Source organism: Micromonospora lutea (assembly GCF_016863535.1).
Taxonomy (GTDB): domain Bacteria; phylum Actinomycetota; class Actinomycetes; order Mycobacteriales; family Micromonosporaceae; genus Micromonospora; species Micromonospora lutea.
This window is the reverse complement of record NZ_BOPB01000005.1, coordinates 1-56037: the sequence shown is the minus strand read 5'-3', so window position 1 is coordinate 56037 and position 56037 is coordinate 1. Positions and strand designations below refer to the sequence as shown.

Here is a 56037-nt window from a genome sequence, read left to right as displayed (position 1 = left end):
GCAGCAGCGGTACGCCCCGCAGCGGTGTGGTGTGCCGGCCCACCTGCACCGCCAGCGCGGCGACCAGCAGCCCGAGCAGCAGGCTGTGGATCAGCCTCCGCGTCGCGGTGCCGGCCAGGCCGGAAAGCAGGCCCAGCAGCCCGACAGCCACCGTGGGCACCACCGCGACCAGGGCCACCAGCAGCAGGATCTCACCCCGGTCGGCCCGGTGGAACAGGAAGAAGTCCGGGCTGCGACCGAGGATGTCCAGCAGCGGCTGGGTGATCACCAGCCCGACCAGCGCGGTGATCTCCAGCAGCCGGTGACCCTCGGCCCGCCAGCCGTCCCCACCCCACCACCGTCGGAGGCCGACCCGCTGCCCGGTCGTACCGGTGGGGGCGGATCCCTGCGGCACCGGGTCGCCGGTCGCGATGCCGGTTCCGGCGGCACCGGGGTCGCTCACCTCGGCTCCGGTGGTGGGACCGTCGGTCACGAAAAGGCCACCCGGTACAGGGTGCGGGTGCCCGAGGGCAGCTCCAGCCGCTCCTCGACGGTGCCGTGGCCGGCGAGCAGCGCCTCGAAGGCGTCCCGCCGGTAGTCGGGGAAGAGCCCGTCCGGCTTGTTGGCCAGCAACCGGGCAGCCATCGGGTCGTCCGGGTGGACGAACTCGACCACCAGCCGCCCGCCGGGCGCGGCGAAGCCGGCGAGGCAGGCCACCACCTCCGGCAGCGGCACGTTGCGCCCGATCGCCAGGTGGTGCACCAGGGCCAGGGCGAGCACGGTGTCCGCGCTGGCCCGGGCGGCGAACGAGGCCCGCTCGACCCCGCGCCAGCCGCCGCCCGGGGACGGGTCCGCCAGGTCCATCACCAGCGGCAGCACCCGCCGTTCACCCTCGCCCCGCAGGGTGCGGTACAGCCGGTCGACCACGGCCGGGTCCTGCTCGACGGCAACCACGTAGTCGGCGTGCCGGGCGGCGAGGCGGGCGTACCGTCCATCGTTGGCGCCCAGGTCGAGCACGAGTCGACGCCGATCGGCGACGGCCAGCGCGGCGGCCACGAAGCGTTCCTTGCCCGCCCGGTCGTCGCCGGAGTAGCCACACGTCTGCTGGTAGTCGACCCAGTGCGTGGACGGCGGCTGATGGTCCAGGCGGCGCACCAGCTTCTCCAACCCACGCACGGTGGCCAGGGCCAGCTCGCGGGTGTAGCCGGCGTCGCGCAGCTGGGCGCGTACGTCGGCGGTGCTGGTGGCGGCGCTGCGACGCTGCACGGAACCGTGCAGGTGGACGTGGGTGAGCACCCCGGGCAGCAGTCGACGGGTACCCCGGAACAGCGGGCCCATCTGCTCCGGATCGATGCCGTCGATCTGAGCCCGCAGCCAGGGTTGGAACGCCAGCCCCAGATGGGCGCCGAGCATCAGCGGGTAGAGCAACGTCTGGCAGAACTGCCGGTAGCCGGCCCAGGGTTCACCGTCCCGCAGTGGGATGAAGGACCCGACGTCGATGAAGATCGGGTCGGTGCCACGCCACTGGAGGTTGTACGCCGAGCCGTCCTTGGTGGTGAAGCCCGCCGACATGGCGGCCCGGAGGATCTCCAGGTGCAGCAGCGCGGCGTCGCGCACCATCGCGAAGGACCATTCGTACGGGTGCGAGACGAACGGGACGCGTTCGTGCCGCAGCACCGTCGCCCAGTCCGACGACGCCGGTCGGGTCGGCAGGTCCCGCAACGGCGATCCGGGCGGCAACTCCTCGGTGCCACAGACCTTGCCGGCGGCCAGCAGCGGTGGGAAGAAACTGCTGGCGGCGAGGGCACGCCAGTGGGCGGCGGCGGTCCGGTCGAGTGCGCGCAGCACGTCGTCGCCGGCGTGAAAGATCCGGTTGGCCGGGTCGCGGAAGGAACCGGGCTCTGGTCGAGGGTCGACGTCGAGCGGGGCCGGTCGGGTCGATCGGCCCAGGTCTGGAATCGCCATCGCCTCGGGTCAGCTCTGGTCGGTGGGCTGGCGGCGGAACCGACTGACGAGTCTGCGCCAGTAAAGCTTGGCCGCCACCGCGACCCCGGCGATCCCGCCGACCACCGCCTGCACGATCAGGCTGCCGGATCCCGCGTCCAGGTAGGCCAGGTGGTTCACCGACCGCTCCTTCCCTCTGCCGTCACGAACCGGCACCAGTCGCCGCTTACCGCCATTTCGGATGCACGCGACGTAGCCGGACTTAGGTCACCGTACGCCGCTCACTGTCACCTGTCGGGCACAACGGCACACTTCTCCCCCTTTTCCGCGTTGATCAAGGGGTTTCGCCCGCTCTGACCTCCGGCGGAGACCCGAATTTCTTGATCAACTCGTGGGTGAGGCGGGGTCACTCGGTCACGCCGACCGGGTCGGTTCGGAGGAAACGCATCGACCAGGTCCCTGACCCGTCGGGCCGTTGCCGCACGTAGAGATGGTCCGCTGCCGGCGTGGGGGCATCCTGCGGCCGGCGCAGCACCCACAGCCGTGGCGGAGCGCCGTCCGGGCCGGCCGGCAACGACCGGACCAGGTCGTGGGCCGGACCGCCGACGAAACGTACGGTCACCTCACTCATCTCGTTCCGCCTCCAGCCCGCCCGGCACGTCGGACGTCCCGGCTCGCACGCTAACGCACCAGCCGCCATTCGAGGCGGGTTTGCCCTGATCGGGGGTGGGGTACCGTGCCGAGGCCACGGCCCCGCGCGCCGGGCGGGCACCACGAGGGGTAGGAGGCGATCGATGCGTACGCTGGACGGGCGCTATCGGCTCGAACAGCGCGTCGGCCTCGGCGGCATGTCTGAGGTGTGGCGGGCGCACGACATCGTGTTGGACCGGTCGGTCGCGGTGAAGCTCGTCTCGCCCGGTCAACCGGACGAGACGGCCTCGGTGGAGCGGATCCGCGGTGAGGCCCGTTCCGCGGCCCGCCTGGTCCATCCCAACGTGGCCAGCGTGCACGACTTCGGCACCTGCGCCACCGGGGTGGGCCGGGAACTGCCGTACATCGTGATGGAGCTGGCCGAGGGACAGACCCTCGCCGCGCATCTCCGGGCCGGCCCGCTGGACTGGCGGATCGCGGTACGCGTCTGCGCGGAGGTGTGCGCCGCGCTGGCTGCGGCACATGCGCACGGCATCGTGCACCGCGACATCAAGCCGGCCAACGTGATGCTCACCCCGTCAGGAGTGAAGGTGCTCGACTTCGGCATCGCCACCCCTGCCGGCGCCACCGACACCACGCCGGACGGCATCGTCGTCGGTACGCCCGCGTATCTGGCGCCGGAACAGCTGCACCGGGCACCGGCGACCCCGGCGGCGGACATCTACGCCCTCGGGGTCCTCCTCTACTACTGCCTCTCGGGACGCCTGCCGCACCCGGCGGACACCGTCGGCCAGCTGCTCGGGCGCCAGGAACGTCAGGCGCCACGCCCGCTGCCCGAGGTGCCCGGGCTACCCGCTGAGGTGGCCGATCTGTGCCTGCGCTGCCTCGCCGACGACCCGACCCGGCGGCCGAGCAGCCTGGTGGCCGCACTGCTGCTGGCCGAGGCGGTCGACGCCCGGGTGTACGTGCCGATGCACGAGCCGCTGATGCCCCGGCAGCGGCCACCGGCGGTGAGCCCGTGGACCGAACGCGCGGCGGCCGAGGCCACCGAGGCCGCCGCCGTCGCGCAGTGGAGTCGACCCGGCGGGTGACTTCCCCGGTTTCACCCGACCTGCTCCGGGTAGCCGGGCGGGGAGTGACGGGAGGAACGCGATGCCGAGTTCCTGGTTGAACGAGGTTGCCGCCGCGACCGCCGAGGGCGGCCACATCCATACCGACGACGAGGCGCTGTCGACCGCCCTCGCCTCGCCGCTGGCGCCACACTGCACCGGGCTGACCCCGTCGCAGCTGCTGGCCGCCGCGTTCGCGTCCTGCCTGCACCACGCGGCAGTGGAGGCGGCGAGCGGCATCACCGACGAGGCGCACACCGTGCAGGTACGCGCGGAGGCGAAACTCGGACGCGACGACGACGGTCGCTACCGGGCCGACGTGCACGCCTCGATCTCGTCGGTGGGGCTGAGTCGACAGCAGCTTGCCGAACTGGTCGAGCACGCCGACCGGCTGTGGCCGTTCTCCAGCGATGACGATGGTCGACACCGGCTCACGGTGAGTCCGGCGGAGAACGGCCGGCACTGATCCACTGGCAAGGCGCACGCACCGGATGGCCCGACCGTCCCACCCGGCACACGGTCGGGTCGACCTCGGCCTCATCCGTTCGGGGGAGACAGCCCACGGTGCCGATAGACGCCAACAAGATCCAGTTTTCGTCCGTTCCCGCTCGTCATTTCGGATATTTCCCCATCGACGGACAGGGGCGTATTGTTCAGCTATGTAGGTAGTCGCGGAGAATCACCGGGTGGATAGCCGCGAATTGTGACGGATGCCACCAACCGGGCCGATGGCAGGCGGCCGTCGACTTTCTAGCCTCGGCGGGTGCACCCCGACGACAACATCGACCAGAAGCTGACCCCCGGACAACCGGCGCACCCTTCGGCCGACGTGCCATCATCCGAACGGTGGATGGGGCGACATCGGGCCGTACCGACGCCACGGCGCGGCGTTCGCGCCGTGCTCGCCTCCACCCCCGTCCGGGTGGCCCTGGCCACCGGTGTGACCTGCTGTCTCGGCGCCACCGCCGTCGTGGCCGCCAGGCCCGATGACGAGGCGCCCGCCCGACAGGTGACCGAGGCGCTCACCGACCGTGCGCTCGCCGCCCAGGACGAGGCCGCCTCCCGCTCCCTCGACCGCAGCCCCACGCCCGCTCCGGCCAGCGCCAGCCCCACCCCGACCACTTCGCCGAGCGCCAAGCCGTCGTCCACCCCCAAGCCGAAGGCGACGAAGAAGAAGGCCCCGACCAAGCCACCGCGCCCCCGGCCCGTCGCCGGGCTCACCCAGGCACAGATGGACAACGCCAAATCGATCGTGGACGTCGGCGTCGACATGAAGATTCCACGCCAGGGACTGGTGATCGCGGTCGCCACCGCGATGCAGGAGAGCACCCTGCTCAACTACGCCAGCGGCGTGCTGCCCGAGTCACAGAACTACCCGCACCAGGCGATCGGCTGGGACCACGACTCCGTCGGGCTGTTCCAGCAGCGTCCCAGCAGCGGTTGGGGCAGCGTACGGGACCTGATGCGGCCGGCGTACGCGGCCCGCGTGTTCTACGAGGCGCTGCTACAGGTACCCGGATGGCAGCAGATGAGCCTGACCCTGGCCGCCCAGGCCGTGCAGATCTCCGCCTTCCCCTACGCCTACGCCCAGCACGAGGAGCGGGCCGCGACCATCGTGGCGGCACTGACCTGACGGTAGGCCCCCGGACAGGTCACCACCGCCGGAGATCGCGGTCAGCCCCGCTTGGGCAGCACGACCACTCGACCGAAGAACTCGTCGATGCGGTGCACCACGTCGTTGAAGTCGTCCAGGTCGATCGGCTTGGTGACGTAGGCGTTGGCTTGCAGCGTGTAGCTGCTGATGATGTCGGTGTCCGCGTTCGAGGTGGTGAGCACGACGATCGGGATGGTCCGCAGATCCTCGTCGCCCTTCACCTCGCCCAGCACCTGACGCCCGTCCATCCGAGGCATGTTGAGGTCGAGCAGGATCACGTCCGGACGCTGCGCGTCGCTGTGTCGGCCCTCGCGGCGGAGAAACTCCATCGCCTCCTGACCGTCGCCGACCACGTCGATCACCTTCTCGACGTCCGAGCTGGCCAGGGCCTCCTCGATCATGAGCACGTCGCCTGGGTCGTCGTCCACGACAAGAATGCGAACCGGAGCGAGGGTGCGTGCGCCCATCTCTACCTGCCTCAGGTCGGCCAGCACGGGACCTGCCGGCCCCGCGCTGGCGGAAATCTAGCCCATTCCCTAACCGCCGGTGATCGCCGGGTCCGCGATGTCGCAGCGGTACCGCAGCCCTCCGGCCGGGCCGCTGCCTCACCCGGCCCGAGGAGCCGGCCGCCCGGAGCCGACCGCCCTCGCCGGCAGCACCGCGCGACCACGCTGGAGATGGTCCACCGCCCGGGGGAAGTCGTGCAACAACCGGCTGTAGTGCTCCAGCGAGGCCTCCACCGTCGCGCCCGGCACCCCGCGGCTGTCCAGAATAGTCACCAGCCATTCGATGAACTCGGTGAACAGCGAGCCATCGTCGACATAGAGGGCGGCGGCCAGGAAATCCAGAATGTGTCCGAGGTCGCTGATCGTCGAGTCCAGCTGGGCCGGGGTGTAGTCACCGATGGCCGGGTACCGCTGCGTCAGCTCGGCCAGGGCGCTCTCGATCAGCTCACCACGCCGGTTGACCAGGCCGGCGTACTCGTCGTCGGCCAGGTGCGTCAGCTCCGCCGGTGCCGGCGCACGCAGTGCGCGTTCGTCGCTGAGCAGGTCGGCGGCGGCGACCGCGTTGGCGGCCCAGGGCACGCCGAGCCGTCGGGCCCACCGGCCGTCCATGCCGAAACCCCGCCCACCGACCAGCACCGGCACATCCGAACGCCGGCACGCCTCGATCATCCGGTGCGCGTGGGGCAACCGCATCGGCAGCGCGGAGGCGAGCGCCACCGCGTACGCGTCGTACCGGTGCAGATACGACATCAGGTGCGCGGCCGGGACGCTGGCGCCCAGAAAGGTGACCTGCCAGCCGCGCAGCCGCAGTACCTCGGCGACCAGCCGCGCCGGCAGCGCGTGCCACTCGCCGTCCATACAGGCGACCACGATCCGCGCCCGGTTCGGGCGGACCTCGGCGTAGGCGGCGACGGCCGCCACCACCCGATCGCTGATGTGCGTCGCCGCGTGCTCCTGGGCCACGCTCCACTCGTTGCGCGCCCACAGCTCCCCCACCTCGGCCTGTGCCGGGGCCACCAGTTCCAGCAGTACGCGATCGGCGGCCACGCCGGCGTCGAGCAGCCCGCGCGCCACCTCGACGGCGGCGTGCTCGTCGGCCTCGGCGAGAGAGCGCAGGTAGTCCTGGTAGACGGTCTCGGGCGAGGTGTCTCTCGTCGCAGTGGTCACCCGGGGATCATCTCCTCCGGATCCGGTCCGCTCAACGTCGGCACCGCGTGCAGGTGCCGCTGTGGGTGGCCACTCACTCCGGTGGCGCGCAACGCCAGCACCGCGATGTCGTCGTGGTCACGCTGGGCCAACCAGTCGCAGGTGACCTGCTCGATCCGCTCGGCCAGCGCGGGTGCCGGCATCCGGTGGCAACCGCTGAGCGCCTGGACCAGGCGTTCGGTGCCGAGCAGTTCCTCGCCCCGCCGACCACCCCGCGCCTCGGTGACTCCGTCGCTGTAGAGCAGGCAGGTTTCACCGGGGGCCAGCCGCGTGGTGACCTGACCGATCCGCGGATCCGGCACCACGCCGATGAGCATGCCGGTCAACGGCAACTGCTCCACCACACCGGAGGAGCGCAACACCAACGGCGGCAGGTGCCCGCCGCCGGCCAGCGTGAGTCCGAGGCCACCGTCGCGGTCCGGACGGACCACACCCAGCACCATGGTGGCGAACCGGCCCTGACCGTGTGCCAGGGTCGTCTCCAGCAGTGCGTCGTTGAGCAGCCGCAGCAGCTTGGCGGGTTGCTGCTCGACCCGGTGCAACGCGTGCAGGCACTGACGCAGCTGCCCGGTGAAGACCGCCGCCTCGACCCCCTTGCCGGAGACGTCGCCGAGGAAGAACACCGAGCCGCCGTCGGGCAACCGGTGCGAACCGTAGAAGTCGCCGCCGATACGCAGGCCGGCCTGAGCGGGACGGTACGCCGTACCCCACTGCACACCCGGCGTCGGCGTCGGCTCGACCGGCAACAGGCTGGCCTGCAACGTGTCGGCCACCTCCGCCTGCTCGCGGTAGAGCAGCGCAGTGGTCAACGCCGCACCGGCCCGGGCGGCGAAGGCCCGGACCAGGTCGACGTCGTCCTCCCCGTACCAGCCACCCGCTCCCCGCGCGACGAGAAGCACCCCCGCCGACGCGTCCCGACCCGGCAACGGCACCAGACGGGCGGCCACCTCGCTGGCGGCGGCACCGGGCAACCAGCCCGCTTCGATGGTCTGCTCGACCAGCCAGTCCACGGCGTGCGGTTGGGTCCCCCGCAGGCTCTCGACGATCGCCGGGGGTAACTCCGACGCGGCGAGCACCCCGCGATCGACGGTGGGTGTCTCGTCTCCGCCATGGCGGGCGCGCCACCAACGGGCCCGGCCGGAGCGGGGCGCCAACACCAGCACCGCCACCTCGGCCAGGGTCGGTACGGCGAGGCGTACCACCGCGGCGGCGGCGCGGTCCGGATGCAGCGGATTGCCCAGCTTGTCGCCGACGGTGGCCAGGAAGGCCGACCTGGACCGCTCGGCGGCCAGTTCCTCGGCCCGCTTCTCACTGTCGCTGACGTCCTCGACGTACCAGCAGCTACGCCCGGCGGACAGGGGGACGCGACGTACCCGCAGCCGCCGACCGTGATGGCGCAGGTGTGGATCGAGCGAGGCCAACCGTTCGACCGCCGCGAGTGTCCCGCCGACGACCAGTTCGGGCAGCAGCCGCTGCGCGACCGGGCTGATCTGGCGGACGGTGCCGTCCGGACCGCACACCACCACGCCTTCGCGGAGATGCTCGGCGATTTCGGGCCAGTCGGCGGCGAGCTGACCCTGCAGCCGCTCAAGGGCGGGCAACGGGCGAGAGGTGGTCGGACGCCGAGCGGTGACCCGGGCGACACTCGGCGTGGCAGACCGTCCGTCGCCGGGGTCGAGGTCCCTGACGTCGGCACCTGTCACCAGCTTTGAGCCTCGCTCCTTGTCGGTTCCGCAGCCGCGTCGAGCAGCGTGCCTGGTCACGTCCTGACGTCCAGCCTACGCGGGTCTGCGGGTGCCGCCACCCGGGCGGCGTCCGCTCGGGCACCGACGACGGGCGGAGCGGCTCGACGGTTGTTACGATCCGAGCGCCCCTGTCCGCCTGTCATCCGGGGAAGGCGTGATCGTTGCTGTCCCACGGTCGCAGACCCGAGACGCCGCCGCTGAGCTTGTCCGTCGACCGGTCTGATCCCGACGCACCCGTGATCCAGGTCGTCGGTGACCTCGCCTACACCACTGCCGCGCCGCTGCGGCGGGAGATCGACCAGACGCTCAGCACCGGTCCCACCCTGCTGGTGCTCGACTTCGGCGGCTTGCGGTTCATCGACAGCACCGGGCTCAGCGTCATCGTGCACGCCTGGCGCGAGGGGCAGCAGCGGGGCGTCCGGCTGCGGCTACAGGCGGTCCCCGGGTTCCTCAAGGCCATCCTCGACATGACCGGGGTCACCGGCCTGCTGGCCCGCGAGGCGTCCGGAACCGGGCCCGTCGACGCCGAGCCCGACAATCAGTCCCCGGCCATCGTGTAGCACCCTTCGGACAGCTCCGGGACGCGCGTGACGGACTCGGGCGGCGAGATCAACTTTTTCATCCCGCGACTTGCGGCTGGCCGGCGTCCTGGGAGCATGGGAGTCATGTCGGCACAGCTGTTGGTCATCGAGGTCGACCGGCACGACGCGGGGCATGCCGAGTTGCGGCTGACCGGCGAGCTGGACTTCGACAGCTCGCCGGAACTCATCGATGCCGTCGCCTCGCTGCGGCGCGACGGTTACCAGCGGCTGGTCCTCGACGTCACCGGGGTGACGATGTGTGACTCCTCCGGGCTGAGCGCATTCGTGGTGGCCCACCGAGGCGCCTCCGTACCCCTGCGGTTGACCGGTGTCAACGCGGCACTGCGCCAACTGCTGGACCGCACCGGCCTCGCCGAGCTGCTGGAGCTTTCCCCGGTCGCCGGGGACCACGACGTGCAGGCTGCCGGCTGAGCCGCCAGGGCCACCGCCCGAGGGGTGGCCCCCGACCCTGGGACCAGGGGTCGGGGGCCGGAGGATGGCTCAGGGGGCCGGGACCGGACGGGGGCTCGCGCGGTGCGGTCGGGTGGTCGGTTCCGCGTCCTCGGGCGGGCCCGAATCGGGAGTCTTGAACAGGTAGCGGACGAACTCCGCACCTGCGCCGTCTTCCTGCGCCCCGGGCCACTGGCCGGCGCAGTCGACACCGATCACCTCGCGGCCGCCGCCGTCAGCCTCCTCCACCAACGCCCACAGGCTCACCGGGTAACAGCGGGTGCGCTCAGGTTCGAGCCGCCACCGGGCGTACCAACCGGGTCGGGCGGGGACGATCTCGACTATCCGCTTCATCACGACCTTCCCTTCCGCCGTGCCTCGGAAGATCTCCGGTCCACCGCGATCGTCGGTCCTGCCCGGGTGATGGGGCCTCACCCGGCCCGGATGAAGCCCTCGCGGGCCCCGGCGACGGTCCCACGGCCCGCGCCGGACCGATCGTTTCGCCCCGCCGGTGGCCGGGAAGGCCATCGACGAAGCCAGGCAACCACCAGCGGAAGCGAGGTGTGCACCATGCGCAAACAGATGGAGGGCGACAACCAGCGCCGCCGGGCACTGGCCCGCCAGGCCCGGGAACGCGGCATGCGGGCCGCGGACACCGGCGCCAGCCTGAGCGCGTCCAAGCAACTCACCCACCTCGACCAGAACAAGCGGGCCGGCCCACCGCCGGCCGGGAGCCGCCACAAATCGGACACCACGCGCGGCGGTCCCGCTCCCCCGCCGACCGGCTCCCCGGAGGCTCCCCGACCTCGCCCGGAGCCAGGTTCGCAGGCACCTGGAGTCACCACGGTGGGCTACCGCGACCTGGTCGAGAACGTCGTCCGCCGGGCCGGCGTCGACTTCCGTACCGCCAAGGTCGGGGTGGAGTCGACGGTGCTCGTCCTGGCCTGGGCCCTGGAGGCGGGAGAACGCCGCCGGCTGCTGGAGGCAGTTCCCACGGCACTGCACGACGTGGTCCCGGTGGACGGCATCGAGCGGCACCAGGACCTGGGCGGGTTCCTCTCCGAGGTGGCTCGGATCAGCGGCCGAAGCCCGGAGCAGGCCCGCTACCAGGCCCAGGCCACCTTCGCCGCGCTCGCCGAGCACGACGGTGACCTGATCGAATCGCTGCACGTACCGGACGAGCTGCGGGAGTTGCTGAACCCGTTGCCGGCCGGTGGCGGTGTCGTCGGCGTGGCCAGTTCGACGCCGCCGTTGTCGGCGGCCGAACTCGGTGCGGCCCTGGCCGATCTGCCCTACTGGTCCGGCGACGGCACCGCGCTGTCCCGGACCCTGGAACTGCCGCCGAGCAACCTCGACCGGGTACTGGACCGGCTCGACCTGCTCCGCCAGCAGATCGGCCGTGGGCCACGGATCGGCCGAGCCGACCCGACCACCGCGGTGCTGACCGTGACCTCCGGCAATGCCGGGGCGGTGACCGCGAGCGACATCGACCTGGCACACGCGGTCGACGACGCCCTCGACGAGGCGGGCGCCGGGATGGCCGGCGGCTGAGTCGCGGACACCGGACGTGCGGCCGTGGCACACTCACGGCCGCACGATCGTCCGGGCCGAGCGAGGTCAGTGAACCCGCGCCGGCATCTCCGGCGACGAACTCTCCAGCGGTACGGCGGTGGAGGAGATCAGACCGAGTTGTGCCGCTGACCGGGGCAGGGCGGCGTCGAGGAGCCAGTCCGCGCTCACCCTGGCCCGGTTGCCGGGCATCGCGAGCAGGTGGTAGCCACGGGTGACCGCCTTGGCGGGCAGGCCGGACAGCGGCACCTTGAGCGGGTTCGCCGCCGCCTGCTTGCCGCCCAGATCGACCACCCAACCGAGGTCGTGATGCCTGTACGGGCGACGGCTTCCCTGTCCGTACGAGGCGGCGATGTTGCGTGCGGCCAGCTTGCCCTGCCGCTGCGCATGCTGGGCGGTCATCGTGCAGATCTCGCCGGGGCGGGTCAGATCGGGCACCGCGGCGGCGTCGCCGCAGGCGTAGACCTCGGGGAACCCGGGGACGTTGAGGTACTCGTCGACCACCAACCGTCCCTTTTCCGTCCGCAGACCCAGTTCCGCCACGAACGGGTCAGGTCGTACCCCGACACACCAGATCAGCGAACAGGTGGGCACGTACCCGCCGTCGGTGAGCTTGACCCCGTCGGAGGTGGCGACCGCGACCGAGGTCCCCATCCGCACATCCACCCCACGCCGCCGCAGCACCCGGTCCGCAGTGACCGACATCCGGCGGTCCAGTTCCGGCAGCACCCGTGGAGCGACATCGAGCAGTATCCACCTGGGTCGGATCGTGAGGCGGGGATGTTGGGCGGCCAGTTCGTCGGTGAACAGGATGCCGTGCGCGGCCACCTCGGTACCGGTGTATCCGGCGCCCACCACCACGAAGGTGGACCGTGCCTGCTGCTCGGCCGGATCCTCGGCCTGCTCGGCCAGTTCGATCTGCCGGACCACGTGGTCGTGCAGGTAGAGCGCTTCGGGCAGGCCCCGGAAGCCGTGGGCGTACTCGGTCACGCCGGGAATCGGCAACAGCTTGTTCACGCTGCCGACGGCCAGGACCAGCCGGTCGTACGCCAGCCGGTTGCGGTCACCCTCCGGCTGGGTGAAACCGACCCACCGGTTCTGCAGATCCACGCTGTCGGCCTCACCGATGACCACCCGTACGCCGTCCAGCGTGCCGGCCAGTGGCACGGCGATCCGACCGGGTTCGACCACCCCGGCCGCCACCTCCGGCAGCAGCGGTAGGTACAGGAAGTAGTCGGTCGAGTTCAGCAGGACGATCTCGGCTCGGCCGCGGGCCAACCGGCTCAACGTCTTCGCCGCGTGGTACCCGGCGAACCCGGCCCCCACGATCACCACACGAGGCTTCGTCATTCCGGCCCGGTTCCCGTCGTACGCGCCGACAAACGTCCTCCGCTGGAGGTCAACGCGGTTGGTCGAGGGGCATCGGGAACTGGAGGAAGGTGGCACCACGCAGATCAAGCCAGGCGCGGTCAGGGGCGCGGACCAGCCGCACCATCACCTCGACGCAGGTGGGGCAGCGGCCCACCAGGCCGGGCGCGTGCGGGTAGACCCGCAGGCCGGCCATCGGACCGGGGGTGCCGCAGTGGGCGCACCGGGCGGTGGCGGTGCTCAGGTCGACCGCGAACACCTCCCCCAACGGGCCGTCGAGCATGTTGCCATCCAGGTAGGGCAGCGCGGTCATCCGCGTCTCCTCTCAGCCGGTCGGGCCGAAACGTTCGGTGCGTACCCGGCGTGCCGGGTGGCCCAGCGCGACGAGCAGATCGGAGACGGCCTCCACGAAACCGGTGGGTCCGCACACGTACACCAGCGGCTCCAGCTCCGGCGGCCAGCCGTGCGTGTTGACGTCGGCGAGGCCGAGCCGGTGCGGCTCGCCGCGCCACCCCTCCGGGGCCTGACGGGTGTACACGTGGGCCACGTCGAGGCCGGCGTCGTCGCGTACCCGGTGCCGCAGTTCCTCGGTGTAGAAGCCGTCATCGGGGGTGCGTACGGAGTAGATCAGCCGGAACGGCACCCGGCTCCCGGCCGCCCGCCGGGCCCTGATCATGGCCATCAACGGCACCACCCCCGATCCGCCGGCGACCAGCAGCACCGGATCGGACTGCTGGGGCCGCCAGACGAACCAGCCGCCGATCGGACCACGCACCTCGACCGGGTCGCCCTCGCGGTAGCCGTCGACCAGGAACGGCGACACCTCACCGTCGGTCACCCGCTGGACACACACCTCGATCCGGTCGCCGTCAGCGGGGGCGGCGAGCGAGTACGACCGGGCGGCCTGGTAGCCGTCCGGCGCGGTGAGCCGGATGTCGACGTGCTGGCCGGGCAGGTGGGTCGGCCAGCCCGGCACCTCCAGCACCAGGGTCCGCGCCGTCGGCGTCTCGACCCGGTGCGCCACCAACCGGGCCTCCCGCCAGCTCATCCGGGCGCTCAATCGCCCTGGTACCGCTGCTCACGCCACGGGTCGCCGTAGTCGTGGTAGCCGGCGGTCTCCCAGAAGCCGGGGGTGTCCTCGACGGTGAGGTGGATACCGCGCGCCCACTTGGCGGACTTCCAGAAGTAGAGGTGGGGAACGAGCAGACGGGCCGGCCCACCGTGCTCGGCCGGCAGGTCGTCGCCGCCGTAGGTGTGCACCAGCCAGGCCTGCCCGTCGCGCAGGTCCGCCAGCGGGAGGTTGGTGGTGTAGCCGCCGTAGGAGTGGGTCAGGGCGTAGTCGGCGGCAGTGTCGACGCCGTCGAGCAGGGTGTCCAGCGAGACGCCCCGCCAGGTGGTGCCGAGCTTCGACCACCGGGTGACGCAGTGGATGTCGACGGTCGGTGCCTCCTGCGGCAGCGCCATCATCTCGTCCCAGCTCCACCGGTGCTCCGTACCAGTCTCGGTGCTGATCACGAACTCCCACTGGTCACGTGGCACCCGGGGGGTCGGGCCGGCGGAGAGCACCGGAAAGTCCGGTGTCAGGTACTGACCCGGGGGAAGATCCGGCGCCTCGACGCGGGGCCGACCCTGGAAGCCCGGTGTGACGATACCCACCGCTCAGTCGTACCACGGGGGGTCGCCGTCGTGGGTCGGTTCCGCCAGCTCAGGCTCGCCGCCCGGCCCGGAGACTCATTTCCGCTCGGTCACGACTTCCTTGGCGCCCGGCACCACGTTGCGGGTCGCCCGCAGGCTGGTGAACGTGACCACCGTCAGCACGGCGATGATGACCAGGAGCGAGACCTCGGTGGGAATCAACGGGACGCCTTCCCAGATGCCGTGCGCCCAGTGCAGGCCGAGCTTGACGCCGATGAAGGCCAGGATGATCGCCAGGCCGTAGGTCAGGTGAACCAGGCGGCTCAGCGCCGCGTGCAGCACGAAGTAGAGCGCGCGCAGGCCCAGCAGGGCGAAGGCGTTCGTGGCGAAGACGAGGTACGGATCCTCGGTGATGCCGTAGACGGCCGGCACCGAGTCGACGGCGAAGACCACATCGGTGGCGAGCACCGCCACCACCACCAGCGCGAGCGGGGTCAGCGCCCTCCGCCCGTCGACCCGTACGGTCATCTTCGTGCCGTGGTACTCCTGGACCACCGGCATGAAGCGGCGCAGCAGTCGCACCGACCGCATGCTGCCGATGTCCACCGTCTGCTCATGCCCGGTGAAGGCGTCACGGAGCAGCTTCGCCGCGGTGAACAGCAGGATCAACGCGAAGATCAGGAAGGCGAAGTCCAGGTTCTGCAGGGCTGCGGCGCCCAGGGCGATGAAGATGCCGCGCAGCACCAGCGCACCGGTGATACCGAACAGCAGCACCCGCTGGGCGAGCTCGCTCGGCACCGCGAAGGCGGCCAGCAGCAGCATGAAGACGAAGAGATTGTCGACGGAGAGCGACTTCTCGACCAGGTAGCCGGCGAGGTAGTCGATGCCCTCCTGACGCCCGTACCGGGACCATACCCAGGCACCGAAGGCCAGCGGCAGGGCTATGTAGAAGGCTGACCAGCCGAGTGCTTCTCTCAGGGACACCTCGTGCGGGCGGCGGGTCACCAGAAAGTCGAGCACCAGCAGGGCGATGACCCCGACGATCGTGATCGCCCAGAGCGAGGGCGTACCGATGGACTGCAGGCCAGCGGCTGCATACGACAAAGCGGACATGGAGCCTCCTCGAACACCGTGTCATGTTCGAGGTCTCCTTCACCCACCTTTCGTGGGCAACCACCCGAGGCGCGCTCCGGGGCGCGCCGTACTGACCGGAATGGTTCGTGGGAAGTACTCCCCTCGTGGTGACAAGGTTAGGACAGCCGGATTCCGCCCGCCAGGCGGGGCGCTGCCGAGGCCCGATGACGCCGCTCACGGCCGCCGACCAGCCATCCAGGATGTGAGCGCCTATCGTGACCGGGTGACCGCAGACCTGGTGACCGGCCCGCTGGCCGGCGTACGCGTGGTGGAGTTGGCCGGGATCGGACCGGGACCGTTCGCCGCCATGATGCTGGCCGACCTCGGGGCCGACGTGATCCGGGTCGACCGGGTCACCGAGGTGGACGCTGCGGCCTTCGGCAGCCCGCACCCCGATCTGCTCAACCGGGGGCGCCGCTCGATCGCGGTCGACCTGAAGTCCGCCGACGGGTGTGAGGTGGTGCTGGCCCTGGTCGGCGACGCCGACGTCCTCATCGAGGGATTCCGGCCCGGGGTCACCGAGCGGCTCGGCGTCGGCCCCGCGGACTGCCACGCGGTCAACCCGGCCCTGGTCTACGGCCGGATGACCGGGTGGGGTCAGGACGGCCCGAACGCCCCGCACGCCGGACACGACATCGACTACCTGGCGCTGACCGGCGCGCTGCACGGCATCGGACGGGCCGGTCAGCCACCGGTGCCACCGCTGAACCTGCTCGGCGACTTCGGTGGCGGCGGCATGATGCTCGCTCTGGGTGTCGTCTCCGCGCTGTACGCGGTGCGCGGGGGTGCGACCGGTCAGGTGGTCGACGCCGCGATCGTGGATGGTGTCGCGGTGCTCAGCACCCAGATCCACGCGCTGCGTCAGCTCGGCATGTGGCAGGAACCGCGTGGCGTGAACCTGCTCGACGGGGGTGCCCCGTTCTACGACACCTACGAGTGCGCCGACGGCCGATACCTCGCCGTGGGTGCCCTGGAGCCACGGTTCTACGACGAACTGGTCCGGCTCACCGGTTTCCCACTCCCTCCGGATGAGCCGGTCGACCGGACCGATCCGGCGAACTGGCCGGCGTTGCGGGCTGCCTGGGCGCGCCTGTTCCGCACCCGTACCCGCGACGACTGGGCGTCGCTGCTCACCGCTTCGGACGCGTGCGTCGCACCGGTACTGGACTGGCGGGAGGCACCGGAGCATCCGCACCTGGCCGCCCGGGAGACATTCGTGCTCCGCGACGGCGTCGTCCAGCCGGCCCCGGCACCTCGGTTCTCCGCCACCCCGACCGCGATCCGCCGACCGCCGCCCTGGCCGGGGGAGCACACCGACGAGATCCTCGCCGAGGCTGGCTTCGACCAGGACGGGATCGCTCGCCTCCGTGCGTCGGCAGCCGTCGGCTAGTGCGGTGTCCAGGAACGTTGGCGCTGTCCGGCGGCGAACCCCTCAGCGGCGGCGCAGCGTCGCACCGGGCGCCAGGGCGGGTTCGACCATGTCCCGGTAGTCACGGGGCAACTGGACCACCAGTTCGTCGAACTCTCCACCGGTCACCGCCTCCCGGAGCGTGGTGAAGACCGCCCGGATCGCGTCCCGGGCGGCCGGCTCCTCGACCCCGGCGCGTACGGCCACCCGGGCGACGAATTCGGCGGCTCCGAACCGCTCCGCCGCCTCGATGTCCGGTGTCGGCCGCAACGGCAGCCGCAACGGGGCGGGCAGTTGCACGGCCAGGTCCAGCACCTCGCCACCGGTCAGCCGCTCGGCCAGCGTCTGCAGCGTGGCCCGGATCAGCTCCGTCGCTCGCGACGACGATGTTCCGGTGCGCTGGGTGACCTGGTCGACGAAGGTGTCGTAGTTCATCGCGTACCCCCTCCGGCCGGCGCTTACCCACCCCACCGGGACGGAAACGGTGACCGCTTTTCCGCCGGCCTCGGTGCGTGAGTGACCCCGGGTCGGGTATCCGCGCCCGGTCGTGGCCGGATCGAAGCCCGGGAGGAGCCGACACCATGGCGAGTTACGCCGATGTCCTGCAGTACCTGTCCAGTCTTGACTACCCCGCAGGGAAGGACGAGGTGGTACGCGAGGCCGAGCGCGAAGGGGCGCCACCGGACGTGCTCCAGGCGCTGCGCGCGCTGCCTCCGGTGGATTACGCCAACGGCAACCAGGTGGCCCGTTCGGCCGGCATCGACGCGGCTCCCGAGATCACCGAGTCGCAGCGCGCCGCCCAGGCACGGGACAAGCGTCACCAGCGGGTGTCCCAGCACCTGCGCAGCATCTGAACGGTGGGCTGGCCCGACGACGATGGGCCGGGCCGTCTCGCGCACCGGAGACAGGGCGGCGCGCCCCGGCCGCGAACCGCAGCCGGGGGCGCCCCTGCGTAACCGCCTGCCCTGACGACGGTGCGCCCGAACCGGGTCGCGGCCATCAGGCGGCCGACAGCCGCCCGAACCGTGCGGCTGCTGTTACTGCGGCTAGCCTATCGCACGCCATCAGCCGAACGGACAGCGGGGGTCAACAAAAGGGTCTTATCCGGCGTCCTGGTCGTGGAAGCGGCCCGAGCGGTCGCGGGCCTTGAGCCGGACGGTGGGCAGGGCCGGTGCGGGCAGCGGCGGGTCCGGGTCGTCGTCGACCGCCCCGAACCGCCGCCCGGCCATCCAGTCCTCCCGGGCGGCGGCGATCTCCTCGTGGTCACGGCCGACGAAGTTCCACCACATCACCAGCGGCTCCTCGAAGGGCGTGCCACCGAGCAGCAGCAACCGGCTACCGGGCTCGCCGTTCAGCTGCAGCACGTCCCGCCCGGAACCGAGCCAGAGCAGCGCCCCGGGCGTCAGCGGCTGACCGTCGACCTCACCGGCGCCGTCGAGGGCCAGCAGCGCGTACTCGAAGTCGCGTCGCAGCGGCAGCCCGGCCGCCGCCCCGGCGAGGTCCAGTTGTGCGCCGAGCAACGGGGTGTGCACCTGGGCCGGCGAGCGTTCCCCGGCGAGTTCCCCGACCAGCAGGGTGACGTCGAGGTCTCCGTCGCGCCACCGCGGCAGCTCGGCGTGGTGGGCGAAGTCGGCCGCACCGGCTCGGGCGGCGTCCGGCAGGGCCACCCACAGCTGCACCCCGTGCATCAGCGGCGGATGCTCCGCGGGTGAGCGTTCGGAGTGTGCGATGCCGTGACCCGAGGTCATCACGTTGAGTTGGCCGGGGCGGATCGGTTGCTTGTTACCGAGGCTGTCGCGATGCAGAATCTCGCCGTCGAGCAGCCAGGTCACGGTCTGCAGGCCGGTGTGCGGGTGCGGGGGCACCTCCATGCCGGGCCGCTCGGCCACGTCGTCGGGTCCGAAATGATCGACGAAGCACCACGCGCCGACCAGCCGGCGGGTGCGCTGGGGCAGGAGCCGGCGCACCGTGGTGTAGCGACCGAGCGGCACGTCGTGGCCAGGCAGCAGGACGCTACCGGGATCGGCGGTCGCCACACCGGGCGGACGGGTCTCGGCAGGCATCGTTTCGGCACGCTCCACGGTTCGACTCTACGTCCGCCCCGGTGATCCGCCCGGCCGTCGGCGAGCGGACTACCCGCATCGGGGCTGCCTCGGGGACGGTCCGACCCTCTCCCCCGACCGGCACCGATCAGGCCCTTCCACGGTGCCCTGTCGAGGGGGCGGTACGGATCACACGACCCGAGGCCGAATCTCACGCCTAAGCTGGTCCACCGATCGCCCGTGACACTGGAGTGCGCTGAATCGTCTCCGGGGCGGTCGCGCGCGACGTCGCGAGTGTCCGGCAACGGCGTCGGGCCTGAGTCGGAAGGGACGTGTCGGTTGATGCCGGAGACAGTCGAGTCGGTGTTCGCGAGTGTGGTCGCCCGCAACCCGGGTGAGCCGGAGTTTCACCAGGCCGTACGGGAGGTGTTGGAGAGCATCGGGCCAGCGCTGGCCCGGCACCCGGAGTACGCGGAAGCCCAGATCATCGAGCGGATCTGCGAACCGGAGCGACAGATCATCTTCCGGGTGCCGTGGGAGGACGACCAGGGCCGGATCCGGGTGAACCGGGGTTTTCGGGTCGAGTTCAACAGCGCCCTTGGTCCGTTCAAGGGTGGCCTTCGCTTCCATCCCTCGGTGTACCTGGGCATCGTCAAGTTCCTCGGCTTCGAGCAGATCTTCAAGAACGCGCTGACCGGGTTGCCGATCGGTGCCGGCAAGGGCGGCGCCGACTTCGATCCCAAAGGCTGCTCGGACCGCGAGGTGATGCGCTTCTGTCAGAGCTTCATGACCGAGCTGTACCGACACATCGGGGCGCAGACGGACGTGCCGGCCGGCGACATCGGAGTGGGCGTCCGGGAGATCGGCTACCTGTTCGGTCAGTACAAGCGCATCACCAACCGGTACGAGTCGGGTGTCCTGACCGGCAAGGGCCTGGCATACGGCGGTGCACAGGCGCGCACCCAGGCGACCGGGTACGGCGCGGTGTTCTTCGCCGAGGAGATGCTGAGGCAGTCCGGTAGCGGTCTGGACGGCAAGCGGGTGGTGGTCTCCGGCTCCGGCAACGTGGCCATCCACGCGATCGAGAAGGTTCACCAGCTCGGCGGCAGGGTGGTCGCCTGCTCCGACTCCGGCGGCTACCTGCTCGACGAGAAGGGCATCGACCTTGAGGTGTTGCGGGAGTTGAAGGAGCAGCGGCGCGGCCGGCTGGCCGACTACGTCCTCGACGTGCCGCACGCGGTCAGCGTCGCCGGCCGTACCCCCTGGGAGGTGCCGTGTGACCTGGCCCTGCCGTGCGCGACCCAGAACGAGATCGGCGGCGCGGAAGCCGCCCAGCTGGTTGCCGGGGGGTGCTCGGTGGTGGTGGAGGGCGCGAACATGCCGACCACACCCGAGGCGGTGCGGATCCTCGGCCGGGCCGGCGTGCGGTTCGCTCCCGGCAAGGCCGCCAACGCCGGTGGGGTGGCGGTCAGTGCGCTGGAGATGCAGCAGAACGCCAGCCGGGAGTCGTGGACGTTCGCGGAGTCGGAGCAGCGGTTGCAGGAGACCATCCGGGACATCCACGCCCGCTGCTGGGCGACGGCAGAGGAGTACGGCCTGCCGGGCGACTACGTGGCCGGGGCCAACATCAACGGGTTCCGCCGGGTCGCCGAGGCGATGCTGGCGCACGGCCTGGTGTAGGGGCGGGCAGACAGGTACCGGTGCCCGTCGCCGAGCGGCGGGCACCGGTACCTTCGTTCTCCGGGCCCTGCCCGGAATGGTGGATCAGTTCACGCCACCCGCACCGAAGCGGTTGCGCCGCCGCCAGGCGAACGCGCCGAGCAGCAGGATGGCACCGGCGGCGACGAGCCCGCCGCCGACCTTCATCGGCGTGTCCAGGCTGCTGCCGGTGACCGGCAGGTGCGGCTTCCTCTTGGGCAGCACCCGCAGCTGGGTCTCACCGGTACGCCCGGATTCCCGGCCGGTGGCGGTGAAGGTGAGCAGGCCCGTCACCGACGGCGTGTACCGCCGGGTGAAGACTCCCTGTGAGTTGGTCCGGGCGGTGAAGCTCAACGGCGCGCTGGCCTGGAAGGCCACCGGCGTCATCGCGACCGTGCTGCCGTCGCTGCGACGGGCCGTGCCGGCGGCCGGTGCGGCCAGCGGCGTCACCGAGACGACGATGTCCACCGTCTCGTTCGGCCCGAAGTTGCGGCCGGTCAGGATGACCGTCTCACCGAGGAAGATGGTGGGTCGGTTCACCGTCAGCGATGCGAGCACCGGCGGATAGGGCGGTGGCTGGGGCGGATCGGTGACTGTTGGCGACGGCTGCGGCTGCGGTTGCGCCGCCCCCGCCGCAGCCGGCACGGCCACCACGGCCAGACCGACCGTGAGCGCCATGATGATGCGGGATAGCCGCATGGTTCGTTCCCTCCTACTGAGAACAACTTGGTGCGGTAACAACATGGGTGGTCCATGGGGTGGCGGTCGGGGTCAGCCACAGCTCGGCCGTCCCGCTCTCCGTCTTTCCGGTCAGCAGCGAGATCTCCAAGGTGCGAGTCCCGCCCGGTCTGATCTCGACGTTCACGATGGCGACCTGACGCCGCCGTTCGGTGCCGTTGCCCACCGAGGTCTCGGCACCGTCGAGACGGGTGTCGAGCACCGACCCGCCGGCCGGGCCGTACACCGACACGAGTGTCCGGACGGTGTAGGGGTCCCCGGCCTGACCGAGACCGAGAACCGACTCGCTGAGCCCTGAGGCCGGCGCGGTGGACCGGAGCGTCACCCGTAGGTTCAGCTCCCGGCGACCGTCGGCGTGGCAGTCACCGACCGTCAGGTCGGCGGTCTGCCGGAGGTAGTAGCCGAGCTTCGCGCCGCTGCCGTCGTTGAGGAACACGCCGACCGTCGGCACGGTGTCCTGTTCCGGAAGCGCCCCGGCCATCCGGCTGTCACCGAATGTTCGCTGTTCTTCCGGTCGGGCACTCCAGAACAATATCCGACGTTCTTGTATAGAGCGGTCAAATGCGGACAACAACCCATTCGGGTGCACGTTCCTCGCGAACAGCGTGTCGAACACCGTGGCTGCCGCGTCCGCGAAGAAGGTGTCCTGCTCACCCGGACTCATCCGCTGGTAGGCATCGTTGAGCAGGGTCCGGACCGCGTTCTCGGCGCTCAACGCCACCCCGCCCGACGTCCGCACCGGCCCGGTCGCTTTCAGCAGGTACGACAGCACCACCGGATCGACGGCGAGGACGCCATCGACCGTGACCCCGGTCTGCCGGCGGTACATCTCCCGATACAGCGACGCGGCGGTCGGAAAGTGCGGGCTGAGGTTGACGTCGGCCGGATAGATGCCGGGCAGTTTCCCCCACAGGGCACGTATCTCGGCCGGCACCTTCAGCGGCTCGGCGAACCGGCCGAGGCTCGAACTGCTGCCCTGGGCGCCCATCTTCACCCGGCCCTTGTTCGCCTCGATGACGGCGTACGCGCCGAACATGCCGCCGGTCGCACGCAGCTCCGCGGAGTTCTGCGAGACCAGCAGGTACTTACGCGCCCCGTCGACGCCGAGCAGCGGCGGGAGCAGGCGGCTGGCCCGATCCGCGGCCGAGGTCATCGCGGCCAGCCGGTCGATCTCGCCGCGCAGCTCCGCCAGGGCGCGCCGGACCTGCCCGACCAGTCGGTCACCGGAGACGTCGGCCAGCTCCGCGCGGGTCCGCAGCACCGTGGTGTGCACCGCAACCAGTTCGTCGGAGACGGCACTCAGGCCGGTCAGGTCCAGCCGACCCTCCTGAGGCACCAGTCCCCCGAGGTCGACGCGGAGCAGCGCGGGGAACGCCTGGCGGGCCAGGTCGTCGATGGCGATGGCGATCTGTCGGATCGCGGTGAGGTTCGCTCCGGCGACCGGAGCCTGCCGGGCGAGCCACCAACCGGGATCCCCGGTTGCCCGCCGCGCCGCACCGGACTGCTCCTGCAACGCGGCAAGGGTCCGCTGGGCTCGTGCGGTGTCGCCGCCGACCAGGTGGGCGCTCAGCTCACCAGCCAGTCCCGCGGCGTTGACCAGGTGGGCACGGGCCTGCCAGCTTCGGAGGCCGACCCACCCGGCGAGACCCGACACCAATGACCCGACCACCAGCGTGGTCAGCAGGATGCGACGCAGCCGGGCACGCCGGCGGCGGCGGGACCGGCTGCGCCGCCGTCGAGGGCTCTCGCTCTCCGTCACATCACACCTCTCAATAAAACGGACAGAAGACCACATTGTTCTTAACACTCAACGGACAAAGTGGTGTGGTAATGACGACATCAGGCGTTATGAAAGGTTCGTTCGTCATTCGCGTTACGGCCGGTTCCGGCCGCCGCCGCTTCCCGTAGCAGCTCCTCGATCCGGTCCACGCCCGACGGCAACGACATCTCCCGCAGGTACGCCTCCCGACCACGCCGTCCCATCTCGGCTCGCGCCGGCGCGGGAATCTGCGCTGCCAGCCAGAACCGGTCCGCCAGGCTGGCCCAGTCCTCCGGCGGGCAGGACAACCCCGCCCGGGCCCGTTCGACCAGCAGCGCGGTGTCCCCGCCGGCCGAGGCGACCACCGGCGCACCGCAGGACAGGGCCGCCTGGAGCTTGTCCGGCACGCTGCTGCGCAGCTCCGGCAGATCGCGCATCATCACCAGCTGGTAGTCGGCTGCGGCGTACAGCTCGGGCATGTCCAGCGGGGAGCGGCGGTCCACGAACCGGACGTTGTCGGCCCGCAGTTCGGCGGCGAGCCCCCGCACCCGCCGCTCGTCGGGCCCCGAGCCCACCAGGACCAGGTCCACGCTCCCGCCCAACGCCGCCGCCGCCCGTACCGCGGTGTCCAGTCCCTGCCGTGCCCCGATGGTGCCGGCGTGCATCACCACGCACCGCTCGTCGCGGCGGATCAGCCGCCGCGCGGCCGGGCTGGCCGACGCCGGGCGGAAGATCCGCTCGTCGGTCCAGTTGAGCACCACCCGGATCCGCGCCGGGTCGATCCCGTCGGCCACGAGCGCGTCGCGCAGGGAGGGTGTGGTCACCGCGACCCGGCTGGCGGCCCGGCAGGTCCGCTGCGTGGCCGCCCGGACCCGCGCCGCCCACCGGCCGTCGTCGACGGAGTCGGGGACCTGTTCGGCCCAGACGTCCGGCACGTGCAGCACCAGCGGCACCGGGCCGAGCAGGCGGAGCAGGCCCACCGAGGCGAACGCGGCGGCCGGCGGCTGATGCACGTACAACACGTCCACACCCGCCAGGAACCGGCGACCGACCAGCGCCGCGCTGCCGGCGAAGGAGAGCCAGGAGGCCATCCGACCGCGTACGGTGGCGGCTCCGGTGCTGTACCGGGGCACCCGGCGCACGGTCAGTCCCCGGCTACGGGTCTCGTGGTGCCAACGCTGCCGCCACCCGGGGTAGACATGGCCGCCCGGATAGTCGGGGAAGCCGGTCAGCACCCGTACCTCGTGCCCCCGCGCGGCCAACTCCTCGGCGAGGCTGCCGGGGATGAACGCCGGCTCCGGTGGAAAGTGGTACGTCAGGATCCCGATTCGCATCGGGACACCCCCGTCCCCCACCGGTTCGGCGCGCCGCCCGGGACCGGAACCGCGACGACTGCGTACGATCTCGACATCCCCTCACGGGACGGATGCCGTCGGCGGCCGTCCCTTGTCGCGGCGCCGCCGCCCGCGACCGCGTCGTCCAGGGGGTTCCACATGCTCAGCGGGTTGTTGTTCGTCTGCCACGCCAATCTGTGCCGGTCGCCGATGGCCGAGTACACCGCGCGTCGACTGCTCGCCGGGCGGCCGGTGACGGTGGCCAGCGCCGGCACCGACGCCGTCGAGGGACTGGCCATGCACCCGTACGCGGCGGCGATCGCCGCCGAGACCGGCGACGATCCGACGTCGTTCCGCAGCCGGCGGCTGCTGCCGGAACACCTCACCGACGCGGTGCTGGTGCTGACCGCCACCCGACGCCAGCGCTCGATCTGCACCGCGCTGGCGCCGGCGGCGCTGCACCGGACGTTCACGCTGCGCCAGTTCGGCCGGCTCGCGGCGGCGGCCGAAGCCCCGTTGGGCGAGCAGGACGACCCGGTTCGGGCCGCGGTGGCCGCCGCTGCCCTGGCCCGGGGGCGGTTGCAGCCCGCCCCCGGGGACGCCGACGACCTGCGTGACCCGGTCGGGGGCACGCCAGAGGACTTCCGACGCTGCGCGGAGGAGATCGACCGGGCGCTGCGCCCTCTGGCGACGCTCATCGGGACAGCCGGGTGAGTTCCTGGGTGTGGTCGCTGACCTCGCCGGCACGGGCCCGTTCGGCGTGCCGGCCACCCCTGCTCGGGTCCGTCGGCGCCGATGCCGTGGCTGCTGCCACCACCCGGTAGGCCTCGTACTGGTACGCCTCGGTCTTGGGCACCCGGGCCATGTTCAGCACGCAGCCGAGCAACCGCACCGACACCGAGTGCAACGCCCGGGCGGCGGCGGCAACCTGGGCCCGCGAGGTACGTCCCTGCTGGGTGACCAACAGCGCTCCGTCGGCCTGCACGGCGACCACGACACCGTCGGTGACCGCGAGCAGCGGCGCGGTGTCGATGATCACGATGTCCGCGGACTCGCGCAGGGCCAGCAGCAGGTCGGACATCGCCTTCGAACCGAGCAGCTCGCTCGGGTTGGGCGGCGCGGAGCCGCTGGGCAGCACGAGTAGTGACTTGTCGCCCCAGCGCTGGACCACATCGCCCACCTGCACGTCACCGACGAGCACGTCGGTCAACCCCACCCCCGGGTCGATGCCCAGGTAGTCGCCGACCTTCGGCCGGCGCAGGTCGGCGTCGACCAGCAGCACCCGCCAACCCGCCTCGGCCAGCGCGATCGCCAGGTTGCACGACAGCGTGGTCTTGCCCTCACCCTGGAGGGCACTGGTCACCGCGATGACCCGGGCCGGCTCGTGCACGTCGACGAAACGCAGGTTCGTCCTGAGCTTGCGGACGGCTTCGGCCCGCGCCGAGGTGGCGGCGTCACCGACGATCAGTGGGGCCGAGCGGGCGCTGGTGTCGATCGGAATCTCACCGAGCAGCGGGCTGCCGGTCACCCGTTGCAGGCCGGCCGCGTCGCGCAACCGCACGTCGGCCATGCCACGCAGGATCGCCAGACCGACGCCGGCCAGCAGGCCGAGCAGGGCACCGATCACGGTGTTGCGGACCGGCTGCGGCGAGACCGGCGTCGGGGTCACCCGCGGCCCGCTCACCACCTCGATCTTGATGGGCCCGGGGCTGCCGTCCGGCCGCGTCTCGACCTTCTGTACGAGCTCGACGAACTTCGTCGAGAGCGCCTCGGTCACCCGCAACGCACGGGTCTGGTCGGTGTCGGTGACCGACGCCCGCAACAGCACCGTACCGGTCTCGGTGGAGGTGCTGACCCGGCGCTGGATCTCCTCGGCGGTCAACCCGAGCTGGCTGTCGGCCACCGCGGCCTGGGCCAGCCGGTCGCTGCTCAGCAGTTCCGCGTACGACTTCACCCGTTGCTGGAGGAAGAGCCCACCCTGGTAGGCGTCGGTGACGCCCTGGCTCGGCGTGGTGACGAAGAAGGTCACCGAAGCGACGTAACGAGGCTGGGCCCGCACGGTGACCAGTGCGGTGACGCCCAACGCCACCATGAAGGTGACCAGGACGATCCACCAGTGCCGGCGCACCAGGCGTAGTTGGCGGTACAGGTCCATCAGGCGGGCCTCCGTACCGGGCCGGTAACGCCAAAGAACTTCACGAAAACCCCCAAGGTCGACTCAAATCTCGTGAAACCATTAAAGCGGCTCATGCGGCTTATGTCCGGAGTTAGGTATTTTCCCAATGGCGGATCGTGCCCGCAGTGACCAACCGGGCCGGCGGCCCGTCGGAATCGCTCTGGCGCGGAAAAAATGCGATGTTCCCCACCGAACGCTTCGGTGACTCGTCGTCCTCCCACGGAAGTCGGGTTCCCCCGCTCGCGACGGTCGACGACGGTGGGTAGGGTCTTGCCCGGGTGTGCCGGGAAGCCTGGTCGGCGATGGTGCTGTGTTGCCCTTCGACCAACGAGGCAGGACCCCACACGTGACCGACCAGACCCCGCGCCTCGGCGTGCGTCGCCTCTTCACCCGTACCTCCTGGCCGGAAGCGCGCTTCCTGGCCGATGTGTTGCGCACGGAGACCGTCGGCGGCGCTCTGCTGCTCTTCGGCGCTGTGATCGCACTGGCCTGGGCGAACTCCCCCTGGTCTGACTCCTACGCGGCGTTGGGGCGGTGGGTGCCCTGGTCAGGCGGCGCGGCGTTGCATCTCGACCTCGACCTGGCCACCTGGGCCGCCGACGGACTGCTGGCCATCTTCTTCTTCGTGGTCGGACTGGAGCTGAAGCGCGAGTTCGTCGCCGGTGAATTGCGTGATCCCCGGCGGGCGGCGCTACCGGTGGTGGCGGCCATCAGCGGAATGGTCGTCCCGGCACTGATCTTCGTGGCCGTCAACGTCGCCGGCGGTGGCGGCGGACTGCGCGGCTGGGCGATCCCGACCGCCACCGACATCGCGTTCGCGCTGGCGGTGCTGGCCGTGATCGGGGCCTACCTGCCGCAGGGACTGCGCGCCTTCCTGCTCACCCTGGCCGTGGTCGACGACCTGCTGGCCATCACCGTCATCGCGATCTTCTACACCGACGACTTCAGCGTGCTCCCGCTGCTCGGCGCGCTGGTGCCGATCGCCCTGTTCGGCCTGCTGGTGCAGTGTCGCCGTACCTGGTGGTGGGCGCTCATCCCGCTCGCCGTGGTCGCCTGGACCCTGGTGCACTCCTCCGGGGTGCACGCCACGGTGGCCGGCGTGCTGCTGGGCTTCACCGTGCCGGTGGTCGCGGGCGAGGGCGGCGAGAAGCGCCGCCCGATGCCCGGCCTCGCCGAACGCCTGGAGCACGTGTGGCGGCCGATCTCCGCCGGTTTCGCAGTACCGGTCTTCGCGTTCTTCGCCGCCGGGGTCTCGCTGCGCGGAGCGGACCTCGGCGCGATGGTCACCGATCCGATCGTCCTCGGCATCGTGCTCGGCCTCGTCGTCGGCAAGTGCGTCGGCGTGCTCGGCTCGACCTACCTGCTCGCCCGGTTCACCCGGGCCCGCCTGGACGAGGACATCAGCTGGTCGGACCTGCTCGGCGTGTCGCTCCTGGCCGGCATCGGCTTCACCGTCTCACTGCTCATCGGCGAACTCGCCTTCGGCTCCGAAGCCGTCGAAGGGGGCAACGTCAAGGCGGCGGTGCTGGCTGGCTCGTTGATCTCGGCACTGCTGGCCACCACCGTGCTCCGGCGGCGCAACAGCATCTACCGGGCGATCGCCCGCAAGGAGCAGCTCGATCTCGACCAGGACGGTGTACCGGACGTCTACCAGAAGTCCAGGGACTGACCGCCGCCGCTCACGGCTCGGACGTCCGGCCGACCCGCTCGCGCGGGCGTCCGGCAGCCGAGGACTGTCGCTGGAAGTTATTGATCAACGCGGTGCGGATCAGCAGGCGCAGCGCCACGATCGCCACCAGGACGACGATCTCCGTCCAGGACTGCCCCGCGGCCAGCCGCAGCAGACCGGCGGCGAGCAGCATGTCGAGCAGCACTCCCAGGGCGAGCGTGCGGGAGCCGGTGCTGATCAGCGCCAGCGCCGCGGCGAGCACACCGAACGTCGTGATGACGGCGGACACCAGCATCATCATCGATCGTCGATCTGCCGCTGCTCGTGCTCGATCTCACGATTCAACACGTAGTTGAGAACCGTCCGGATGGCCGCGATGGCAGCCAACTGACCGATCTGCGAGAAGGTCGGCGACAGCGCGGTACGCAGGATGTCGGCTGCCAGCTGGAACTCCAGGCCCAGAACCAGGAAGCGTCCCAGGGACAGCCGGATCCGGGTGAACACCCGGGCGTCGCGGTGGCGCAACCCGTCGACCACGAATCGCAGCGCGGCCAGGGCCGCGCCGACGACGATCACGATCGCGCCGAGGATCTCCACCGCGATCACCAGCAGGTGGTGGCCCTGTTGGAGGATCACCTCGACGTCCACCCCGGCGCCTTACCCGGCCTGCATCCGGGTAGTCGACGCCGGGGCCTCGCGACGCCGCCGAGATCCTCCGGGTGGGTGCCGAGGCGCTCGGGCGGGGGTGTCGAGCGCTCACCGCAACTGGGTCACCGCGTCGACGATCAACCACACGCCGCTGATGGCGAAAAGTGTGGCGGCGCCGTACCTGATGGTGCGTTCGGGCAGTTTGCGGCCGAGCAGTCGACCCGCGACGATGGCCAACGCGTCCGCCGCGACCATGCCGACGGTCGAACCCAGCCAGGTGCCGAACCAGCCGTACTGGGTGGCCAACGTGATGGTCGCGAGCATCGTCTTGTCGCCCAGTTCCGCGAGGAAGAAGGCGACGCCGACGGTGATCACGGCCGATCTGCCGCCCCGGGCAGCTCGACGCTCGTCCTCCTCGGTGAGCCGGTCGCCCCGCAGCGTCCACGCACCGAAGCCGAGGAAGGCGAGACCTGCCAGCAGCGAGATCCAGCCGGTCGGCAGGGCCGCGCCGAGACCGTGACCGATCGCTACCGAGGCGAGATGCACCACGGCGGTGGCGACGGTGATGCCGATCAGCACCGGCATGGTGCGGTACCTGGTGGCGAAGGCCAGCGCCATGAGCTGGGACTTGTCTCCCAGCTCGGCGACGAAGATGACGCCGAAGCTGACCACCAGCGCGGCGAGGAACCCGTCCATGATGTCCTTCCCGGATCAGGCCGGGAAGAGGTGTGGGACGCCCTCGACCCGGCTGCAACAGCCTGGTCGAAGGTCTCGCCCGCCTCGCCGAAACGAGGCCAGGTGGCCGGATGCGTGACGCACCAGTATGTCGACCACCACGTTACGGGCTACTCCCCTTCGCTGGGCCCAGCCTAGCCGACCGTCCTCCGGCGGATCACCCCGGCCGTACGCCTCGGTCAGCGCGCACGGCCGCCTCGCTCATTCGGCACGGGCGAGGGTCACCCCGAACAGGTCGGCCGGGTCCGTCCAGAACCGCTCGGTACGGAAACCCGTGGCGGCCAGCTCACCCGCGATCCCCTCCGGGCGGAACTTCGCCGACACCTCGGTACGCAGATCCTCACCGGCGGCGAAGTCGACAACCAGGTCGAGCACCTTCACCCGCATGGACCGCTCCGCCCGCAGCCGCATCTCGATCCACTCCTGTTCCGGGTTCCAGAGCGCGACATGGGCGAATGCCGACGGGTCGAAGTCGGCGTCGAGTTCCCGGTTGAGCACCCGCAACACGTTACGGTTGAACTCGGCGGTCACGCCGGCCGCGTCGTCGTAGGCGGGCACGATCACCGCCGGATCCTTGACCAGGTCGGTACCGACCAGCAGCCAGTCACCCCCCTCCAACGCGGCCCGCATCCCGGTGAGGAACTCCGCCCGTTCGACCGGCAGCAGGTTGCCGATCGTGCCGCCGAGGAAGATGACCAGCCGCCGCCCGCCGGTCGGCAGGTGATCCAGGTGGCGGGTGAAGTCCCCGACGATGCCGCGTACCCGCAGCCCCGGATAGTCGGCGGCGACCGCGGCGGTGGACCCGGCCAACGCGCTGACCGACACGTCGAGCGGCACGAACGACCCGAGCTCCCCGCGCTGGGTGAAGGCGTCCAGCAGCAGGCGGGTCTTCTCCGAGGACCCGGAGCCCAACTCGATGAGCGTCTTCGCGCCGGTCAGCTCGGCGATCTCCACCGCCCGCTCGGCCAGGACGGCACGCTCGGCCCGGGTCGGGTAGTACTCCGGCAGGCGGGTGATCTCGTCGAACAGCTCGCTGCCCCGGGAGTCGTAGAACCACTTCGGCGGCAGCCACTTCTCCTCGGCGGTCAGCCCCATGCGTACGTCCCTGCGCAGGCTGCGGCTGATGTCCTGGTCGTCGAGGTGGATCTCCAGCGGCTCAGCGCCCATCTGCTGTTCCCTTCGTTCGTGTCTGACAGGTGCGCACCCGACCCGGGCGCTCCGACGCCGCCTCGCCGGCCCCGCTCACCACGCCGCCAGTTCCCGCTGGCGTACCTGCGTCGCGGTGGCCTGCACGAGTTGCCCCTCGGTCACCTCATCCCAGCCCGGCTCGTCGTCGTGCGGTTCGGAGACCAGCAACACCGACGAGGGCGTGACCCGCACCGACAGGGCGTGCCCGGCCGCGCTGGCGACCACCGTGTGCCCGTCGGTGAGCAGCATGTTGAGCCGTGATCCGGGTGCCGCCGCGGCGACCGAGGTCACCGTCTCGGCGACCGCCCGCGCCGGCCCGACACCGGCGCGCAACCGGTGGCGGACCAGCGCCCACAGCAGCGCCGAGTCGGTCGTCGCGTCGAGGGTGATCAGGTCGCGTACGGGTAGCTCGGCGGCGAGCGGAACCACCGAGTCGGGCCAGCCCCGCACCACACCGTTGTGGCTGAACAGCCACCGTCCTTCGGCGAAGGGGGCGGCGGCGGTGTCGACGATCGCCATGCCGACCGTTGCCGAACGGACGGCGGCCAACACCGCCCCGGCCGAGGTCACCGCCGCCAGCTCGGCGATGGTCGGGTCACTCCAGATCGGCTGCGCCCGGCGATACCGCACCGGCCCCGCACCGCCCGGGTACCACCCGATGCCGAAGCCGTCGGCGTTGATGGTCCCGCCGCCACGCATGTCGCGTGGTGCCCAGGACTGGCGTAGCAGTGAGTGCGGCGGATCGAACAGCAGCTCACGCAGGGTCAGCGGTGGCCCCAGGTAGGCCAGGTGTCGGCACATCAGGCGACCCGCTCCCCGAGCGTCACCGGTGTGCCTCGTCGGGCCGGGCGTCACGGGCACAGCGGAAGCCACTGAAGATCTGCCGACGGATGGGATAGTCCCAGTTGCGGAAGGTGCCGCGGCAGGCCGCCTGGTCGGTGCCGAACGAGCCGCCCCGCAGAACCTGGTGGTCGTCGCCGAAGAAAACTTCGGAGTACTCCCGGTAGGGGAAAGCGGCGAAGCCCGGATAGCCCCGGAACGGGGTGGCCGTCCACTCCCACACGTCGCCGATGAGCTGATGCACGCCGAGCGGCGAGGCGCCGGCCGGGTAGGCGCCCACCGGTGCCGGTGACAGGTGCCGTTGGCCCAGGTTGGCCTGGATCGGGGTGGGGTCACCGTCACCCCACGGGTAGCGCCGGGACCGACCGGTAGCCGGGTCCCACCGGGCGGCCTTCTCCCATTCCGCCTCGGTGGGCAGACGTTTGCTCGCCCAGGTGGCGTACGCCTGTGCCTCGTGGAAGCAGACGTGCACCACCGGCTCGTCGTCGCGCACCCGCGACCAGGTGCCGAACCGCAGGTAGGACCAGCCGTCCCCGTCCCGCTGCCAGTGCATCGGCGCGGTGAGCCCGGCCTGCCGGCGGTGCTGCCAGCCCGCCTCGGTCCACCAGCGCGGGTCGTCGTACCCGCCGTCGGCGATGAACGCGCGGTACGCGCCGTTGGTCACCGGTGCGGCGTCGATGACGTACGCGGGCAGGTCCACCCGGTGGGCGGGGCGCTCGTTGTCCAGTGCCCACGGGTCGGTGTCGGTGCCCATCGTGAACGGACCGGCGGGCACCAGCACCTCGGCGGGCACCCGCACGGTCGGCTCGGGTGGCGGCGGCGCGTGCAGCGCGGCGGGGCCGGAACGCAGCTGGTGAGTGGCGAGCATGGTCTCGTCGTGCTGCTGCTCGTGCTGCACGATCATCCCGAAGGCGAACCCGTCGGCGACCAGTTTGCCGCCGTCGAAGGTGACGCCGTCCAGCAGGTCGTAGACCTTCTCCCGGACCGTGGCCACGTACGCGCGGGCCTCGGGCGGCGGCAGCAGCGGCAACGAGGGGCGGTCCCGGCGCGGCTGCTTGAACGCGTCGTACAGGTCGTCGATGTCACACCGCACCGGTTCCCGTCCGCCGACATCGCGGACCAGCCAGAGCTCCTCCTGGTTGCCGACGTGCGCCAGGTCCCACACCAGCGGGGACATCAACGGTGAGTGCTGACGGACCAGGTCGGCGTCGTCCACGGCTTCGGTCAGCAGGACGGTGCGGGCGCGGGTACGCGCCAGTTCCGCCGCGATCCGGTCGCGCAAACCCTCGGCGTCGCGATCGATGCCGGTGTCGGTCACGGCTGACTCCTCTCCGCGGCGTCCCGCCGCCGTCGTAATCCGTGGTCGATCTCCTGGCGCAGGGCCGGCGGCAGCTCCAGCCGCGGCAGCGCGCTCCGGGCCAGGTCGAACAGACCAGCGGCGGCCCGGGCCAGGGTCACGTCACCCAGGCCGTGGCGCGCCGCCCGGTGCCAGGCGTCGGCGGCGGGTGCGGTCACGTCCATCGCCGCCGCGATCGTGTCGGCGCCGCTGAGCAGTGCGCTGAGCACCGCCAACGGCAGGATCCAGCCCCGCCCGGGTTGCGCGTCGAAATAGCGGATCTCCAAGTAGCCACGTGGACGTACCGGCGGGAAGAGCGTGCTGACGTGATATTCCAGGTCGTCGACGCGGGGTGGTCGGTGCAACGCCCCGTCGAGCCAGTCGGCGAACGTCACGCCCGGCGGGGCCGTCCAGTCCGGGCCGTCGTCACGGACGCAGAGCAGCGGCGCGGCCAGCACGTACGCCGTCCAGGCGGTGACCGGATCCCGATCGGCCTGGGCGGGAGTCCAGACCGGGGCGGTGCGGGCCGGGTCGATGCGCCACCACGCGCCCATCCGGGCGGACGTCCAGCCGGTGTCCCGGCCGGCGTGCCGGCGGGCGGTGGCGAAGGCGGCGAGCAGGGGTGGCCCGGCCGCGTGTACCAGTTGCCAGCGCGTCGAGAGTTGCTCCGGCTGCCCCGCGTCGAGGCAGATCTGCAGGCCGGCGGTGCTGTACATCATGGTCCGCCCGTCGGACCCCCGCCGGTCGAAGGCCTGCCGCATGGCGCGGTAGCGGGGGGTGTCGATCACGGGCTGCGGGTGCCGGTACGGATCGATGCCAGCCTGGCCGAGCGTCAGCCCGGCGGCGGCCAACAGTCCGGTGGCCTGTTCCACGTCGGATTCGGTGGCCTCGATCAGCGCGGCCACGCGGGCTCGCGGTGGGGTGGAGATCTCCAGTTGCCCGCCGGGTTCGACGGTCATCGCGCTGCCCCGGAGCAGGCGCAGGGCGGGGCTGGTCGGGTCCAGCGTGGTGGGGCCGTACGGCCCCAGCGCCGCACGCAGCCGCGCGGCGTCGACGGGGCGGGCTGGATCGGCCGCGTCGTGGACCGTCCACTCCAGCTCGACCCCGGTGAGGGTGGGCGGACCGGTCTTGAAGCAGATCCGGGCGAGGTGCCGGGCGGCGGCGGCGCGGTCCCGCAGCACCGGGATCTGGTCCACCTCCGGTGACATCACCACGCGTGGCTCCTTCCCCGATCGGATCCGCCGCCACGGTAACCCACCCGGGTGACATCGAACCGTGTGAACCTGCACCGCTCGGTGCCGGCGCAGCATCGGCCATCGCCCGGCGGGCCACCCACAGCACGAGGCTGACGTGCGGCTTCACCCAGGTGCGACACGGGCGGATCCGACACCATCTGTGTAGCAGTCAGCAACAGGCCGTCGAACGGATTTCACGATCCGGTCACGTTTGGCGCGGGAGGACCACCGCCACGCGCGCCGCCCACCGGGCTGTCCGCCGGGCTCAGGGTCCGGTGGTCGGGTTCGCGGTGGACTCGGCCCGCAGGCCCCGGCAGTACTCCTCGACGTGTTCCGCGCCGCCGGCCGCGACCACCAGTTCGTTGAAGGCGGGGGTGCGCAGCGCCTTCTCCCGCTGCCGTTCCGACTTCGCCAGGTAGGCCCGACAGAGCCCCGGACGGTCCGTGGTGTTGTCGGAGTTGCCGGGACCGACCTGTGTGGTGGCTTCGGGATTTGGTGTCACCGGCGCGTGGGGCGTCGGCGACGGTGGGACGGTGGCGGCATCACCGGTCGGGCCGTCGGCTCGGGCGGTCGAGGGGGTCGGAGCAGTCGGAGCGTTCGGAGCCGCGGCCGGCTCTGCGGCGGGTTTCCCGGTGGGGGTGCCCACACTGGTGCTCGGTACGGGCGCGGCCGGACTGGTGGTGACAGCCGGGGGCGACGGCGGACCGGCGCGGTCCAGGCCGACGGCGGCCAGGGCGGCGCCCGCGGTGGCGGTGGCCGCCAGCCCGGCGATCCAGGCCACCGCACCGGCGGTGAATCCCCGGTGCCGTCGTCGCCGGGTCGCCGAGACCGCGCCCGCTGGCCGGTGGGCGTCGCGGAACGCCGCGACGGCGGCCTCCTCGCCGGCAAGTTCCCGCTCTCGGGCCGGAGCGGCGGCAGCCCGCAACAGGTCGGCGAGCGGGTCGGCCGGACCCGGTGCCGGCCGTGTCGACCGGGCATCAGCGGCGGTGTCCAGCAGCCGTTCGTGGTCGGCGCGCAACGACCGGCGCAGCATCTCCCGAAGTTTGCGCATGTCAGCCGTCCACCGGCTCGGCCTGGGGCGGCAGGCCGGCACGTTGGCGCGGCCGAGCGTCACCGGTCGGGACGGTCGGGACGTCGTCCGACCCGGCCGAGGTGGTGGCCGCCCCGCGCTGGTCCAGCAGCAGCGCGAGTCGTCGCAGGCCACGGTGAGCGGCGGTGCGCACCGCACCGGCCCGACGGCCGAGCACCCGTCCGGCGGTCTCGGCGTCGAGCCCGATCACGGCGCGCAGCAGGACCGCCTCGGCCTCCCTCGGCGGCAGGCTGGCGATCATGGCGAGCGCCGCCTCGGTCCCGAGGCTCTCCCCCGCCCGTTCGGCGGTGTCCGCGTCCCCGGCCATCTCGCTCAGTTCCTGCACCGGCACTGGCAGCGCCGGTCGACGGCGTTGCCGACGGAGGTGGTCCATGGCCCGGTTGCGCGCAATGGTGACGGCCCAGGCACGGAACTCGCCACCGGTGAAGGTGGGCAGGTCGCGGGCGACCTGCAACCAGGTCTCCGAGGCGACGTCCTCGGCGTCGGCCCCGACCAGGGCGGTCAGGTAGCGCAGGAGCCCGGGCTGGAGGCTGCGGTAGAGATGACGGAAGGCGTCCTCGTCACCGGCGCGGGCGGCCTCGACCTGCCGGCTCAGTTCGCCGGTCATGACCGCACCGTCGCCGACCACGGTGCCGCGGTGACGACGTCCACCGAGCGGGCAGGTGTCATCGCGGCCGGTTCCACGCGCCGGACCTCGATCCGCACCCCGCCCCCGTCGACCTGAACCGAACCGGGCCCGTGCGGCCCGGTAGCGGATTCTCGCCGACAATGTCGGGGACCACAACCCGAACCCGCGCGCCACCAACTGCCCGGAATCGGATCCACGTCGGGAGCCCTGACGCTCCGTTCCGGCGCGGTCACTGCGGGACGTCAGCGGTCGGCGGTCGGCGGTCGGCCCGGACATGGCACCGGTACGGCCCGACCCGCCGACGCGCCGTCCGAGCCGGCTGTGGGTACGGTGGTGCCGTGTTGTCTTCGGAGGTCGTACTCAGCGGTCGGTACCGCTTGGACGAGCGTGTCGCCACCGGCGGCATGGGCGACGTCTGGCGCGCGACCGACCTGATCCTCGGGCGGCAGGTGGCGGTCAAGGTGTTGCTGCCCTCCCTCGTCTCCGACCCCGACTTCATCGCCCGGTTCCGCGCCGAGGCACGGATCATGGCAGCGCTGCGGCACCCGGGGATCGTGCAGGTCTACGACTGCGGTGAGGACGACCTGCCCGACGGTGGCCGGGCCGACTACCTGGTCATGGAGTTCGTCACCGGCCAGCCGCTGTCGAAGCGGATCGAGGCCGAGGGACGCCTGGACGTGGGCGTGGCCATGTCGGTGGTGGCCCAGGCAGCCCAGGCGTTGCACGCCGCTCACCTGGGCGGGATCGTGCACCGCGACGTCAAGCCGAGCAACCTGCTGATGCAGGAGGACGGCACCGTCGTCCTGGTGGACTTCGGGGTCGCCCGGTCGACGAATGTCACGAGCATCACCAGCACGAACGCCGTCCCGGGCACCGCGCTCTACATGGCTCCCGAGCAGGCCGCCGGGCGACCGGTCTCCGGAGCGACCGACCTGTACGCGCTCGGCGCGGTCGCCTACTGCTGCCTGACCGGCAGCCCACCGTTCACCGGAGACAATCCCCTCCAGGTCGCCGTCCGGCACCTCGACGACCCTCCGCCGGAACTACCGCACGACATCCCGGAAGCGGTGCGGGTGCTGGTCGACCGGGCGTTGGCCAAGGATCCCGCCGACCGGTTCAGCAGCGGCGCGGCGATGGCCGAGGCGGCCCGGGCGGCCGTGTCGGAGAGCACCCTGCCCACCACGGTGGTCCCGATGGCCACGGCGCTGCGCGACGCGGGGCCGGACACCCGCACCGGACTGCCGGTGGTCGACCCGCCACCGGGTCGACGACGCCGCGGCAAGCTGGTGGGTGCGCTGACCGCCGTGCTGGTCGGGATGACGGCGCTCGGTGCGGCGCTCGGTGCCACCCGGGATGCGAACACACCCGCGGTGAAGCTGCCCACCACCGCACCGGTGGTCCAGCCCACCGACGAGGAAGAGGCGCCACCGAGCCCGCAGCAGAGCGCACCGGCGCAGGTGCCGTCGCTGCGTCCGGCCGCCTCGACGACCCGTCCGACCGGTTCACCGTCGCAGGAGCCGTCCTCGCCGCAGCCCACCGAGTCGATCGAGTCCCCGTCACCGGAGCCCACGACACCCACTCCGGAACCGGAGCCGACGGGCTCGTCGAGCAGCCCCACCCCGCCGGTGACTCCCACCTCGGCGGCGCCCACCACCACGCCGCCAGCGGACACACCGCCCGGCACCGGTGACGGAACGGAAGGCTGAGTCCCACCGGTCGCACCGCTCCCGAAATTCCCGAAACGGACGTCCGGCGCCACACCGCGCTCTAGGCTCCTCACCAGCAGTTATCTCCTACTGTTCGGGAGTTCGGGTGAGCGTGGAGAAGTTGGTCGTCGTCGGCCAGGGTTACGTCGGTCTGCCGCTGGCCATGCAGGCCGTCGAAGCCGGCCTGCACGTGGTCGGCCTCGACGTCGACGCCGACCGGATCAAACGGCTCGCCCTGGGCGAGTCGTTCGTGTCGGACATTCCCGCCGACCGGCTCGGCCGCGCCCTGGCCAGCGGCCGGTACCAGCCGAGCACGGAGTACGCCGACGCCAAGGACTTCGACATCTGCGTCATCACCGTGCCCACTCCGCTGCGCGACGGCACCCCCGACCTGAGCTTCGTGGAGCAGGCCGGCACAGGAATCGGGCCGTACCTGCGCCCCGGTTGCACGGTGGTGTTGGAGTCCACCACCTACCCCGGCACCACGGAGGAGTTGCTCCGCCCGCTGCTGGAGTCGGCCAGCGGGCTGCGCAGCCCCGGAGACTTCCACCTCGGGTACAGCCCCGAACGCATCGACCCGGGCAACCCGACCTGGCGGTTGGCGAACACGCCGAAGGTGGTGTCCGGAGTGGACGCCGCCGCATTGGCCCGGGTCGACTCGTTCTACCGACGGCTGGTGGAGCGGACGGTGCCGGTGGACTCGACCCGGGTGGCCGAGCTGACCAAGCTCATCGAGAACACCTTCCGCCAGGTCAACATCGCCCTGGTCAACGAGCTGACGATGCTCTCGCACCAGTTGGACATCGACGTCTGGCAGGCCATTGAGGCAGCCGAGACGAAGCCGTTCGGCTTCATGCCGTTCCGGCCCGGCCCCGGTGTCGGCGGGCACTGCCTGCCGATCGATCCCTGCTACCTGTCGTGGCAGGTCAAGCGCCGCCTCGGCCGGCAGTTCCGGTTCATCGAGCTGGCCAACGACGTCAACCACGAGATGCCCGAGCACGTGGCGCAGCGGGTGATGGCCGGGTTGAACCGTTCCGGACGGGCGGTCAACGGCGCCCGCCTGCTACTGCTCGGGCTGGCGTACAAGCGCAACACCGGCGACATGCGTGACTCGCCGGCCGTCGAGGTCGCCCGGCGGCTACGGGAACTCGGCGCCGAGGTCCGGGCGGTCGAGCCGTACGCCGAGGCACACCACCTTCCCGACGGGGTGCTGACGGTGGATCTGACCGAACGCGAACTGCGCGAAGCCGACGGTGTCGTGGTGGTCACCGACCACGACGTGTTCGACTACGACCTCGTGGTCCGGCACGCCCGATACGTCTTCGACACCCGCAACCGCTGCACCGGCGCGACCGTGGAACGCCTCTGAACCGTGCCGCCACGAACCCCAGCGCCGCGGTCGACGACGCCTCGGTGACGATGTGACGGTGGTAATCGCTCGACCACACCGGACGGTCACGCGACGCCCCCTCCGGGTCGAGGTCGGCGCGCTTGCATGCCGCCACAATGGACGAGAAATGTGATCTGCGTCACATCGATGGGTCTCGACTCGGAGTAGGGTACGGCCAACGTCACTCCCCCTCTCGAAGGGCGTCGCCGATGGTCGGAATGACCCTGCCACGGGGGCGGCAACTGCGAATCGTCAGTGTGGCCGCCACCGGGCTCCTTCTCGCCAGCATGGCCGTTGCCTCGCCCGGCAACGCGCAACCGGTCTCGTCAGCCGCCACCGAGGCCGCCGCTGCGGCCGTCGAGGCACCGCTCGGTGTCGACGAGATCGCCAGCAGCCCCAACCTCAAGCTGATCGCCAACCTGCCGAAGCAGGCGCCGTTCAACACCACTGCGGCGCTCGGCACCGACATCGCCTTCCAGGGCAGGTACGCGTTCGTCGGCAACTACGACGGCTTCGTGATCTACGACATCGCCAGGCCGAGCAGACCGACGATCGTCTCCCAGGTGCTCTGCCCCGGCGCGCAGAACGACATCTCCGTCTACGGTGACCTGCTCTTCCTGTCGACGGACGCGTCACGCAGCGACGACTCGTGCAGCAGCGTCTCCCAGTCCGCCACGATCAAGGAATCGTGGGAGGGCATCAAGGTCTTCGACATCAGGGACAAGACCAACCCCCGGTACGTCAAGGCGGTCGAGACGGCCTGCGGCTCACACACGCACACGCTGGTCCCGGCGAAGAACAAGAAGTCGGTCTACCTGTACGTCTCGTCGTACAGCCCGAACGCCACCTTCCCGGACTGCCAGCCGCCGCACGACTCGATCACCATCGTCAAGGTGCCGCTGAACAAGCCGACCGACGCGGCCGTCGTCGCCACGCCGAACCTCTTCCCCGACGGCGGTTACGAGGGTCGGACGGGTGGCTCGGCGACCTCGGGCTGCCACGACATCACCGCGTACCCGGCGAAGGACCTCGCCGCCGGAGCGTGCATGGGTGACGGGGTCCTGCTCGACATCAGCAAGCGCGAGGCGCCACGGGTGCTGCACACGGTGCGGGACACGACCAACTTCGCGTTCTGGCACTCGGCCACCTTCAACAACCGCGGCACCAAGGTCGTCTTCACCGACGAGCTGGGCGGTGGCGGCGGCGCCACCTGCAACGAGGCCGTGGGCCCGGAGCGCGGCGCCAACGCCATCTACGACCTCACCGGTCGCGGCGACAAACGCAAGCTGGAGTTTCGCAGCTACTTCAAGATCCCCCGGACCAACGGCGACACCGAGAACTGCGTGGCGCACAACGGCTCGCTGATCCCGGTTCTCGGCAAGGACATCATGGTCCAGGCCTGGTACCAGGGCGGCGTCTCGGTGTGGGACTTCACCAACTCCCGCAAGCCGAAGGAGATCGGCTACTGGGAGCGTGGCCCGCTGTCGGAGAGCCAGCTCGTCGTGGGCGGTTCCTGGTCGGCCTACTACTACAACGGACACATCTACTCCTCCGACATCCAGAAGGGGCTCGACGTGCTCGAACTCAACGACTGGCGGACGTGGACGGCCAAGCTGGCCCACTTCCGTGAGTTGAACGTCCAGACCCAGCCCAGCTACCTGAGCTGGTAGGACCACCGCACCGACCGGGTCCGGTCGCTCCGACACCGGGTGGCCGGGCCCGATCGTGTTTCCTCCCACCCGTCCCGGGTACCTCGTCCGTCACGCAGGAAAGGGGTGTGTGATGACGCGCAACGAGTACCACGTGGTGCCCGACGGCGGTGGCTGGAAGGTCGAGCAGGGCAGCACCGTCGTCGGCACGTACGACACGAAGCAGCGGGCGGTCGAGGCCGGGCGCCAGGCGGCACACGGCAACGAGCCGAGCCAGCTCGTGGTGCACACCGCGGACGGAAAGATCGAGACCGAGTACACCTACCAGGACGACCCGTACCCGCCCGCCGGCTGACCGGCCACACCGACGGCGGCCTGCCCGCCTATCTCCCCGGTGGGGTGGTGCTGCCCACCGGGGAGCCTCAGCGGCTGTTCGCGCTGCTGATCGGTACCAACGTGGCCCCCGGTCGTTCAGACCCGCCGCACCGGTAGCTGCAACTCGGTGACGCCCTTGTCGGCCTCTTCGGGCCAGTACTTCACGTAGAGCTCGCGGGCGTAGCCGTCCGGCCGCCAGTCGTTCTCCTCGATCCAGCGGGCCAGCACCTGCAGGCTCCGGTCGGCCGTGTCCATCGACCCGTGGTGGATCGTCGTCGCCGCCGTGATCGCCGGCAGCTCCACCACCGCGACGTCACCGGCCGCCGCCAATCCCTCCTCGATTCCCACACCCGCGTGCACGACGACACCGTCGCCGTCTTCCGCCCGGTCGTACCAGGCCAGCGCCGGCCCGGCCGGGTTGACCCCGGCGGTCTCCAGCCGGCGGAACAGCTCCGGGTAGAGCGGGGTCAGCACCGGGCCGATGTCCGCACCGTCGTAGCTTCGGGCGACCTCGCTCAACTCCGCCACCCGGATCGGCGGGATCTTCTTGATCACAACATCCTGGCTGGTCATCCGACCCTCCGTTTCGATCATATGGAGCCTCGCCTCCACGCTGGACAGTCGGGCGGTGTCGGCCGCCAGCTGCGCCTCCAGTTGAGCACGGCGCAACCGCAGCATGCCCCGCAGCTCGACCAGGTCGACGGCGTCGTCGAGGATCGCCCGCACCTGAGCCAGAGTGAGCCCCAGGTCCTTGAGGGCGATCACCCGGTTCAGCCGGCCCAACTGGTCCGCCGTGTAGTAGCGGTAGCCGCTGTGCGGGTCGACCGCGGCGGGCGGAAGCAGGCCGATGCTGTCGTAGTGCCGCAGCATCCGTACCGACACCCGACCGAGGCTGGCGAAGTCTCCGATGGTGAACATGGTCCCTCCACGGTCGGCGCTGACACCGTGTCAGAGTCAACCGTGGCCCATCGGGTCGGGCAACGAGTCAGCCGGGCAGTGGGGCCTCGTCGCCGCGGTTGCGGCGGGGGGACACCAGCCGGCGCATGATCGGGGTGGCGTTCCACTTCGCCGCACCGACCAGGTCGCGGGCGTGTTCGAGCACGGTGTAGTCCGGTCTCGCCCGGCCGGCGGCGAGCGCGGCGTCCAGGTCGTTGCCGCAGCGCGTCAACACGCTGTCGAAGTCGCGGCGGACCGGCTCCAACAGGTGGTAGCCGAACGAGCGGTGCACCCGGGCGAAGAGCGGCTTGTACAGCCGGGCACGCTCGTGCAGCCCCGAGGAGTACGACATGGGATTCTTCGGCCGGCGCCGGATGTAGTCGGGCAGCAGGTCGGCGAAGGCCCGGCGGACGATCCACTTCTCCTGGCCGTCACGGAGCTTCAGGTCGATCGGCAGCCGCATCGCCAACTCGACGAGCGCGAGGTCGAGGAAGGGCACCCGGGCCTCGACGCCGAAGGCCATGCTGGTCCGGTCGACCCGCTGCAACTCGGTCCGGCACAGGTTGCGGATCTTGTGCAGGAAGAGTCGTCGGGACGCTTCCGGACCGACCTCGTGGTACATGGGGTAGCCACCGAACAGTTCGTCCGAGCCGTCGCCGGTGAGCACCACCTTGACGCCCAACTCCCGCAGCCGCCGGAAGATCGGCACCGAGACGACCGCGTTGATGATGTCGCCGTACTCGGTCAGCTCGGAGATCCGGATCGCCTCCCGCACGTCGGCGAGCCGGATGTCACGCGGACGCAGCTCCACCACCTCGTGCGCCACGCCGAGGTCCTTCGCCAACCGCCGGGCGTACGCCAGATCCGGGCTCTGCGGCACTCCGACCGTGACGGCGACGCAGTCCGGATGCAGCTGTGCGGCGTGCAGCAGCGCCAACGAGCTGTCCAGTCCACCGGAGAGCACCACGCCCACCGTGAGGTCGGTGTCCAGCCGCACCCGGAGACTGTCGGTGAGGGCGGCACGGACGAGCAGGGCGGCCTCGTCCGGATCCGCCACCACCGGCAGGCCCGCGCCGAGGGCGAGCAGGTCCACGTACGCTCGCAGCCGGGGGTGGCCGTCGGCGTCGGTCCAGCCGTGGTGCCCCGGCGGCACCTCGGACACCGGTGCCCCCAGCCGGACCAGCGCCTTGACCTCGCTGGCGAGGTGCAGACATCCCGGCGTCCGGGCCCAGTACAGCGGCTTCACACCGAGTGGATCCCGGACCAGGTACGCGCGCCCGGTGGCCCGTTCCACCACGGCGAAGGCGTACTCGCCGCGCAACCGGGTGACCATCCGCTCGCCCCAGTGCTCGAACGCGGCGAGCACCACCTCGGTGTCGCTGACGCCGCGGAACCGGTGACCGAGAGCGGTCAGCTCGGCCCGCAACTCGTGGTGGTTGAAGACCTCGCCGTTGTAGCAGAGCAGCCAGCGCTCGTCGGCGGAGACCCAGGGCTGCACCGCGCGCTCACGGTCCACCACGCGCAGCCGCCGGACCCCGGCGAGCAGACCGCTCTCGTGCCGCGTCTCGGTCACCTCGCCCCGTGGCGCGAGCGTGTCGAGCATCCGGCGGAAGATCGCCGGATCCGCCTCCGGGCCGATGCAGAGCATGATCCCGCACATCGCTCAGATTCCCATCTCGGCTTCGTAGGCCCGGCGCAGCCGCAGGGTCGCCGACGGCGCGAGGCAGAGGTGCCACGCCTGCCCCTCGTCCACCACATTGATCTCGCCCGCCCGCTGCCGGTTCAACAGCAGCCCGGCCAGGGTGTCCCGGACCCCGAAGCGGTCGAACCAGGCCATCTCCACGTCCACCGCCCAGCCCAGACAGTGGCCGCTGGGCACCATCGCGGCGTATCCGAGACGCCGCAACCGGTACTGGTGTTCCGCGCTACGGACCAGGCTGGTCACCCACAACGGCGGGGTGCCCGCCGGGGTGGCGGCGGCGAACTCGCGACCGATGTCGTTGAGCAGGGCGATCACCTCACGCCGGGCCCGGCGGAACAGCAACCCGGCGGTACGCGGAGTGGCGTCGGGCAGCATCCGGCGGCGCAGCGCCCGTACGCCCCGACCGACGACCGTGCGAGGCTGCTCGGTGTACTGGAACCGCAGCAGCCCCCGCCGCCGCAACCACTCCAGGTCGACCAGTTCGGCGCTGTGGTTGACCTCCGTGTCGGTGAGGAAGGTGGCGGCGTCGCGCCACCACATCACGTCGATGCGCGACAGCAGGTAGATGCGCACCAACGCGGCCAGGTCTCCGGCGGAACTGCGCTCGTTCGGCTGGTAGCGGGCCATCTCCAGCAGCAGGGTCTCGCGGGCGCCGATCAACCCCTGGGAGGTGGCGTCGAGCACCTGCATGATGGCGGGTTCGCGCAGCCGCTGGTCGATCAGCACCTGTCGCGCCTTCGCGCTGCCCGTTCCGGCGAGGGCGCTCACCTCCACCAGGAGCTCGGCCACGGCGTCGCGGTAGGCCGCCAGGTCGGGCGGAGTGGCGAGCGGACGCACCGTCCCTCGGGGCCGGCGGCGGGCCGGAGTGACGGGCGGACCGGGCCGATGTCCCGGGCTTCGGCTGGGCACTCGCATGATCGGTCCTCTCTGCCGCCGCGATGATCGCCTGTGACAGAACGTAACGGCACCGATCCGGATTAGTGCGAGCAATACTCCCGTATCCCCCTAAGGCGTGGCAGACCGCCCGGGTTGCCGCCTTGGAGCCTCACCGGCGGGCCGATCACAACCAGCCGTTGTCCCGCGCGATCCGCAGCGCCTCCGCACGGGTTCCCGCGTCGAGCTTCTGCACCGCCAGGGCGAGATAGTTCCGCACCGTCCCCGGCGACAGGTGTGCCCGGCGGGCGATCGCGGCGACCGGGGCGTCGTCCCCGGAGAGCCGGAGCGTCTCCAACTCACGCGGGGTCAGCGGGCAGGGCGGGATGGTGAGCGCGTCCGCCGCCAGGGCCGGGTCCACGTACCGGCCACCCGCGTGCACCCGGCGGATCACGTCGGCGAGCGCGCCCCCGGGCGCACCCTTGGGCAGGTAGCCGCGGGCACCCGCGGCGAGCGCGCGGGTCAGGTGGGCCGGTCGGCCCTGACCGGTGAGGATGACCACCGCACACTCCGGTAACGCCCGAGCCAGCTCGGTGGCGACCTGGAACCCGTCCCGCCGGGGCATGGTCAGGTCGATCACCGCCACGTCAGGTCGATGGGCAAGAGCCGCGGTCACCGCCGCCTCTCCGTCAGCGGCCTGGGCGACGACCGACAGATCCTCCTCAAGATCGAGCAGTGCGGCGAGAGCGGTACGGATCAACTCCTCGTCGTCGGCCAGCAGGACACGGATCATACGGCCGTCGGTACCGTCGCCTCGAGGGTGAACACACCGTCCGCGCAGCGGGTGCGCAGTCGCCCGCCGACCCCGGCCAGGCGGTCGGCCAGACCACGTAGTCCGTGGCTGTGCCGGTCCGGCGCCGCCGTGGCGGGCGCCCCGTCATTGGTCACGATCATCCGCGTCACCTGTTCCTCCTGCGTGAACTCGATCCGGCACCAGCCCGCCCGGCTGTGTCTGAGCACATTGGTGCCGGCCTCCCGGAGCACCGCCGCGAGCTGGGTCGCCGCCTCGGACGACAGCTCACCGTCGGGCGCCACGACGGTGCACCGCACCCCGGACGAGCGCAGCACCTCCCCGACGGCGGTGAGCTGCTCGGTCAGGTCGATCCGACGGTAGCCGTGCACCGTACGACGCAGCTCGGTCAGGGCCGTGGCGGCCAACCGTTGCGCCTCGCCCGCCGCCCGACCCGCACGAGCCGGGTCGCCCGCCGCGAGCCGGGCGGCCAGCTCGGACTTGAGGGCGATGACGGTCAGGTGATGTCCGAGCAGGTCGTGCACGTCGGCGGCGAAGCGCAGCCGCTCCTGCGCGGCGACCAGCCGGGCCTGTGCCGCCCGTCCCTGTTCGGCCTGCACCAGCAGCCGCCAGAACCACACCTGGAAGCCGTTGACCAGCGCGATGCCGACCCCGATGGAGCCGGTGAGCAGCATCGACCGGCTGACGGAGGCGCCGGTGAGCATGGCCACCGCCCCGGACACCGCGACGGTGGCCAGCGCCGCCGGGATCACCAGCCGCAGCGGTACGAGCAACGCGAGCCCACCGACGATCGCCGCGCCGAGCCAGGCCCAGGTGGGCCACACGGCACCGGCGACCGGCGCGACGAGCGGCACGCTGAGCACCGCCACCCCGGCATACCCGGCCACCAACCATCGACGCAGTCTGCTGGGCGGAGCCGGGGTGACCGTCGCGTACAACGCCACCGCCAGCACCAGCGCGAACGCGGACAGCCCGACCGTGCCCGCCACCACCTGCCAGGCGTCCGGTTCCCGGGTCAGCCCGACCGCCGGCAGCAGCAGGGTGGCGGCCATGCCGGAGGTGAGGGACACCAGGGTCGCGGCCCGAGCGCGGGACAGCGTCCGCCCGTTGCCCGCCACCAACGCGTCGGTCACCACGGTCGCCAGGGTAGAGCGCGCCGCCACGGCGGTGGACCCGTCGGTTCGCCCGAGCCGGCCGGGCGTTTCACCCGGCCGACCGGTGACAGCACGGGGATGGTTGCCACGCACGGCCGCCACCAGGCTCGGTGACATGGCAGAGCTGACAACCGCAGTGACACCGACCGTTTCCGATCCCAGCTGTTCGGAGACCACCACGTCCAGACGTCCGGCCAGGACCGGTCGGGCCGCGCGGTTCCGGCCACTGGCCCGGCACCTGCTGGAGATGGTGCTGGCCATGGTGGCCGGCATGCTGGTGCTCGGTCCGGCACGAGCCGCCCTGGGTACGGCGCTCGGGCTCGCCCCGGCCTCGCCGGGTGTCGGCGCGCTGCTCATGGCCACCGACATGAGCATCGGCATGGCCGTCTGGATGGCGTACCGCGGGCACTCGACCACCCTGATCGGCGAGATGGTGCTGGCCATGTACGCGCCGGTCCTGCTCCTGCTGGCCGGTCACCGGGCCGGGCTGCTCGACGCGGACCTCCTGCTGGTCGGCGCCCACCTGGTGATGGTGCCGGCCATGGCGGCGGCGCTGCTCCGTCGCCGCGCCGAGTACGTCCGGCATCCGGACGCCCGGCCGGCCGTTCGGCACCCGTTGGTGCGGTTGGTGGCGCACCGCTGGCCCACCGGGCTGGCGCTGCTGCTGACCGCCGACAGCTGGACCACGCCGGGCCTGTTGGGCGCGTACACGCTGCTGGTCCTGCCGGTGGGCTACCTGGTGATCGGGACCCTCCGCCGACAGTGGGGCGCGCCCGGCAACCTCCGGCTCCAGCTCGTCGGCCTGGCCGGCTGGTCGACGCTGGCCCTGGTCGCCGCGCTGGTGGGCGGCGCTGCGGCGTACTGGTTGGTGGGGCTCGGCTGGTTGGTCCACGCGGCCTGGGACCTGTTCCACCACCGCACCCGGCGGGTGGTGCCACGCGCCTACGCCGAGTGCTGCGCCGTCATCGACGTCGTGCTGGGGATCACGATCATGGTGGCGCTGCTCACCGCCTGAGGGGCCGGTCAGACGTGCGGGGCCGTCGTCGGCGGCCCCGCGCACCTGTTCGGGTGGTCGCCGCAGAGGGCGGGTGGACGTGATGAAAAACTTGACCCATGAGTTCCACGCCCGTACTGCCCGACCCGTCCACCGAGTCGCCCGCCTTCACCGACCTCGGCCTACGGCCCGAACTGCTCGGCGCACTCTCCGCGCTCGGGTACGAGGAGCCCACGCCGATTCAGCGGGAGGCGATCCCGCCCCTGCTCAGCGGCCGGGACCTGCTCGGCCAAGCGGCGACGGGCACGGGCAAGACGGCGGCGTTCGCGCTACCGCTGTTGCAGCGGATGCCGGACGACCGGGCGGGCGACGACCCGCTCGCGCTGGTGCTGGTGCCGACCCGGGAACTCGCGGTGCAGGTCTCCGAGGCGTTCCACCGCTACGGCAAGGACCTCGGTGCGCGGGTGTTGCCGATCTACGGTGGGCAGCCGATCGGTCGGCAGCTGCGGGCGCTGGACGGCGGCATCGACGTCGTGGTGGCCACTCCCGGTCGCGCCCTGGACCACATCGCCCGGGGCACGCTGCGGCTGGGCAACCTCGCCACGGTGGTGCTCGACGAGGCCGACGAGATGCTCGACATGGGCTTCGCCGAGGACATCGAGGCGATCCTCGAACACACCCCCGAGCAACGGCAGACGGTGCTGTTCTCCGCCACCATGCCGGCGCGTATCGACGGGATGGCCCGAGCGCACCTGACCGATCCGGTACGCATCCTGATCGCCCGCGAGCAGCCGTTGGCCGGGGAGGCGCCCCGGGTTCGGCAGAGCGCGTACCTGGTGGCGCGGGCGCACAAGCCGGCGGCGCTGGGGCGCGTGCTCGACGTCGAGTCCCCCACGGCGGCGATCGTGTTCTGCCGCAGCCGGGAGGAGGTCGACCGGCTCACCGAGACGATGAACGGTCGCGGCTACCGGGCCGAGGCGCTGCACGGGGGAATGAGTCAGGAACAGCGCGACCGGGTGATGGGGCGGCTCCGCGCCGGCACCGCCGACCTGCTGGTCGCCACGGACGTGGCGGCCCGTGGCCTCGACGTCGAGCAGCTCAGCCACGTGGTCAACTTCGACGTGCCGTCGGCACCGGAGTCGTACGTGCACCGCATCGGCCGGGTGGGCCGGGCCGGCCGCGAGGGTGTGGCGATCACCCTGGCTGAGCCCCGGGAGCATCGGATGCTCAAGACCATCGAACGGGTCACCGGGCAGCGGATCACGATCGACAAGATTCCCACGGTCGCCGATCTCCGGACCCGTCGGCTGGAACTGACTCAGGCCGCGCTGCGGGAGAGCCTGCTGGAGGACGACCTCGACCCGTTCCGGGTGATCGTCGAGACGCTCAGCGACGAGTTCGACCTGATGGAGGTGGCGCTCGCCGCGGTGAAGCTCGCTCACGAGGCGACCCTGCCCGGTTCGGACGAGGCCGAGGAGGAGATCCCACAGGTCGCGGTCCGCTCGCCCCGGGAAGGCCGGCCGTCCGGGTACGAGAGCCGGGGCGAGCGCCGGCCGTCGCGTCCCCGCACCGCCGGCACCACCCAGGTGTTCATCGGCGTGGGTCGGCGCGCCGGAGTGCGTCCACAGGATCTGGTGGGTGCGATCACCGGGGAGACCGGAGTCCGGGGCAGGGACATCGGCTCGATCGAGATCGCCGATCGCTTCTCGCTGGTCGAGGTGCCCGTCGCCGTGGCCGACGAGGTCATCGCCGGTCTTCGCGGCAGCACCATCAAGGGTCGTAAGGCCACCGTCCGCCGCGACCGCAGCTGAGCCCGGGAGTAAGGAAGGGCACCTTATTAACGCCTGGTGTATAGAGGGGAACCCTTCTCACCGCGCCACCCCAGCCGCTCGGCAACAGGCGCCACCCCTGCCGAGGCGGTGCCTGTCGCCGGACGCTCCTGTTAAGAAGGGGCCCCTGCTCTACCGCAGGCGTTAATAAGGTGCCCTTCCTTACACGTCATCAGGTGGTGGTGAGGTGCTGGCTGCTCAGGGACGCCGGGTCGATCTCGGCCGGGCGCAGCGCCAGGGCGAGCACGTCGGCGACGTCGGCCAGGACGTGCACGGTCAGCGCCTCGCGGACCTCGGTCGGCAGATCGTCCAGGTCCGGTTCGTTGCGGGCCGGGATGATCACCTCGGTCAGACCGGCCCGGTGGGCGGCGAGGAGCTTCTGCTTGACGCCGCCGATGGGCAGCACCCGCCCGGAGAGGGTCACCTCGCCGGTCATGCCGAACTCGGGGCGTACCGGCCGGCCACTGGCCAGTGACGCGAGGGCGGTGACCATGGTGATACCGGCGCTGGGGCCGTCCTTGGGTACCGCGCCCGCCGGGACGTGCAGGTGGATCCGCCGCCCGGCGAGGGCGTTCGGGTCCAGGCCGAGGCGGCGGCCGTTGGCGCGCAGGTAGGAGAGGGCGATGTGCGCGGACTCCTTCATCACGTCGCCGAGCTGACCGGTGAGGGTCAGCCCCGGCTCACCCTCCATGCTGGTCGCCTCGATGAACAGCACGTCACCTCCGGTGCCGGTGACCGCCAGTCCGGTGGCCACGCCCGGCACCGCCGTCCGCTCCGCCGACTCCGGCGTGTGCTTCGGCCGACCGAGGTAGCCGACCAGGTCGTCCGCGCCGACGCGGAGCGGCGTCGAGTCGTCGGTCAGGGTGACCGCGACCTTCCGCATGATCTTCGCGAGGGCGCGCTCGAGTTGCCGTACGCCGGCTTCCCGGGTGTACTCCCCCGCGATCCGGCCCAGCGCCGAAGCGTCCACATCGATCTCGTCGGCGGTCAGTCCGGCCCGCTCCCGTTGCCTTGGCAGCAGGTGATCGCGGGCGATGGCGACCTTCTCGTCCTCGGTGTACCCATCCAGAGTGACCAGTTCCATCCGGTCCAGCAACGGGCCGGGGATGGCCTCCACCACGTTGGCGGTGGCCAGGAACAGCACATCGGACAGGTCGAGGTCGACCTCCAGGTAGTGGTCCCGGAACGTGTGGTTCTGGGCCGGGTCGAGCACCTCCAACAGGGCTGCGGCCGGGTCTCCGGCGTACCCCACGGAGAGCTTGTCGACCTCGTCGAGCAGCACCACCGGGTTCATCGAGCCCGCCTCGCGCAGCGCCCGGACGATCCGGCCGGGCAGCGCGCCCACGTAGGTGCGCCGGTGTCCGCGGATCTCCGCCTCGTCGCGGATGCCGCCGAGGGAGAGCCGGACGAACTTCCGGCCGAGCGCCCGGGCGACCGACTCGCCGAGGCTGGTCTTGCCGACGCCGGGTGGGCCGGCCAGCGCCAGCACGGCACCGGAGCCGCGCCCACCGACGACGTCGAGCTGACGCTCGGCGCGCCGGTTGCGCACGGCGAGGTACTCCAGGATGCGGTCCTTGACGTCGGCCAGACCGGCGTGGTCGGCGTCGAGCACGGCCCGCGCCGCGGCCAGGTCGGTGTTGTCGGTGGTACGCGTGCTCCACGGCATCTCCAGCACCGTGTCGAGCCAGGTACGGATCCAGCCCGCCTCCGGGGAGGCGTCACTGGCCCGCTCCAACTTGCCGACCTCGCGCAGCGCCGCCTCGCGTACCTTCTCGGGCAGCTCGGCGGCCTCGACGCGGGCCCGGTAGTCGGCCGAGCCTTCCGGGGCGTCCTCGCCCAGTTCCTTACGGATCGCGGCGAGCTGCTGGCGCAGCAGGAACTCCCGCTGCGACTTCTCCAGCCCCTCGCGGACGTCGGAGTTGATCTGCTCGGTGACCTCCTGCTCGGCCAGATGGTCCTTGACCCAGCCGACGAGCAGTTCCAACCGGGCGGTGACGTCCGGTGCGGCGAGCAGTTCGGTCTTCTGCCCCAGGCTCAGCCAGGGCGCGTAGCCGGCCGAGTCGGCCAGCTCGGAGAGGTCGGTCATCCGTTCCATCGCGTCGATGACCTGCCAGGCGCCACGCTGCTGGAGCACGGAGGTCATCAGCGCGCGGTACTCACGGGCGAGTTCGCGGGCCCGACCGGCCGGGGCGGGTTCGTCGATCTCGGTCGCCTCGACCCAGAGGGCGGCGCCGGGGCCGGGCACACCGGAGCCGATGCGGGCCCGGGCGAGGCCACGGATGACGGCGGCCGGCTCGCCACTGGGCAGTCGCCCCACCTTCTCGATCGTGGCGATCGCGCCGACGGAGCCGTATTCGCCGTCCAGACGCGGCACGGCCAGCAGCTTGCGATCTCCCGTGGCCCGGGCCGCGTCGACTGCGGCCTGGGTGCTCGGGTCGAGGGTCACCGGGATGGCCATTCCGGGCAGCAGTACGGCGTCGGTCAGTGGAAGTACCGGAAGAGTTGCCATCGAACACCTGCCATCGCATTGAGTTGAGCGTGTCTGACTCAAGTCACGTTGGACTCCGGTTGTTCCGCGATGTGAGCTAGTACACGATGCGGCGGCACCCCGGGCGATGGTTCCACCGCCCATCGGATGACCGCGCCCACGCCGAGCAGATCCAAAATCGGGGATTTCGATGCCGCGCAAAACGCGAACCGCCGTAGCGGACGCTTTGTTGCGCAATTGGCGGATGATCAGTCAAACTTTGAGCACACCCCGTCGGACACAGGGAGTAATCGACGATGGCCAAACAAGTAATCACGGTGCTGACGGACGACCTCGATGGCGGAAAGGCCGACCGTACGGTCGAGTTCAGCCTGGATGGCGTGGCGTACACCATCGACGTTTCCGACGAGAACGCGGGTGTCCTGCGTAAGGCGTTGGATCCGTTTATCAATGCCGGCCGGCGCCTCGGCCGTGGTGCCGGCGACGCTGGCCGCAACCCGCGTCGCAGCCTCGGTTCGGGCACCCCGGGAATGAACCGTGAGCAGAACCGCGCCGTCCGCGAATGGGCTGTCCGGAACGGCTACAAGATTTCCGAACGCGGTCGGATTCCGGTCGAGGTGGTCGAGGCGTACAAGAACCGGTGAGCAGCGGTTTGTCGCTGTGGCACGGTTAGTGCCAGCACCAGAGCAGGGTTACCCAGCTTTCCAACATGCGGCGGGGCCGCCCGGACAATTCCGGGCGGCCCCGCAGTTCACCGTCGGCTCACGGCCTCGGCCTTCGACCTCAGTTGACCTGGATACGCACCGCGTCGAAGGCGGGGGTCTGGTTGGCCCGCTCCGACATCGGGATACGGTGCGAACCGTCGCCGGCCCACACTGCGCACTGTGCGGTACCGGAGTCCGGCAGGCCCGGAATCTGGATGGTCACCTCGTCCGGCTCGGCACCGCCGCCGCCGTCCTCGGTGGCCACGAAGAAGGCCGGCACCGGCTCAGGCGCGGGCGCCTCGTTCGTGTTGTTCAGCATCCGGCAGGCGGTGTGGAAGTGTCCACGGGTCATGCCCTGCCCGTCGAGCAGCGAGCTCTCCAGGTAGTAACCGCCCTGGCCGGCCGGCAGGAACCGGTCCCGGACGAGGTTGCGGGTGCTGACCCGGATCGAGAAGCCCTCGTTGCGGTTGATCTGCTGCGGGAAGTCGGTGATCAGCAGTGACGGGTTGTTGGCCGCTGCGCCCACCTCACCGAAGGCGGTGCTGATGCAGCGGTTGCCGTTCTGGAAACCGTCGTGCCGCTGCAGCTGGCTGTTGTCGCAGTTGTTCGCCAGCACGTCGAGGCCGTTGTTGTTGCCGCCGTTGTTGTCACCACCGTTGTTGCCGCCGTTGTTGTCACCACCGTCGGTACCGCCGTTGTTGCCGCCGTCGTTGTTGTCGACCGGCTGCACCTGACAGGTGGCGAGATTGGCCAGACCACGCGGCCGGGGGCCGAACCGGTCGATGGCGGTCGTGATCCGGCCGAGGGTCGCCCGACGCTTGCTGGCCAGCGGGTCGAGAATGGCGCTACGGATGAACCGCTGGCCTCGGTCGCCCTCGGCGGCGAGTCGCGCGTCCGCCTCGGTGATCTGGGTCTGCAACGCGTTCAGGTTACGGTCCACCTCGGCGCGGGCCCGGTCGGGCACCTGCGGGAGCCGGCTGACCACGTCCGGGCAGGCCACCGCGAAAGCCCCGGCGGTGGTACCGCCGGTGCCGTTGCGGGTCTCCTGGCACTCCTCGATGGTCTGCTGACCGTCACCCCAGTGGTTGACCACCCAGCGACCGTTCTGCCAGGTGCGAGTCGTGGTGACACCGCGAGCGGTCGGCGCGGTGGCGCCGGGGCTCGGTGCGACGCATTCGGCCGCCACCGGTCGCTTCTGCTGGTTTGACCGTCGGTCACCGGCCGACGAGATCTGGGTCACGGCGACGACGCCGCCGAAGACAGCGAGCGTGGCGCCAACGGCCAGGAGTCGCTTGGTCCGCGCGTTACCGGATGGTCGGCGCGACCGGGTTGACCTGCGCATCGAATTGCTCTCCTTCTCGATCCGGTTCCTGATTCGTGACTCGACGGACCGAACGGAATCTTGTTGGCACGCTCGACGGGGACCGCCTGAACGCGCCGGTGGCACGTCGACAAACGACGATGCCCTTTCCGCACCGTCTCCCGCGCCTGCCGGTGCGGGTTGGGGAGATCCTGTCCATTCCCGGTGAGGTACGGGCCTGCTTCGGCGGTGGTTCAAAGGCCGCCAACTTTTTTTCGATGTTTCTTTCTGCGCCCGGTCGGTGACCGTGCGCCCTCGCCCGGTTGACTCAGGGCGCGGTCAGCTGGCAGAGATGGTCATAGGCGAAGTCGCCGACGAGTTCCACGCGACGATCCCGTAGCCGCCGAATGTCGGCGAGCAGATCCTCACGCGACATCAGCGACGGCGCGCCGGCCTCGATCGTCCGCAGCCGCTCACCGACGGCGAGGACGGCCAGGTCCTCGGCGAACCGGGCGGGTTCGACGCCGCAGGAGACGTCGAACGCCTGCACGGTCACCCGTTCCAGCAGCACACCGCCCGGGCGGACCTCGGCCCAGCTCCAGCCCTCGACCGGGCCCCGCGCCCAGCGCACGTGCAGTCCACGCAGGATGGGATCGGTCAGCCGTCGGACCACGTACGCTTCCACCGCCTCGGCCCGGGCGAGTGCGCCGAGGTCGTTCACCGCGCCCTCACGTCCGTCGGGCAACCGGCCGACGATGTCCCGGAATCCCACGGCCGGCACGTCCGAACCGGCGGCGCCGGCGACGTAGCGGCGGGCGTCGACGACGTACGCGACGATCCGTGGCCCGTGTCCGGCGGTGCGCAGGGTGGCGGAGACGACCCGCAGCAGCGGCAGGCCGATCGCGGCGGTGACGGCCTCCGTGGTCCGCTCGGCCCGCCTGGCGGTGGCATCGGTCGACGGTGACCGGAACTCGACGGCGAACTCGGGCCGTCCGGTCGTCGCCGTGCAGACCACGTGGTCGAACAGCGTCCGGCTGGCCGTGTTCCACTGGCTCGCCGTGAGGCCCGGTGGACGTCGCCGGACGATCTCGCCCAGACGCAGCCCGGCGTGCACCCGCTGCTCCCCGCGAACCAGCACGGGGCCCCGCCCGGCGTCCTCCGGCACCGGCGACAGTCCGTGGTCGTGGTCACCGGTCATCGTCGTACCCATGAATCCCTCCCCCTGCCGGCCGGGCCGGACACTGGTGTGCGAGCAGGTCGACAAGGGTTTTCCTCGCGCCGGCCGACCGAGTCTAGGTTGACGATCATGCCGGCGGCTGCATCGGTCGCGGGTCCTGGTGAACACGGGCCGAAGGTCCCGGTCGGCACCGGCCCGCCGGCCCTGACCGCCGCGCACGCCCCGGGCGTCCAATAGAAGTGCCACCGGGACACGCGGTGCGAAGCAGAGAAGGGACGTGGACATCATGACCGCGATGATCGAGCGGAACACCGCCGCCGCCGAGGCCCCGGTGGCCGAGACCAGCCAGGAGCAGAACCTCCGGATGCGGGCCACCCGCTACCTGCTCGCCGGCCTCCGCCTGGCGCTCGGTTGGATCTTCCTCTGGGCCTTCCTGGACAAGGTGTTCGGCCTGGGCTTCGCCACCGAGGGGAAGAACGCCTGGATCAACGGGGGCAGCCCGACCAAGGGCTTCCTCAGCTTCGGTGCCACCGGCCCGTTCCAGGGCTTCTACAACGGCATCGCGGGCGCCGCCTGGGCTGATTGGCTCTTCATGATCGGCTTGGCCGCCATCGGTACGGCACTGCTGGTCGGTATCGGGGTCCGCGTCGCCGCCGTGGCCGGCGGTCTGCTGCTGGTGCTGATGTGGACGGCCGTCCTGCCTCCCCCGAACAACCCCTTCATGGACGACCACCTCATCTACGCCGGCGTGCTGGCCCTGCTCGCGGTGACCAACGCCGGCGACACCTGGGGCCTGGGCCGCACCTGGGCGCGGCTGCCGATCGTCCAGCGGTTCGGCTGGCTCCGCTGACTTCGATCACCTCCCCCGCGCGGCGGGCGTCACCTACCGGTGAC

55 protein-coding genes (1 of these 55 only partly in view) are annotated in these 56037 nt (G+C 71.3%); 19 read left to right on the top strand and 36 right to left on the bottom strand.

Translation table 11 applies throughout. From position 1 onward, the window contains the following. The 4 genes from Vlu01_RS05585 to Vlu01_RS05570 form a co-directional block, all read right to left on the bottom strand. Window positions 1-412, bottom strand: the start of a protein-coding gene (locus tag Vlu01_RS05585; protein ID WP_203995411.1) for a sulfatase-like hydrolase/transferase. It extends 1655 nt beyond the left edge of the window; 412 of the gene's 2067 nt are visible here — the first part of the coding sequence; it begins with the start codon at window positions 410-412; its stop codon lies off the left edge, out of view. A 56-nt stretch (window positions 413-468) separates the two neighbouring features. Beyond that, window positions 469-1944 carry a class I SAM-dependent methyltransferase gene (locus Vlu01_RS05580; RefSeq protein WP_203995001.1) on the bottom strand — a complete coding sequence of 492 codons (1476 nt, stop codon included), beginning with the start codon at window positions 1942-1944 and terminating at the stop codon, window positions 469-471. Between the two features lie 9 nt (window positions 1945-1953). Then, window positions 1954-2103, bottom strand: coding sequence for a hypothetical protein (locus tag Vlu01_RS05575; protein WP_155220336.1), 150 nt, complete (start codon window positions 2101-2103; stop codon window positions 1954-1956). Between the two features lie 226 nt (window positions 2104-2329). Next, a complete protein-coding gene (locus tag Vlu01_RS05570) occupies window positions 2330-2554 on the bottom strand; it encodes a DUF8847 domain-containing protein (protein ID WP_203994996.1) in 225 nt (74 codons plus the stop codon). Window positions 2555-2717: 163 nt separating this feature from the next. Here Vlu01_RS05570 and Vlu01_RS05565 point away from each other — a divergent pair, with 163 nt between their 5' ends. From Vlu01_RS05565 to Vlu01_RS05555, 3 genes are all read left to right on the top strand, one after another. Further along, on the top strand, window positions 2718-3665 hold the full coding sequence (locus Vlu01_RS05565) for a serine/threonine-protein kinase (protein ID WP_203994993.1): 948 nt from the start codon (window positions 2718-2720) through the stop codon (window positions 3663-3665). Window positions 3666-3726: 61 nt separating this feature from the next. Next, complete coding sequence (locus Vlu01_RS05560; protein WP_203994981.1) at window positions 3727-4149, top strand: OsmC family protein; 423 nt, start codon at window positions 3727-3729, stop codon at window positions 4147-4149. Between the two features lie 297 nt (window positions 4150-4446). After that, complete coding sequence (locus Vlu01_RS05555) at window positions 4447-5316, top strand: hypothetical protein (protein WP_203994980.1); 870 nt, start codon at window positions 4447-4449, stop codon at window positions 5314-5316. A 41-nt stretch (window positions 5317-5357) separates the two neighbouring features. Here the strand turns inward: Vlu01_RS05555 and Vlu01_RS05550 are convergent, their stop codons facing one another. The 3 genes from Vlu01_RS05550 to Vlu01_RS05540 all read right to left on the bottom strand — a co-directional run bounded on the left by Vlu01_RS05550 (window position 5358) and on the right by Vlu01_RS05540 (window position 8752). Next, window positions 5358-5804, bottom strand: a complete 447-nt coding sequence (locus Vlu01_RS05550) for a response regulator (RefSeq protein ID WP_203994978.1) — start codon at window positions 5802-5804, stop codon at window positions 5358-5360. A gap of 138 nt (window positions 5805-5942) precedes the next feature. Beyond that, entirely contained in the window at window positions 5943-7010 is a 1068-nt protein-coding gene (locus Vlu01_RS05545) for a cobalamin B12-binding domain-containing protein (protein WP_203994975.1), read from the bottom strand. Further along, window positions 7007-8752, bottom strand: a complete 1746-nt coding sequence (locus Vlu01_RS05540) for a PP2C family protein-serine/threonine phosphatase (protein ID WP_203994973.1) — start codon at window positions 8750-8752, stop codon at window positions 7007-7009. Before Vlu01_RS05540 ends, Vlu01_RS05545 begins: the two co-directional genes overlap by 4 nt. Before the next feature lie 203 nt (window positions 8753-8955). Here Vlu01_RS05540 and Vlu01_RS05535 point away from each other — a divergent pair, with 203 nt between their 5' ends. Then, a complete protein-coding gene (locus tag Vlu01_RS05535; RefSeq protein WP_373307285.1) occupies window positions 8956-9354 on the top strand; it encodes an STAS domain-containing protein in 399 nt (132 codons plus the stop codon). Window positions 9355-9459: 105 nt separating this feature from the next. Further along, on the top strand, window positions 9460-9807 hold the full coding sequence (locus Vlu01_RS05530) for an STAS domain-containing protein (RefSeq protein WP_203994971.1): 348 nt from the start codon (window positions 9460-9462) through the stop codon (window positions 9805-9807). Window positions 9808-9876: 69 nt separating this feature from the next. On the opposite strand, the gene Vlu01_RS05525 is transcribed toward Vlu01_RS05530, so the two are convergent. Then, window positions 9877-10179 (bottom strand): hypothetical protein, encoded by a 303-nt coding sequence (locus tag Vlu01_RS05525; RefSeq protein WP_203994968.1) that lies wholly within the window; start codon window positions 10177-10179, stop codon window positions 9877-9879. A 216-nt stretch (window positions 10180-10395) separates the two neighbouring features. On the opposite strand from Vlu01_RS05525, the gene Vlu01_RS05520 reads away from it, so the two are divergent. After that, the gene (locus tag Vlu01_RS05520; protein ID WP_203994967.1) at window positions 10396-11376 is read left to right on the top strand and encodes a DUF2267 domain-containing protein; all 981 of its coding nucleotides are present in this window, start codon (window positions 10396-10398) and stop codon (window positions 11374-11376) included. 66 nt (window positions 11377-11442) lie between these two features. Here the strand turns inward: Vlu01_RS05520 and Vlu01_RS05515 are convergent, their stop codons facing one another. The 5 genes from Vlu01_RS05515 to Vlu01_RS05495 all read right to left on the bottom strand — a co-directional run bounded on the left by Vlu01_RS05515 (window position 11443) and on the right by Vlu01_RS05495 (window position 15510). Then, complete coding sequence (locus tag Vlu01_RS05515) at window positions 11443-12744, bottom strand: NAD(P)/FAD-dependent oxidoreductase (protein ID WP_203994966.1); 1302 nt, start codon at window positions 12742-12744, stop codon at window positions 11443-11445. A 49-nt stretch (window positions 12745-12793) separates the two neighbouring features. Then, window positions 12794-13075 (bottom strand): DUF6510 family protein, encoded by a 282-nt coding sequence (locus Vlu01_RS05510; protein WP_203994965.1) that lies wholly within the window; start codon window positions 13073-13075, stop codon window positions 12794-12796. Between the two features lie 12 nt (window positions 13076-13087). Beyond that, window positions 13088-13810, bottom strand: a complete 723-nt coding sequence (locus Vlu01_RS05505) for a ferredoxin reductase (protein WP_203994964.1) — start codon at window positions 13808-13810, stop codon at window positions 13088-13090. Between the two features lie 8 nt (window positions 13811-13818). Next, on the bottom strand, window positions 13819-14418 hold the full coding sequence (locus Vlu01_RS05500; RefSeq protein WP_203994938.1) for a molybdopterin-dependent oxidoreductase: 600 nt from the start codon (window positions 14416-14418) through the stop codon (window positions 13819-13821). 75 nt (window positions 14419-14493) lie between these two features. Then, complete coding sequence (locus Vlu01_RS05495) at window positions 14494-15510, bottom strand: TerC/Alx family metal homeostasis membrane protein (protein WP_203994935.1); 1017 nt, start codon at window positions 15508-15510, stop codon at window positions 14494-14496. Between the two features lie 244 nt (window positions 15511-15754). On the opposite strand from Vlu01_RS05495, the gene Vlu01_RS05490 reads away from it, so the two are divergent. Beyond that, window positions 15755-16921, top strand: coding sequence for a CaiB/BaiF CoA transferase family protein (locus Vlu01_RS05490; RefSeq protein WP_203994926.1), 1167 nt, complete (start codon window positions 15755-15757; stop codon window positions 16919-16921). A 42-nt stretch (window positions 16922-16963) separates the two neighbouring features. On the opposite strand, the gene Vlu01_RS05485 is transcribed toward Vlu01_RS05490, so the two are convergent. Further along, window positions 16964-17374: a DUF2267 domain-containing protein gene (locus tag Vlu01_RS05485; RefSeq protein WP_203994924.1), complete on the bottom strand. Its 411-nt coding sequence runs from the start codon at window positions 17372-17374 to the stop codon at window positions 16964-16966. Between the two features lie 146 nt (window positions 17375-17520). On the opposite strand from Vlu01_RS05485, the gene Vlu01_RS05480 reads away from it, so the two are divergent. Beyond that, window positions 17521-17793, top strand: a complete 273-nt coding sequence (locus Vlu01_RS05480; protein ID WP_203994922.1) for a DUF2795 domain-containing protein — start codon at window positions 17521-17523, stop codon at window positions 17791-17793. A 246-nt stretch (window positions 17794-18039) separates the two neighbouring features. On the opposite strand, the gene Vlu01_RS05475 is transcribed toward Vlu01_RS05480, so the two are convergent. After that, the gene (locus Vlu01_RS05475; RefSeq protein ID WP_373307297.1) at window positions 18040-19002 is read right to left on the bottom strand and encodes a pirin family protein; all 963 of its coding nucleotides are present in this window, start codon (window positions 19000-19002) and stop codon (window positions 18040-18042) included. Window positions 19003-19323: 321 nt separating this feature from the next. On the opposite strand from Vlu01_RS05475, the gene gdhA reads away from it, so the two are divergent. Continuing rightward, the gene (gene gdhA, locus Vlu01_RS05470; RefSeq protein ID WP_203994910.1) at window positions 19324-20661 is read left to right on the top strand and encodes an NADP-specific glutamate dehydrogenase; all 1338 of its coding nucleotides are present in this window, start codon (window positions 19324-19326) and stop codon (window positions 20659-20661) included. An 84-nt stretch (window positions 20662-20745) separates the two neighbouring features. Here gdhA and Vlu01_RS05465 read toward each other — a convergent pair whose 3' ends face one another. The 3 genes from Vlu01_RS05465 to Vlu01_RS05455 form a co-directional block, all read right to left on the bottom strand. Beyond that, the gene (locus Vlu01_RS05465; protein WP_203994888.1) at window positions 20746-21378 is read right to left on the bottom strand and encodes a hypothetical protein; all 633 of its coding nucleotides are present in this window, start codon (window positions 21376-21378) and stop codon (window positions 20746-20748) included. A 13-nt stretch (window positions 21379-21391) separates the two neighbouring features. Further along, entirely contained in the window at window positions 21392-23176 is a 1785-nt protein-coding gene (locus tag Vlu01_RS05460) for a DUF4012 domain-containing protein (RefSeq protein WP_239095712.1), read from the bottom strand. Between the two features lie 80 nt (window positions 23177-23256). Further along, complete coding sequence (locus tag Vlu01_RS05455; protein WP_203994879.1) at window positions 23257-24510, bottom strand: glycosyltransferase family 4 protein; 1254 nt, start codon at window positions 24508-24510, stop codon at window positions 23257-23259. 159 nt (window positions 24511-24669) lie between these two features. Here Vlu01_RS05455 and Vlu01_RS05450 point away from each other — a divergent pair, with 159 nt between their 5' ends. Beyond that, the gene (locus Vlu01_RS05450; RefSeq protein ID WP_203994876.1) at window positions 24670-25224 is read left to right on the top strand and encodes an arsenate reductase/protein-tyrosine-phosphatase family protein; all 555 of its coding nucleotides are present in this window, start codon (window positions 24670-24672) and stop codon (window positions 25222-25224) included. Here the strand turns inward: Vlu01_RS05450 and Vlu01_RS05445 are convergent. Further along, window positions 25205-26665, bottom strand: coding sequence for a tyrosine-protein kinase domain-containing protein (locus tag Vlu01_RS05445; RefSeq protein WP_203994869.1), 1461 nt, complete (start codon window positions 26663-26665; stop codon window positions 25205-25207). The two genes, Vlu01_RS05450 and Vlu01_RS05445, sit on opposite strands and share 20 nt — an antisense overlap. Window positions 26666-27032: 367 nt before the next feature. On the opposite strand from Vlu01_RS05445, the gene nhaA reads away from it, so the two are divergent. Continuing rightward, window positions 27033-28355, top strand: coding sequence for a Na+/H+ antiporter NhaA (nhaA, locus tag Vlu01_RS05440; RefSeq protein WP_203994859.1), 1323 nt, complete (start codon window positions 27033-27035; stop codon window positions 28353-28355). 10 nt (window positions 28356-28365) lie between these two features. Here nhaA and Vlu01_RS05435 read toward each other — a convergent pair whose 3' ends face one another. The 9 genes from Vlu01_RS05435 to Vlu01_RS05395 all read right to left on the bottom strand — a co-directional run bounded on the left by Vlu01_RS05435 (window position 28366) and on the right by Vlu01_RS05395 (window position 36034). Continuing rightward, window positions 28366-28644, bottom strand: a complete 279-nt coding sequence (locus Vlu01_RS05435; protein ID WP_203994857.1) for a DUF1622 domain-containing protein — start codon at window positions 28642-28644, stop codon at window positions 28366-28368. An 8-nt stretch (window positions 28645-28652) separates the two neighbouring features. Continuing rightward, complete coding sequence (locus Vlu01_RS05430; RefSeq protein ID WP_203994854.1) at window positions 28653-29003, bottom strand: DUF1622 domain-containing protein; 351 nt, start codon at window positions 29001-29003, stop codon at window positions 28653-28655. Window positions 29004-29111: 108 nt separating this feature from the next. After that, complete coding sequence (locus Vlu01_RS05425; RefSeq protein WP_203994853.1) at window positions 29112-29699, bottom strand: TMEM165/GDT1 family protein; 588 nt, start codon at window positions 29697-29699, stop codon at window positions 29112-29114. A 240-nt stretch (window positions 29700-29939) separates the two neighbouring features. Next, window positions 29940-30905, bottom strand: coding sequence for an L-histidine N(alpha)-methyltransferase (egtD, locus tag Vlu01_RS05420; RefSeq protein WP_203994851.1), 966 nt, complete (start codon window positions 30903-30905; stop codon window positions 29940-29942). A gap of 75 nt (window positions 30906-30980) precedes the next feature. Then, window positions 30981-31727: an ergothioneine biosynthesis protein EgtC gene (gene egtC, locus Vlu01_RS05415; protein WP_203994849.1), complete on the bottom strand. Its 747-nt coding sequence runs from the start codon at window positions 31725-31727 to the stop codon at window positions 30981-30983. A 22-nt stretch (window positions 31728-31749) separates the two neighbouring features. Beyond that, window positions 31750-33084 (bottom strand): ergothioneine biosynthesis protein EgtB, encoded by a 1335-nt coding sequence (gene egtB / locus Vlu01_RS05410; protein WP_203994848.1) that lies wholly within the window; start codon window positions 33082-33084, stop codon window positions 31750-31752. Further along, window positions 33081-34316 (bottom strand): glutamate-cysteine ligase family protein, encoded by a 1236-nt coding sequence (locus Vlu01_RS05405; protein ID WP_203994847.1) that lies wholly within the window; start codon window positions 34314-34316, stop codon window positions 33081-33083. Before Vlu01_RS05405 ends, egtB begins: the two co-directional genes overlap by 4 nt. 286 nt (window positions 34317-34602) lie before the next feature. Continuing rightward, window positions 34603-35388 (bottom strand): hypothetical protein, encoded by a 786-nt coding sequence (locus Vlu01_RS05400; RefSeq protein WP_203994846.1) that lies wholly within the window; start codon window positions 35386-35388, stop codon window positions 34603-34605. Window position 35389: 1 nt separating this feature from the next. Beyond that, window positions 35390-36034, bottom strand: a complete 645-nt coding sequence (locus Vlu01_RS05395) for an RNA polymerase sigma factor (RefSeq protein ID WP_239095711.1) — start codon at window positions 36032-36034, stop codon at window positions 35390-35392. Between the two features lie 359 nt (window positions 36035-36393). Between Vlu01_RS05395 and Vlu01_RS05390 the strand changes: the two genes are divergently transcribed. From Vlu01_RS05390 to Vlu01_RS05375, 4 genes are all read left to right on the top strand, one after another. Further along, a complete protein-coding gene (locus tag Vlu01_RS05390) occupies window positions 36394-37761 on the top strand; it encodes a serine/threonine-protein kinase (protein WP_203994844.1) in 1368 nt (455 codons plus the stop codon). A 106-nt stretch (window positions 37762-37867) separates the two neighbouring features. Next, a complete protein-coding gene (locus Vlu01_RS05385) occupies window positions 37868-39130 on the top strand; it encodes a nucleotide sugar dehydrogenase (protein ID WP_203994835.1) in 1263 nt (420 codons plus the stop codon). A 308-nt stretch (window positions 39131-39438) separates the two neighbouring features. Next, window positions 39439-40821, top strand: a complete 1383-nt coding sequence (locus tag Vlu01_RS05380) for an LVIVD repeat-containing protein (protein WP_203995403.1) — start codon at window positions 39439-39441, stop codon at window positions 40819-40821. Between the two features lie 112 nt (window positions 40822-40933). Then, a complete protein-coding gene (locus tag Vlu01_RS05375; protein ID WP_203994831.1) occupies window positions 40934-41155 on the top strand; it encodes a DUF2188 domain-containing protein in 222 nt (73 codons plus the stop codon). Between the two features lie 116 nt (window positions 41156-41271). On the opposite strand, the gene Vlu01_RS05370 is transcribed toward Vlu01_RS05375, so the two are convergent. From Vlu01_RS05370 to Vlu01_RS05350, 5 genes are all read right to left on the bottom strand, one after another. Continuing rightward, on the bottom strand, window positions 41272-42093 hold the full coding sequence (locus Vlu01_RS05370) for a MerR family transcriptional regulator (RefSeq protein ID WP_203994830.1): 822 nt from the start codon (window positions 42091-42093) through the stop codon (window positions 41272-41274). Between the two features lie 67 nt (window positions 42094-42160). Continuing rightward, on the bottom strand, window positions 42161-43771 hold the full coding sequence (locus Vlu01_RS05365; RefSeq protein ID WP_203994829.1) for an asparagine synthetase B family protein: 1611 nt from the start codon (window positions 43769-43771) through the stop codon (window positions 42161-42163). Between the two features lie 3 nt (window positions 43772-43774). Next, window positions 43775-44728, bottom strand: coding sequence for a DUF5715 family protein (locus tag Vlu01_RS05360; protein ID WP_203994828.1), 954 nt, complete (start codon window positions 44726-44728; stop codon window positions 43775-43777). Window positions 44729-44873: 145 nt separating this feature from the next. Continuing rightward, entirely contained in the window at window positions 44874-45479 is a 606-nt protein-coding gene (locus Vlu01_RS05355) for a response regulator transcription factor (protein WP_203994826.1), read from the bottom strand. Then, window positions 45476-46633 carry a sensor histidine kinase gene (locus tag Vlu01_RS05350; protein ID WP_239095710.1) on the bottom strand — a complete coding sequence of 386 codons (1158 nt, stop codon included), beginning with the start codon at window positions 46631-46633 and terminating at the stop codon, window positions 45476-45478. The genes Vlu01_RS05355 and Vlu01_RS05350 overlap by 4 nt, the downstream gene beginning before the upstream one ends. Before the next feature lie 133 nt (window positions 46634-46766). Here Vlu01_RS05350 and Vlu01_RS05345 point away from each other — a divergent pair, with 133 nt between their 5' ends. Then, window positions 46767-47666, top strand: coding sequence for a DUF6010 family protein (locus tag Vlu01_RS05345; protein WP_239095709.1), 900 nt, complete (start codon window positions 46767-46769; stop codon window positions 47664-47666). Between the two features lie 98 nt (window positions 47667-47764). Further along, window positions 47765-49456, top strand: coding sequence for a DEAD/DEAH box helicase (locus Vlu01_RS05340; RefSeq protein ID WP_203994824.1), 1692 nt, complete (start codon window positions 47765-47767; stop codon window positions 49454-49456). 190 nt (window positions 49457-49646) lie between these two features. Here the strand turns inward: Vlu01_RS05340 and lon are convergent, their stop codons facing one another. Further along, window positions 49647-51983, bottom strand: coding sequence for an endopeptidase La (lon, locus tag Vlu01_RS05335; protein WP_203994821.1), 2337 nt, complete (start codon window positions 51981-51983; stop codon window positions 49647-49649). Between the two features lie 275 nt (window positions 51984-52258). Here lon and Vlu01_RS05330 point away from each other — a divergent pair, with 275 nt between their 5' ends. After that, window positions 52259-52606 (top strand): histone-like nucleoid-structuring protein Lsr2, encoded by a 348-nt coding sequence (locus Vlu01_RS05330; RefSeq protein WP_203994819.1) that lies wholly within the window; start codon window positions 52259-52261, stop codon window positions 52604-52606. A 139-nt stretch (window positions 52607-52745) separates the two neighbouring features. On the opposite strand, the gene Vlu01_RS05325 is transcribed toward Vlu01_RS05330, so the two are convergent. Both Vlu01_RS05325 and Vlu01_RS05320 read right to left on the bottom strand, forming a co-directional pair. After that, on the bottom strand, window positions 52746-54008 hold the full coding sequence (locus tag Vlu01_RS05325; RefSeq protein WP_203994818.1) for a hypothetical protein: 1263 nt from the start codon (window positions 54006-54008) through the stop codon (window positions 52746-52748). 286 nt (window positions 54009-54294) lie between these two features. After that, window positions 54295-55176, bottom strand: coding sequence for a PDDEXK family nuclease (locus tag Vlu01_RS05320; RefSeq protein ID WP_239095708.1), 882 nt, complete (start codon window positions 55174-55176; stop codon window positions 54295-54297). Between the two features lie 253 nt (window positions 55177-55429). Here Vlu01_RS05320 and Vlu01_RS05315 point away from each other — a divergent pair, with 253 nt between their 5' ends. Continuing rightward, the gene (locus Vlu01_RS05315; protein WP_203995396.1) at window positions 55430-55993 is read left to right on the top strand and encodes a DoxX family membrane protein; all 564 of its coding nucleotides are present in this window, start codon (window positions 55430-55432) and stop codon (window positions 55991-55993) included. Window positions 55994-56037: the final 44 nt, after the last annotated feature.

Bases quoted from the DNA above. Each gene is read 5' to 3' on its own strand.
- Vlu01_RS05580 (WP_203995001.1), bottom strand. From the start codon at position 1,944: ATGGCGATTCCAGACCTGGGCCGATCGACCCGACCGGCCCCGCTCGAC.
- Vlu01_RS05570 (WP_203994996.1), bottom strand. From the start codon at position 2,554: ATGAGTGAGGTGACCGTACGTTTCGTCGGCGGTCCGGCCCACGACCTG.
- Vlu01_RS05565 (WP_203994993.1), top strand. From the start codon at position 2,718: ATGCGTACGCTGGACGGGCGCTATCGGCTCGAACAGCGCGTCGGCCTC.
- Vlu01_RS05560 (WP_203994981.1), top strand. From the start codon at position 3,727: ATGCCGAGTTCCTGGTTGAACGAGGTTGCCGCCGCGACCGCCGAGGGC.
- Vlu01_RS05550 (WP_203994978.1), bottom strand. From the start codon at position 5,804: ATGGGCGCACGCACCCTCGCTCCGGTTCGCATTCTTGTCGTGGACGAC.
- Vlu01_RS05530 (WP_203994971.1), top strand. From the start codon at position 9,460: ATGTCGGCACAGCTGTTGGTCATCGAGGTCGACCGGCACGACGCGGGG.
- Vlu01_RS05525 (WP_203994968.1), bottom strand. From the start codon at position 10,179: ATGAAGCGGATAGTCGAGATCGTCCCCGCCCGACCCGGTTGGTACGCC.
- Vlu01_RS05520 (WP_203994967.1), top strand. From the start codon at position 10,396: ATGCGCAAACAGATGGAGGGCGACAACCAGCGCCGCCGGGCACTGGCC.
- Vlu01_RS05515 (WP_203994966.1), bottom strand. From the start codon at position 12,744: ATGACGAAGCCTCGTGTGGTGATCGTGGGGGCCGGGTTCGCCGGGTAC.
- Vlu01_RS05510 (WP_203994965.1), bottom strand. From the start codon at position 13,075: ATGACCGCGCTGCCCTACCTGGATGGCAACATGCTCGACGGCCCGTTG.
- Vlu01_RS05505 (WP_203994964.1), bottom strand. From the start codon at position 13,810: ATGAGCTGGCGGGAGGCCCGGTTGGTGGCGCACCGGGTCGAGACGCCG.
- Vlu01_RS05495 (WP_203994935.1), bottom strand. From the start codon at position 15,510: ATGTCCGCTTTGTCGTATGCAGCCGCTGGCCTGCAGTCCATCGGTACG.
- Vlu01_RS05485 (WP_203994924.1), bottom strand. From the start codon at position 17,374: ATGAACTACGACACCTTCGTCGACCAGGTCACCCAGCGCACCGGAACA.
- Vlu01_RS05480 (WP_203994922.1), top strand. From the start codon at position 17,521: ATGGCGAGTTACGCCGATGTCCTGCAGTACCTGTCCAGTCTTGACTAC.
- Vlu01_RS05475 (WP_373307297.1), bottom strand. From the start codon at position 19,002: ATGCCTGCCGAGACCCGTCCGCCCGGTGTGGCGACCGCCGATCCCGGT.
- gdhA (WP_203994910.1), top strand. From the start codon at position 19,324: ATGCCGGAGACAGTCGAGTCGGTGTTCGCGAGTGTGGTCGCCCGCAAC.
- Vlu01_RS05465 (WP_203994888.1), bottom strand. From the start codon at position 21,378: ATGCGGCTATCCCGCATCATCATGGCGCTCACGGTCGGTCTGGCCGTG.
- Vlu01_RS05455 (WP_203994879.1), bottom strand. From the start codon at position 24,510: ATGCGAATCGGGATCCTGACGTACCACTTTCCACCGGAGCCGGCGTTC.
- Vlu01_RS05450 (WP_203994876.1), top strand. From the start codon at position 24,670: ATGCTCAGCGGGTTGTTGTTCGTCTGCCACGCCAATCTGTGCCGGTCG.
- Vlu01_RS05445 (WP_203994869.1), bottom strand. From the start codon at position 26,665: ATGGACCTGTACCGCCAACTACGCCTGGTGCGCCGGCACTGGTGGATC.
- Vlu01_RS05425 (WP_203994853.1), bottom strand. From the start codon at position 29,699: ATGGACGGGTTCCTCGCCGCGCTGGTGGTCAGCTTCGGCGTCATCTTC.
- egtD (WP_203994851.1), bottom strand. From the start codon at position 30,905: ATGGGCGCTGAGCCGCTGGAGATCCACCTCGACGACCAGGACATCAGC.
- egtC (WP_203994849.1), bottom strand. From the start codon at position 31,727: ATGTGCCGACACCTGGCCTACCTGGGGCCACCGCTGACCCTGCGTGAG.
- Vlu01_RS05400 (WP_203994846.1), bottom strand. From the start codon at position 35,388: ATGCGCAAACTTCGGGAGATGCTGCGCCGGTCGTTGCGCGCCGACCAC.
- Vlu01_RS05395 (WP_239095711.1), bottom strand. From the start codon at position 36,034: ATGACCGGCGAACTGAGCCGGCAGGTCGAGGCCGCCCGCGCCGGTGAC.
- Vlu01_RS05380 (WP_203995403.1), top strand. From the start codon at position 39,439: ATGGCCGTTGCCTCGCCCGGCAACGCGCAACCGGTCTCGTCAGCCGCC.
- Vlu01_RS05375 (WP_203994831.1), top strand. From the start codon at position 40,934: ATGACGCGCAACGAGTACCACGTGGTGCCCGACGGCGGTGGCTGGAAG.
- Vlu01_RS05370 (WP_203994830.1), bottom strand. From the start codon at position 42,093: ATGTTCACCATCGGAGACTTCGCCAGCCTCGGTCGGGTGTCGGTACGG.
- Vlu01_RS05365 (WP_203994829.1), bottom strand. From the start codon at position 43,771: ATGTGCGGGATCATGCTCTGCATCGGCCCGGAGGCGGATCCGGCGATC.
- Vlu01_RS05360 (WP_203994828.1), bottom strand. From the start codon at position 44,728: ATGCGAGTGCCCAGCCGAAGCCCGGGACATCGGCCCGGTCCGCCCGTC.
- Vlu01_RS05355 (WP_203994826.1), bottom strand. From the start codon at position 45,479: ATGATCCGTGTCCTGCTGGCCGACGACGAGGAGTTGATCCGTACCGCT.
- Vlu01_RS05345 (WP_239095709.1), top strand. From the start codon at position 46,767: ATGGCAGAGCTGACAACCGCAGTGACACCGACCGTTTCCGATCCCAGC.
- Vlu01_RS05340 (WP_203994824.1), top strand. From the start codon at position 47,765: ATGAGTTCCACGCCCGTACTGCCCGACCCGTCCACCGAGTCGCCCGCC.
- lon (WP_203994821.1), bottom strand. From the start codon at position 51,983: ATGGCAACTCTTCCGGTACTTCCACTGACCGACGCCGTACTGCTGCCC.
- Vlu01_RS05330 (WP_203994819.1), top strand. From the start codon at position 52,259: ATGGCCAAACAAGTAATCACGGTGCTGACGGACGACCTCGATGGCGGA.
- Vlu01_RS05325 (WP_203994818.1), bottom strand. From the start codon at position 54,008: ATGCGCAGGTCAACCCGGTCGCGCCGACCATCCGGTAACGCGCGGACC.
- Vlu01_RS05320 (WP_239095708.1), bottom strand. From the start codon at position 55,176: ATGGGTACGACGATGACCGGTGACCACGACCACGGACTGTCGCCGGTG.
- Vlu01_RS05315 (WP_203995396.1), top strand. From the start codon at position 55,430: ATGACCGCGATGATCGAGCGGAACACCGCCGCCGCCGAGGCCCCGGTG.